This is a genomic window from Micromonospora sp. NPDC004540, assembly GCF_040610095.1.
Taxonomy (GTDB): Bacteria; Actinomycetota; Actinomycetes; order Mycobacteriales; family Micromonosporaceae; genus Micromonospora.
On record NZ_JBEXLR010000029.1, the window covers coordinates 1 to 56,093 of the forward strand.

Here is a 56,093-nt window from a genome sequence, read left to right on the forward strand (position 1 = left end):
CTGGCCTTCTACACTGCCGCCCTGCACGGCGCGGACCGGGACCGTCACCTGGCGTACTGCACCTTCGCCGACTTCGAGATCGACGGGTCCGGGGTCGCCGCCGCTCCCGCCGCTCCGGCCGTCCCCGGCGCGGGCGAGGCCGCCGCGCCGGCCGGCGGCGTGGGCAGCGGCGCGCTGACCTTCAAGCCGATCCCGCCGAACAAGCTCGACAACCTGGTCGTGCCGAACGGGTACGACCACGCCGTGGTGATCAAGTGGGGTGACCCGGTGGTGCCGGGCGCGCCCGCGTTCGACGTGCACGCGCAGACCGCCGCCGCCCAGGCGGAGCAGTTCGGCTACAACAACGACTTCGTCGGGGTGCTGCCGATCGACCGCAAGCGCGCGCTGCTGGTGGTCAACCACGAGTACACCAACGAGGACCTGATGTTCCCCGGCTTCACCAGCCAGGACGCGCTCTCGGTGGAGCAGTTGCGGGTGGCGATGGCCGCGCACGGCATGTCCGTGGTCGAGCTGGAGCGGGTCGATGCCACCGGGCAGTGGCGGCCGGTGCGCAGCGGCCGGCGGCAGTACAACCGGCGGGTCACCGCGCTGGCCAGCAAGTTCGAGCTGACCGGCCCGGCCGCCGGCTCGGCCTGGCTGCGCACCGCCGCCGACCCGAAGGGTCGTACGGTGGTCGGCACGCTGAACAACTGCGCCGGCGGGGTCACCCCGTGGGGCACGGTGCTCTCCGGCGAGGAGAACTTCAACCAGTACTTCGTCGGCGGCGACGGCGCGCCCGAGGAGCTGAAGCCGAAGCTGGCCCGCTACGGCATCCCGACCGACGTGCGCTACCCGAGCGGCAGCCGCAAGTGGGAGCGCGCCGACGAGCGCTTCGACCTGGCGAAGCACCCGAACGAGGCGCACCGCTACGGCTGGGTCGTCGAGATCGACCCGTTCGACCCGGAGAGCCGCCCGCGCAAGCACACCGCGCTCGGCCGGGTGAAGCACGAGGGCGCGAACGTGATCGTCGCGAAGGACGGGCGCGTGGTCGCGTACATGGGCGACGACGAGCGCTTCGACTACCTCTACAAGTTCGTCTCGGACAAGAAGTTCATGCCGGGCAACTCCTGGGTGGCCCGCAAGCACAACCTGACCCTGCTGGAGTCGGGCACGCTCTACGTGGCCGCCCTGGAGGGGAACAGCGCCGCCGAGATCGACGGCACCGGCAAGCTCCCCTCCGACGGGGCGTTCGACGGCCGGGGCCGCTGGATCAAGCTGGTCAGCGGCAACCGCTCGTACGTCGACGGGATGACCGCGGCCGACGTGCTGACCTTCACCCGCCTCGCCGGGGACAAGGTCGGTGCGACCAAGATGGACCGTCCGGAGGACGTCGAGCCGAGCCAGCTCACCGGCAAGGTCTACGTGGCGCTCACCAACAACACCGACCGGGGCAAGGCCGGCAAGGCGGCGGCCGACGAGGCGAACCCGCGCAACCTCAACAAGCACGGGCAGATCCTGGAGCTGGTCGAGGACCGCGGCGACAACACCGCCGAGACCTTCGCCTGGTCGCTGCCGATCGTCTGCGGCGACCCGACCGACCCGTCCACCCACTTCGCCGGGTACGACAAGACCAAGGTCTCCCCGATCTCCTGCCCGGACAACGTCGCGTTCGACGCCACCGGCAACCTCTGGATCTCGACCGACGGCAACGCGCTGGGCAGCAACGACGGCCTCTTCGCCACCGCCGTCGAGGGCCCGGAGCGGGGCCACCTGAAGCAGTTCCTCACCGTGCCGCTCGGCGCGGAGACCTGCGGCCCGTTCATCACGAAGGACAACCGCTCGGTCTTCGTGGCCGTGCAGCACCCGGGCGAGATCACCGGCGCGTCGGTGGAGAACCCGGCCTCCACCTGGCCGGAGGGTGACTTCGCCAAGCCCGGCGTGGTCGTCACCTGGCGCCTCGACGGCGGCCCGGTCGGCAGCTGACCCCACCCCCGGGCGGTCCGGCGCTGGACCTGCCCGCGAAGGGCCTCTTCCCCCGCCGGGAAGGGGCCCTTCGGCCGTCCGGGTCAGATCTCCGCGGCGATGCCGTCGGCGACCGCGCGGGCGACGGTGAGCAGCTTGGCCCGGACCACCCGGGCCGAGGTCATCATCTCGCTGGCCGGCAGCGCGCAGGCCAGCACCACCCGGCGCTCGATGTCCTTGTCGGGGGTGACCAGCACCGCCGCGCACGCCACCCCCTGCCGGAACTGCCCCAGCTCCAACTGCATGCCGCGCCGGTCGCCGGCGGCCAGGTCGGCCTCGAACGCCTCGACGGTGGTGAGGGTCGCGCCGGTGAACGGGCGCATGCCGTATTCCCGCAGGTAGCGGAAGCGCTGCTCGGCCGTGAGGGTGGCGAGCAGGCTCTTGCCGAGCGCGGTGGCGTGCGCCCCCTCGTCGAAGCCCGGCACCAGATCCTCCAGGTAGGGCGACCGCGGCCCCTCGGCGACCGCCGTGACCGCCACCTGGCCGCCCACGAAGCGGCCCAGGTAGTGGCTCCAGCCGGTGTCCGCCGCGGCCCGCCGCAGCGCCTCCCCGACCGGCGGCGGCCCGCGGAACGCGGTGACCAGCTCGCGGTAGCGGTCGGCGACCTCCAGCCCGACGATGTACGTGCCGTCCTCCCGGCGGATCACGTAGCCCTCGTAGGCCAGCGTGCGCACCAGGTGGTAGGTGGTGGCGACGGTCAGCTCGCAGCGGCGGGCGATCTGCTTGACGGTGAGCCCCTTCGGCGCACGGCCGACCGACTCGAGCACTCGTAGCGCGCGGGAGACACTTCGGATCAGGTCCGAAGGTTCCGCCAAGGGGTCACGCACAACCACCTCCGCCGCCGGGGACTTACACCATATGAAAAACAGGCCGAGTGCGAAATGCCTGTTCGGATCGAGGATGCCAGATCACCGGGCACAGACAGTGCCCCGACAGACACGATCAGCTGCCGAAACGTGACCGGCGTAGGTTTGCCGGACCATGACCGAAACCGTGCTGCACCCCGCTCCGCCCGCGTCCCGGCGTACCGTCCGGATCAACGCGGGCGCGATCGCCACCACGATCGCCTGCGTCCTGCCCGTCTTCCTGGTCGGCGGTCTCGCCGTGCAGATGGGCGACGACCTCCACTTCACCCCCGCCGGGCTCGGCCTGGCCGTCTCGGTCTACTTCGGCGTCAGCGCCCTCGCCTCGGTGCCTTCCGGCGCCCTGGTCGAGCGGTACGGGCCGGCCGTGGTGGCCCGTGCCGGCATCCTGCTCTCCGCCGGCTCGCTGCTGGCCGTGGCGGGGCTGGCCCGGTCGTACCCGGTGCTGGTGGTGCTGCTCGCGCTCAGCGCCGCCGCCAACGCCCTCGGCCAGCTCGCCAGCAACGCCGCGCTGGCCCGGCACGTGCCCGCCCACCGGCAGGGGCTCTCCTTCGGGGTGAAGCAGGCCGCCATCCCGGTCTCCACCCTGCTGGCCGGCGCGGCGGTGCCGACCGTCGCGCTGACCGCCGGCTGGCGCTGGGCGTTCGTGGTGGCCGCCCTCGCGGCGCTGGCCGCGCTGCCGGCCGTACCCCCGGCGGAGCGGGACCGGGTCCGGCGCGCCGCGGACAGCCGGGCGGGCCGGGCCACGACGGCGCTGGTGGTCGTCGGCGTGGCGGCGACCCTGGCGGCCGCCGCGGCGAACACGCTGGGCACCTTCGTGGTCGACTCGGCGGCCGACCGGGGGCTGTCCCCAGCGCTGGCCGGGCTGACCCTCACCCTGGGCAGCGCGGTCTGCGTGGCGGCCCGGGTGGGCGCCGGCTGGCTGGCCGACCGCCGGGAGACCGGCCACGTCGCGCTGATCGCCGGGATGCTGGTGGTGGGCGCGGTGGGGCTGGTCCTGCTCGCGGTGGCCGGCCCGGTGCCGCTGGTCGCCGGCGTGGTGCTCGGCTTCGGCCTCGGCTGGGCCTGGCCCGGGCTGATGAACTTCGCGGTGGTCCGGCTCCACCCGCAGGCCCCGGCCGCCGCCACCTCGATCACCCAGACCGGGGTGTACGCGGGCGGCTGCCTCGGCCCGCTCGGCCTCGGCACGATCGCCGACGTGGCCGGCTACCCGGCGATGTGGGGCACCGCGGCGGCCGCCATGCTCCTCGCCGCCGCGTTCATGCTCACCGGCAGCCGCCTGCTGTCCCGAGCCTGACGCGCCCACCCCTCAGCGCGTCGATCATGAGGTTGGCGGCAGTCCACGAGATCGACATCGCTGCCAACCTCATGATCAACCGGCCGGCCGGACGGGCCGGAGGGTGCGTGGGGGTGGGAGGTCAGCTGGTGCGGTCGGCGATGTAGTCGCAGAGGGACTCGAGGGCGCGGCGGGCCGGGCCCTCGGGCAGCGGGGCGAGCCGGGAGCGGGCGTCCTCGGCGTAGCTGCGGACCGTCTCCCGGGCGCGCTTGAGGGCCGGGGACTCGCGGAGCAGGCCGAGGGCCTCGGCGTGCAGCGCGTCGTCGACCAGGGGGCCGGTGGCCAGGATCTCCCGGAGCCGGACGCTGGCCGCGTCGAAGTCGTCGGAGGCGAGCGCGTAGAGCACCGGCAGGGTCGGCACGCCCTCGCGCAGGTCGGTGCCGGGCGTCTTGCCCGACTGCATCGACTCGCTGGCGATGTCCAGCAGGTCGTCGGAGAGCTGGAAGGCCACCCCGATGATCTCGCCGTAGCCGGCCAGGGCCTCGACGTGCTCGGCGGACGCCCCACCGAACATGCCGCCGAAACGGGCCGAGGTGGCGATCAGCGAGCCGGTCTTCTCGGCGATGACGTGCAGGTAGTGCGCGACCGGGTCGGTGCCGCGCGGCCCGACCGTCTCGGCGATCTGCCCGTGCACCAGCCGGGCGAAGGTGCGCGCCTGCAGGCGTACGGCCTCCGGACCCAGCTCGGCCGAGATGTCCGCGGCCCGGGCGAAGAGGTAGTCGCCGACCAGGATGGCCACCGAGTTGGTCCAGCGGGAGTTGGCGCTCGGGGCGCCCCGGCGCACGGCCGCCTCGTCCATGACGTCGTCGTGGTAGAGCGTCGCCAGGTGGGTGAGCTCCATCACCACGGCGGCGGACACGACGTCCGCGCTGTCCGGGTCGCCGAACTGGGCGCCCAGCGCCACCAGCAGCGGGCGGAATCGCTTGCCGCCGGCCTCGACCAGGTGCCGGGCCGCCTCGGTGACGAGCGGGTCGGCGCTGGCCACACTGGCCCGCAGGTCGGTCTCGACCCGCTCCAGGAGACCCAGCACGGACGCCTCGACGCGCGGATCGGCGAGGTGCAGGCCGAGCGCGCCGAACTGACCCGTGCCCTCCGCGCCCGGACGACCGCCCGGGCCGGTGGCACCTGAACGCTCGCCAGCCGGAATCACCACGCCATCAACCATGCCACACCCGTTCGACCTGCCCGGCGAGGGGGATACGGACCGGGGGCCGGCACGCCACGGCGTACCGGCCCCCGGGGGGAACCTGGGTCATCGCACGAATTCGGCGGCACCGTTGGCCAGGTCGAGCAGGGGCGCCGGGGCGACCCCGAGGACCAGCGTGGCGAGCACGCCGATGACCAGGGCGGCCGAGGTGAGCGCCCCCGGCACGGTGACCGTCGGGGTGGCCTCGCCGGGCTCGGAGAGCCACATCATCACCACGACCCGCAGGTAGGGGAACGCCAGCACCATGCTGGTCAGCACGCCGGCGATCACCAGCCAGGCCTGGTTCGCGTCCAGCGCCGGGGCGAAGACGGCGAACTTGCTGGTGAACCCACTGGTGAGCGGGATACCGGCGAAGGCCAGCAGGATGAACGTGAAGATCGCCGCGAAGAACGGCGACCGGCGGCCCAGCCCGGCCCAGCGGGACAGGTGGGTGGCTTCCCCGTCGGCGTCCCGGACCAGGGTCACCACGGCGAACGCGGCGAGCACCGAGAAGCCGTACGCGACCAGGTAGAACATCGTGCCGGAGAGCCCCTCCTTGCTGGGCGCCAGCACGCCCACCAGCAGGTAGCCGGCGTTCGCGATCGACGAGTACGCCAGCAGCCGCTTGATGTCCGTCTGGGTGACCGCCAGCACCGCGCCGACCAGCATGGTCAGCACCGCCACCGCGCCGAGCACCGGGGTGAAGTCCCAGGAGGCACCGGCGAAGGCGACGTGGAAGACCCGCAGCAGGGCACCGAACGCGGCGACCTTGGTGCAGGCGGCCATGAAGCCGGTCACCGGGGTCGGCGCGCCCTGGTAGACGTCCGGGGTCCAGACGTGGAACGGGGCGGCGGCCGCCTTGAAGAGCAGGCCGATGGCGAGCAGCGCCATGCCGGCGAAGAGCAGCACGGGGCTGGACGAGGACTCGGCCACCGCGGCGTGCACGGTGGCGAAGTCGACGCCGGCCCCGCGGCCCGGGATCCCGGCGGTGAAGCCGTAGATCAGGGCCACGCCGAAGAGGAAGAACGCCGAGGCGTACGCGCCGAGCATGAAGTACTTCAGCGCGGCCTCCTGGCTCAGCAGCCGCCGGCGACGGGCCAGCGCGCAGAGCAGGTAGAGCGGCAGCGAGAACACCTCGAGCGCGATGAACATGGTCAGCAGGTCGTTCGCCGCCACGAAGATCAGCATGCCGCCGATCGCGAAGGTGACCAGCGGGTACACCTCGGTGGTGCCACCCATCCCGTCGGCCTGCCGCCGGTCGTCGGCCGACTCGGCGGTGACCGCGGCGTGGGCCACGAAGGCACCGCCGCGCTCCACCGTGCGCTCGCCGACCAGCAGCAGCGCCATGGCGGCCAGGATCAGGATGGCGCCCTGGAGGAAGAGCGTCGGCCCGTCCACGGAGATGGCCTGGCCGGCGGTGATCAGCCGGTCGTCGGCGTTCAGGATCACCATGACCAGCGCGCCGAGCACCGCCAGCAGGGCGAGCGCGAGCTGCACCGCGTTGCGCAGGCGGCGCGGCACGAACGCCTCGACCAGGACGCCGACCAGGGCGGCGCCCAGCATGATCAGGATGGGAGCGAGCGCCCCGTAGTCGATCGAGGGCAACTTCAGCTCGGTCATTTTGCGGCCTCCTGGACGCTGCCGACCTCCGGGGCGGGATCGGTCCGACCCACGTCCTGCATGGTCGCCTTCACGGCGGGGTTGATGACATCGGTGACCGGCTTGGGATAGAAGCCGAGCAGCACGATCAGCGCGATCAGCGGGGCGACCACGATCTTCTCGCGCAGGCTGAGGTCCCGGCGCATGCCGTCGACCTCGGTCAGGGCCGGGTTGAGGGTGCCCTGGGTGGTGCGCTGCACCATCCACAGCACGTAGGCCGCGGCCAGGATGATGCCGAGTGTGGCGATCACCGCGACCGGCTTGTTCGTGGTGAACGTGCCGATCAGCACCAGGAACTCGGAGACGAACGGCGCGGTGCCGGGCAGCGCCAGCGAGGCGAGACCGGCGAAGAAGAGCACCCCGGCGAGCACCGGCACCAGCTTGCCCGCGCCGCCGAAGTCGCTGATCAGCGCCGAGCCCCGGCGGGCGATCAGCATGCCCACCACGAGGAAGAGCAGGCCGGTGGCCAGGCCGTGGTTGAGCATGTAGAGCACCGCGCCGGTGCCGGCCTGGGTGGTGAAGGCGAAGATGCCGACCCCGATGAACCCGAAGTGCGCGATCGAGGTGTACGACACCAGCCGCTTGAGGTCGTTCTGCCCGACCGCCAGCAGCGCGGCGTAGATGATGCCGATCACGCCGAGCGCCAGCGCCCACGGGGCGAACCACTTCGACGCCTCCGGGAAGAGCGGCAGGCAGTATCGCAGGATCCCGAAGGTGCCGACCTTGTCCAGCACGCCGACCAGCAGCGCCGCGGCGCCGGCCGGGGCCGCGCCACCGGCGTCCGGCAGCCAGGTGTGGAACGGGAAGAACGGCGCCTTGATCGCGAACGCGAGGAAGAAGCCGAGGAAGAGCCAGCGGGCCGTGTCGGTGGCGAACTCGGCCTGGCTGAGCGCCTGCCAGTCGAAGGTCTTCCCGCCGACCACCCAGAGGCCGATCACCGCGGCCAGCATGAACAGGCCGCCGACCAGGGAGTAGAGGAAGAACTTGACCGCCGCGTACTGCCGCTGGTGGCCGCCGTAGCTGCCGATGAGGAAGTACATCGGCACCAGCATGACCTCGAAGAACACGTAGAACAGGAAGACGTCGGCGGCGGCGAAGACGCCGATCATCGTGCACTCGAGGACGAGCAGCAGCGCGAAGTAGACCGGCACCGAGCGCCTGGACGACTCGGCGTCGTGCCACGACGCCAGGATCACCAGCGGCACCAGGATCGCGATCAGCATCAGCATGACCAGGGCGATGCCGTCCACCTCGAAGGTGAAGTTGACGCCCCAGTTCGGGATCCACGCGTACGACTCGCGGAACTGGAACCGGTCACCGTCGGCCTGGAAGGCGATCCACATGACCACCGAGAGCACCAGCACCAGCAACGACCAGCCGAACGCCACCAGCTTGGCCAGATCGGGGCTGCGCCGCGGCAGCAGGGCCACGACCAGAGCGCCGACCAGCGGTGCCACGGTCAGCACCGAGAGGAACGGGAAGTTGGACATTATTCGGCCTTACCTCCGTCGTGACTGCGTGGCCCGCCGGCGGGGGCGGCCGCGTTCAGGTCGATCACGCCAGCCACCCCGCCTGCACCGCCAGGAACGCCGCCACCACGAGCAGCGCGCCGGTCAGGATCGAGGTCGCGTACGACCGCACGAAGCCGGTCTGCAGCCGCCGGAGCCGGCCCGAGCCCCCGCCCACCGCGGCGGCGAGGCCGTTGACCAGCCCGTCGACGCCCCGGTTGTCGAGGAAGACCAGCGCCCGGGTGAGGAAGATGCCCGGCTTCTCGAAGACCGCCTCGTTGACGGCGTCGGTGTAGAGGTTGCGGCGGGCGGCGGTGACCAGCACGCCGGCCGGCTGCGGCTCGGTGGCCGTGCCGTTGCGGAACAGGAACCAGGCCAGCCCGGCGCCGAGCACGGTCACCAGCAGCGAGAGCGTGGTGATCAGCCAGTGGGCGAGGACGGCCTCATGGCCCTTCTCCTGGCCGCCCAGGCCGGCGGTCGCCTCCAGCCAGTCCGGCACCGACGTGGCGAGCAGGAAGCCCGCCCCGACCGAGCCGATCGCCAGCAGGATCAGCGGGATGGTCATCAGCCTCGGCGACTCGTGCGGGTGCTCGATGTCCTCGGTCCACCGCTTCGGACCGTGGAAGGTGAGCACGAAGAGCCGGGTCATGTAGAACGCGGTGAGCCCGGCGCCGAGCAGCGCGGCCATGCCGAAGAGCCAGGCCGTCCAGCCCTCCCGCTCGAACGCGGCCACGATGATCGGCTCCTTGGAGAAGAAGCCGGAGAACGGGAACATGCCGATGATGGCCAGCCAGCCCGCCATGAAGGTCAGCCAGGTGACCTTCATGTACTTCGACAGGTTGCCGAAGCGGCGGATGTCCACCTGGTCGTTCATGCCGTGCATGACCGAGCCGGCGCCGAGGAACATGTTGGCCTTGAAGAAGCCGTGCGCCAGCAGGTGCACGATGGCCAGCGCGTACGCCGCGCCGCCCAGGCCGACGCCCAGGAACATGTAGCCGATCTGGCTCACCGTCGACCAGGCCAGCACCCGCTTGATGTCGTCCTTGGCCGCGCCGATGACACAACCCATCAGCAGCGTGACCGCGCCGACGCTGACCACCACGAGCTGGAGGGTGTGGTCGGCCGAGAAGATCGGGTTGGAGCGGGCGATCAGGTAGACGCCCGCGGTGACCATGGTCGCCGCGTGGATGAGCGCGGAGACCGGGGTCGGGCCCTCCATGGCGTCCGGCAGCCAGGCCTGGAGCGGGAACTGGCCGGACTTGCCGGCCGCGCCGAGCAGCAGCAGCAGGCCGAGCACCAGCACGGTGGTGCTGCTCAGTGCGCCGACACCGTTGAAGACCTCGTCGTACTGGGTGGTGCCGAGCATGGCGAACATGACGAAGATGCCGATGGCCAGGCCGGCGTCGCCGACCCGGTTCATCAGGAACGCCTTCTTGCCGGCGGTGGCCGCGCTCGGCCGGCCGTACCAGAAGGAGATCAGCAGGTACGACGCCAGGCCGACGCCCTCCCAGCCGAAGTAGAGCATCACGTAGTTGTTGCCGAGCACCAGCAGCAGCATCGCGGCGACGAACAGGTTGAAGTACCCGAAGAACCGCCGCCGGCCCTCGTCGTGCGCCATGTACTCGACCGCGTAGAGGTGGATCAGGAAACCCACCCCGGTGATCAGCAGCACGAAGACCGCGGCCAGCGGGTCGAAGAGCAGGCCGAAGTCCACCTTGAGGTCGCCGACCGTGATGAACTGCCAGAGGCTCTGCTCGACCTGCTTGTTCTCCAGGCCACGGAGCTGGAAGAAGTAGGTCAGGCCGAGCACGAAGGCGGCGCCGATGGCCGCCACGCCCAACCAGTGGCCCCAGCGGTCCGCCCGCTTGCCGAGCAGCAGCAGGATCGCCGCGCTCACCAGCGGGATGGCCACCAGCAGCCAGACACTGCCCAAGAGGCCGCTGGCCTGGGCGAATTCCACAGTCTCTTCCACCGCGAGCCCCTCAGTACTTCAGCAGGTTGGCGTCGTCGACGCTCGCCGAGCGCCGGGTCCGGAAGATCGACATGATGATCGCGAGCCCGACCACGACCTCGGCCGCGGCCACCACCATCACGAAGAACGCCATGATCTGGCCGTTCAGGTCGCCGTTGATGCGGCTGAACGTGACCAGCGTCAGGTTGGCCGCGTTGAGCATCAGCTCGACGCACATGAACAGCACGATCGCGTTGCGCCGGATCAGCACGCCGACGGCGCCGATGGTGAACAGCACCGCCGCGAGGATCAGGTAGTAGTCCGGGGTCATCGCTGAGCCAGCCTTTCGTTCGCGACTGCGGGGCTCCGCTTCGCTGCGCTCCTCGCGCTCACCGCTCTGTCCCCTTCAACGAGGTCTCCTCGGCCGTCAGCTCGCGCACCGGCATGATCTCCGGGATGCTGCGGTCGGTCAGCCGGCCGTCGGGCAGGCGGGCCGGGGTGGCCACCGAGGACGACGTGGCGAAGACGCCCGGGCCGGGCTTCGGGCCGGGGTAGTTGCCGGGGCGGAACCGGGCCTTCATGGTGGCGACCTGATCCATCCGGTCCTCCTTGCGCCGCTCCACGTGCGCCAGCACCATCGCGCCCACCGCCGCCGTGATGAGCAGCGCGGAGGTCAGCTCGAAGGCGAAGACGTACTTGGTGAAGAGCAGCCGGGCGATGCCCTGCACGTTGCCCTCGGCGTTCGGCCGGTCCAGGCCGACGGCCTGCACGCCCTCCAGCGCCCGGTAGAGCCCGGAGCCGATCAGGCCGGCGAAGCCGAGCCCGAGCACCACCGCGGCGACCCGCTGGCCGCGCAGCGTCTCGATCAGGGAGTCGGAGGCGTCCCGGCCGACCAGCATGAGCACGAACAGGAAGAGCATCATGATCGCGCCGGTGTAGACGATGATCTGCACCATGCCGATGAACGGCCCGGCCTGGAGCACGTAGAACACGCCCAGGCAGAGCATGGTCAGCACCAGCCAGAGCGCCGAGTGCACCGCGTTGCGCGCCCAGACCATGCCGATGGCCCCGAGGAGGGCCAGCGGGGCGAGGATCCAGAAGGTGACCTCCTCACCCCCGGACACCTGGCCCGCCGCGGCGAGCACCGTCTGCGTGGTCATGCTCCTGCTCCCTTGCCCGCCTCGGCCCGCTGCGCGGCCTGCTCGGCGCCGGGGAAGGTCACGCCGGGGTGCTCCTCCACCTGGTACCGGCCCGGGCCCATCGGCGAGTACTCGGCGCCGGCCGAGGTGCCCGGGTTGGTCAGCCCGCCGACGTAGTAGTCCTTCTCGCTGTCGCCCAGCCGCATCGGGTGCGGCGGCTGCTCCATGCCGGGCAGCAGCGGCGCGAGCAGCTGCTCCTTCGTGAAGATCAGATCCTGCCGGTTGTCCCGGGCCAGCTCGTACTCGTTGCTCATGGTGAGCGACCGGGTCGGGCAGGCCTCGATGCAGAGCCCGCAGAAGATGCACCGGGCGTAGTTGATCTGGTAGACGCTGGCGTACCGCTCACCCGGGGAGAAGCGCTGCTCCTCGGTGTTGTCGCCACCCTCCACGTAGATCGCGTCCGCCGGGCAGGCCCACGCGCACAGCTCGCAGCCGATGCACTTCTCCAGCCCGTCCGGGTGCCGGTTGAGGATGTGCCGCCCGTGGTAGCGCGGCGCCGAGACCGGCGGCTTGAACGGGTAGTCGGTGGTGACGACCTTCTTGAACATGTGCGAGAAGGTGACCCCGAAGCCCTTGAACGTTCCGGTGATCGCGCCCACGTCACACCTCCCTGGAGTCCGAGCCGGCGACAATGTTGGCCGGCTCCCGCTCGGCGACCACACGCTTGGTACGCGGGCTCGGCGGAACCTGAAGATCCATCGGCGGCAGCGGGAAGCTGCCGTGTGGACGGCTGTTCACCTGCTCCTGGAGCGCCGGCTTCGGCGCCTTCTTCCGGCTCGGCCAGAAGAGCGTGGCCAGCAGCAGCACGCCCGCACCGATGCCGGTGGCGAGCAGCCGGTCCCGGGTCTGCCAGTCCTCGATCGAGCGGAGCCCGCTCAGCACCAGGATCCAGACCAGGTTGATCGGCAGCAGGACCTTCCAGCCGAAGCGCATGAACTGGTCGTAGCGGAGCCGGGGCAGGGTGCCCCGCAGCCAGACGAAGACGAAGACCAGGATGATGACCTTGCCGAAGAACCAGAGCATCGGCCACCAACCCGAGTTGGCGCCCGACCAGAGGGTGATCGGCCAGGGGGCCCGCCAGCCGCCGAGGAAGAGCGTGGTGGTGACCGCGGACATGGTCACCATCGAGACGTACTCGGAGAGCATGAACAGCGCGAACTTGAGCGAGCTGTACTCGGTCATGAAGCCCGCGACCAGCTCCGACTCCGCCTCGGGCAGGTCGAACGGCGCCCGGTTGGTCTCACCGACCATGGCGATGAAGAAGATGATGAAGCTGGGCAGCAGCAGAATCGCGTACCAGCCGGGGGCCGGGATCTGCTGGCCGGCGATGGTGAGCTGGGTGGCGTCCCCCTGCGCGGCGACGATCCCGCTGGTCGACATCGTGCCGGCGGTCATGAACACCGCCACGATGCTCAGCCCCATGGCGACCTCGTACGAGATCATCTGGGCGCTGGAGCGGAGACCGCCGAGCAGCGGGTACGTCGAGCCGGAGGCCCAGCCGCCGAGCACGATGCCGTAGATGCCCATCGAGGAGCAGGCGAGGATCACCAGCACCGCCACCGACACGTCGGTGACCTGCAGCGGCGTGTGGTGGCCGAAGATGCTCACCATCGGGCCGAACGGCACCACCGACAGCGAGGTGACCGCGCAGATCACCGAGATGGTCGGCGCGAAGAAGAAGACCACCTTGTCGGCCGTCCGCGGGAGGATGTCCTCCTTGAAGGCCATCTTCAGGCCGTCGGCCAGGGTCTGCAGCAGGCCGAACGGGCCGACCTGGTTCGGGCCGGGCCGCACCGCCATGCGGCCGACCACCCGGCGCTCGAACCAGACGCCGAGCAGCGTGGCCAGCAGGCCGAAGGCGAACGCGAAGACGATCTTGATGAGGACCAGCCACCACGGGTCCTTGCCGAAGTCCGCCAGCGTCGGGTCCTGCGCCGCGAGGTAGAGGTTCACTGCGCCCGCCTTTCGTTCGCGACTGCGGGGCTCACTCGCTCCGCTCGTTCACTCCTCGCGCTCACTGGACACTCCCGGTGTTGAGGAGCGGACCCGGACGGGCGGCCACGTCCGCGGCGATGGCCGCGGCGGAGACCTTCACGACCTCGCCGGACGTCGCGCCGAGGCTGCGCCGGACGGTCGAGCCGGGTGAGTTGGTCGGCAGCCAGACGACGCCGTCCGGCATCTCGGTGATCGCCGCCGGCAGGGTGACCGCACCGCGGTCGGTGCCGACGGTCACCGGGTCGCCGTCCGCGACACCGAGCGCCTCGGCGGTGCCCTTGCCCAGCCGGACCACCGGCGGGCGGGCGGTGCCGGCGAGGTGCTCGTCGCCGTCGGTGAGGCTGCCCAGGTCGAGGAGCTGGTGCCAGGTGGCCAGCACGGCCTCGCCGGCCTCGGGCTGCGGCACGGCGGCCGGCTCAACCGACGGGGCGGACGGCCGGTCCACCCGGGTCGGCGGCAGCGCGCCCAGCTCCCGGCGGACGCTCTGCACGTCGCCGGTGCCGAGCCGCACGTCGAGCTGCGCGGCGATGGCGTCGAGCACCCGGCCGTCGGTCATCGCGCCGGTGTCCAGCACCTTCTCGAAGGTGCGCAGCCGGCCCTCCCAGTCCAGGAAGCTGCCGGCCTTCTCGACCACCGGGGCGACCGGGAAGACCACGTCGGCCCGACGGGCCACCGCGCTCATCCGCAGTTCCAGGCTGACCAGGAACGGCACCGCGTCGAGGGCCTGCTCGGCCAGGCGCGGGTCGGCCAGGTCGGCCGGGTCGACGCCGGCCACCACGAGGGCGCCGACCTGACCGTTGGCCGTGGCCGTGAGGATGCCGTCGGTGTCCCGGCCGGCCTGGCTCGGGATCACCCCGGCCGGGATGTCCCACGCCTCGCCCAGCTCGGCGCGGGCGGCCGGCTCGGTGACCACGCGGCCACCGGGGAGCAGGTTGGGCAGGCAGCCCGCGTCGACCGCGCCGCGGTCACCCGCGCGCCGCGGCACCCAGGCCAGCTTGGCCCCGGTACGCCGGGCCACGTCCGCCGCGGCGGAGAGGCCGCCGGGCACCGCGCCCAGCCGCTCGCCGACGATCAGGACGGCGCCCGGCTGGCTCAGCGCCTCGGCCACCGTGGCGTGCTCGGCCAGCACGCTGGCCTCCTCGCCCGGCACCACCCGGGCCAGCTTGGCCCCGAGCTTCTCCAGGCCGCGGGTCGCGAACGGCGCGAGCGCGTACACGGTGAGCTTCTTCTTCAGGTACGCCTTGCGCAGCCGCAGGAAGAGGATGGGGCACTCCTCCTCCGGCTCCAGACCGACCAGCACCACGGCGGGCGCGTTCTCCACGTCGGCGTAGGTCACGTCGGTGACCCCGGCGACGCTGCTGGCCAGGAAGTCGGCCTCCTCGCGGGAGACCGGGCGGGCCCGGAAGTCGATGTCGTTGGTGTGCAGCGCGACCCGGGCGAACTTCGCGTACGCGTAGGCGTCCTCGACGGTGAGCCGGCCGCCGGTGAGCACCGCCGTGCCCTGCCCGCCGTCCCGGGCGGCGCGCAGCCCCTCGGCGGCGCGGGTCAGCGCCTCGCTCCAGGACGCCTCGCGCAGCTCACCGGTCTTCCCGTCCCGCACCAGCGGGGTGGTGAGCCGGTCGAACGCGCGGGTGTACTGGAAGCCCCAGCGACCCTTGTCGCAGTTCCACTCCTCGTTCACCGCCGGGTCGTCGCCGGCCAGCCGGCGCAGTACCTTGCCCCGCCGCCAGTCGGTGCGCTGGGCGCAGCCGGCCGCGCAGTGCTCGCAGGCGCTGGGCGTGGAGACCAGGTCGAACGGGCGGGCCCGGAACCGGTACTGCGTGCCGGTCAGCGCGCCCACCGGGCAGATCTGCACGGTGTTGCCGGAGAAGTAGGAGTTGAACGGGACGTCCCCCGCGTCGCCCTCCTCGCCGTACGCGTCGTCCCGGTAGATGTTGATCTCCTCGGCGGACGACCGGCCCATCAGGTCGATGAACTTGTCGCCGGCGATCTCCTCGGAGAACCGGGTGCAGCGCTGGCAGAGCACGCACCGCTCGCGGTCGAGCAGCACCTGGGTGCTGATCGGCAGCGGCTTCGGGTACTCCCGCTTGTGCTCGTGGAACCGGGAGTCGGTGCGGCCCGTGGACATGGCCTGGTTCTGCAGCGGGCACTCGCCGCCCTTGTCGCACATCGGGCAGTCCAGGGGGTGGTTGAGGAGCAGCAGCTCCATCACCCCCTCCTGGGCCTTCTTGGCGACCGGGGAGCTGAGCTGGGTCCGCACCACCATGCCGTCGGCCACGGTCTGGGTGCAGGAGGCGACCGGCTTGCGCTGGCCCTCCACCTCCACCAGGCACTGCCGGCAGGCGCCGGCCGGGGCCAGCAGCGGGTGGTCGCAGAACCGCGGGATCTCGGTGCCCATCTGCTCGGCGACCCGGATCAGCAGCGCCCCCTTGGGGGCGGTGACCTGGACGCCGTCGATGGTCAGGGTGACGGTCTCGGTCTGCTTGGCTACGTCGGTCATCAGTGGGCTCCCACCAGCTGCTTCTCGGAGAGCTTCGGCGCGGTACGTCCCTCGATGTAGTCGAGGTAGTCCTGCTTGAAGTACTTCAGCGACGAGGTCACCGAGCTGGTCGCACCGTCACCCAGGCCGCAGAACGAGCGGCCGAGGATGTTGTCGCAGGTGTCGAGCAGGGTGTCCAGGTCCTCGTGGGTGCCCTGACCGGAGAGGATCCGCCGGTAGACCCGGACCATCCAGTAGTTGCCCTCACGGCACGGGGTGCACTTGCCGCACGACTCGTGGTGGTAGAACTCCAGCCACCGGTAGGTCGCGTACACCGGGCAGTCCTGGTCGGAGAAGATCTGCGTGGCCGTGGTGCCCAGGATCGAGCCGGCCGCCGCCACCCCCTCGAAGTCCAGCGGCACGTCCAGGTGCTCGGCGGTGAGCAGCGGCGTCGACGAGCCGCCCGGGGTCCAGAACTTCAGGTTGTGCCCGGGCTGCATGCCGCCGGCCATCTCGATCAGCTCGCGCAGGGTGATGCCCATCGAGCACTCGAACTGGCCCGGGTTGGCGATCCGGCCGGAGAGCGAGTAGATCATCGGGCCGGACGACTTCTCCGTGCCCATGGTCTTCCACCAGTCGGCGCCGCCCAGCACGATGTACGGCACGCTGGCGATGGTGCCGACGTTGTTCACCACGGTCGGGCTGGCGTACAGGCCGTGGGTTGCCGGGAACGGCGGGCGCAGCCGGGGCTGGCCCCGGAAGCCCTCCAGCGAGTCCAGCAGCGCGGTCTCCTCACCGCAGATGTACGCCCCGGCACCGGAGTGCACCACCAGGTCCAGGTCGAAGCCGCTGCCCTGGATGTTCCGGCCGAGGTAGCCCTTGGCGTACGCCTCCTGCACGGCGTTGCGCAGCCGGCGGGCTGCGTGCACGGCCTCGCCCCGGATGTAGATGTACGCCCGGTTGGCCCGGATCGCGTACGAGGCGATGATGACGCCCTCGACCAGCGAGTGCGGGTCGTGGGTCATGAGCGGCAGGTCCTTGCAGGTGCCCGGCTCGCCCTCGTCGGCGTTCACCACGAGGTAGTGCGGCTTGCCGTCGCCCTGCGGGATGAACCCCCACTTGAGACCGGTCGGGAAGCCCGCGCCGCCGCGGCCGCGCAGCCCCGAGTCCTTGATGAGCTGGATCAGGTCGTCCGGGTGCGCCTTGAGCGCCTTGCGCAGGGCGGCGTAGCCGTCCAGCTTCTCGTAGGTGCCGATCCGCCAGGCGTCCGGCGACAGCCAGCGCTTGGTGAGCACCGGCGTCAGCTTGGCCAGCGTCTCCGGCCGAGGAGCGGTCACTTCTGGACCCCCGTTTCGCTCGCGACCGCCGGGCCCGCGCCGTTGGCGCCCGCCCCGGCCTCCGCTTCCTTGAGGTTGCGCTGCTGCGCCCCGGCCTCGTCGCCGGCGGGCTTGCCGTCACCGGCCGGCGGGTTCGCCGCCGCGCCGGCGGCCTCCGCCGCCTGCGCGTCGCGCGGCGCCGGCGGCGCGCCGTCCGTCGGGACCTTGGTGCCCGGGGCGTCCGGCACGGCGGTGCGCGCGTCCGGCTGCCGGGTCTCGGCGGTACGCACCTGCGGCGACTTGTCGTCCGGCGCCTTGACGTCCGGAGCGGTGCTGCCGGTGGCCGCGGCCGGCTTCGCCGGCTCGGCCGCCGGGGCCGGCTTCGCGGCCTCGGCCCGGGCCTTCGCCTCGGCGGCGGCCTTGTCGGCCTCGGCCTTGCTGCGGATCGGGGTGTTCGGGTCGAAGCCCGGCACCGAGATGCCGTGCTGCTCGGCCAGGCGCAGGCCACGCAGCGTCGCCTCGCCCGGCCCGCCGTCGGCCACCGCGCCGTCCCGCTCGTCGGCGAAACCGGCGAGCTGGACGGCCATCTCCTTGAGGGTGCAGAGCCGGGCGCCCCGGGTCGGCATCGGCCGGCCGCCGGCTCGCAGCTCCTCCACCACGCCGAGCGCGCCCTGCGGGTCGACGTTGTCGAAGAAGTCGTAGTTGACCGTCATGACCGGGCCGTAGTCGCACGCCGCCAGGCACTCGGCGTGCTCCAGGGTGATCTTCCCGTCCGCGGTGGTCTCGTCGTGCCCCACGCCCAGGTGCTCGGCGAGGGTGTCGTAGACCTCCTGGCCGCCGAGCACGTTGCACATGGTGTTGGTGCAGACGCTGACCAGGTAGTCACCGGTCGGCTTGCGCTTGTACATGGTGTAGAAGGTGGCGACCGCGCCGACCTGGGCCTTGTTCAGGCCGAGCACCTCGGCGCAGAACTCGACCCCGGCCGGGGAGACGTACCCCTCCTCGGACTGGACCAGGTGCAGCAGCGGCAGCAGGGCCGAGCGGGACCGGTCCGCCGGGTACCGGGCGATGATCTCCCGCGCCCGCTCCCGGGTCTCTTCGGTAAACACAGTCATCGGTCACAACCACCCATCACGGGGTCCAGCGAGGCGCCACCGGCGATCACGTCGGCGATCAGGCCGCCCTCGGCCATCGCCGGGAGGGCCTGGAGGTTGACGAAGCTCGGCTCCCGGTAGTGCACCCGGTAGGGCCGGGTGCCGCCGTCCGAGACCGCGTGCACGCCCAGTTCGCCGCGGGGCGACTCGATGCCGACGTACACCTGGCCCGGGGGGACCCGGAAGCCCTCGGTGACGAGCTTGAAGTGGTGGATCAGCGACTCCATCGACTGACCCATGATCTTGGCGACGTGCTCAAGCGAGTTGCCCATGCCGTCGACGCCGATGGCGAGCTGCGCCGGCCAGGCGATCTTGCGGTCGGCAACCATCACCGGGCCCGGCTTGAGCCGGTCGAGGGCCTGCTCGACCAGCTTCAGCGACTCCCGGATCTCGGCGAGCCGGACCAGGTAGCGGCCCCAGACGTCGCCGTCGGTGTGCGTCGGCACGTCGAACTCATACGTCTCGTAGCCGCAGTACGGCATGGTCTTGCGCAGGTCCCAGGCGAGGCCGGCGGAGCGCAGCACCGGACCGGTCACCCCGAGCGCGAGGCAGGCGGTCACGTCGAGGACCGCCACGTTCTTCGTCCGCTCGATCCAGATCGGCTGGCCGGAGAGGAGGTTCTCGTACTCCTTGAGCTTCTTCGGCATCAGCTTGAGGAAGTCGCGGATCTTGACGATCGCCTCGTCCGGAACGTCCTGCGCGACGCCGCCCGGCCGCACGTACGCGTGGTTCATGCGCAGGCCGGTGATGGTCTCGAAGATGTCGAGGATGTACTCCCGCTCGCGGAAGCCGTACAACATCATGTTGATCGCGCCCAGCTCCATGCCGGTGGTGGCCAGCCAGACCAGGTGCGAGGAGATCCGGTTGAGCTCCATCATCAGCACCCGGATGGTGGTGGCCCGCTCGGTGATGTCGTCGGTGATGCCGAGCAGCTTCTCCACCGCGAGCGCGTACGCCGTCTCGTTGAACAGCGGGGAGAGGTAGTCCATCCGGGTCACGAAGGTCGAGCCCTGGACCCAGTTCCGGTATTCGAGGTTCTTCTCGATGCCGGTGTGCAGGTAGCCGACGACCGAACGGGCCTCGCGGACCGTCTCGCCCTCCAGCTCCAGGATCAGCCGGAGCACGCCGTGCGTGGACGGGTGCTGCGGACCCATGTTGACGACGATCCGCTCGTCGTTGATCGGGTCGGTGCCGGAGACGACCTGGTCCCAGTCCCCACCGGTGACGGTGAAGACCTTGCCCTCGGTGGTCTCGCGCTCGGTCGCGTAGTTCGACGTCGTCACTGGTACGACCTCCGCTTGTCCGGCGGCGGGATCTCCGCGCCCTTGTACTCGACGGGCACACCGCCGAGGGGGTAGTCCTTGCGCTGCGGGTGCCCCTCCCAGTCGTCCGGCATGAGGATCCGGGTCAGGTTGGGGTGGCCGTCGAAGACGATGCCGAACATGTCGTACGTCTCCCGCTCCTGCCAGTCGGCGGTCGGGTAGACGGCGGTGACGCTCGGCAGGTGCGGGTCCTCGGCGGAGACCGCGGCCTCCAGCCGGACCTGGCGCCGGTAGGTCATCGAGGTGAGGTGGTAGACCACGTGCAGCCGGCGCCCGTCCGCGCCCAGGTAGTCCACGCCGGACACCGAGGAGCAGAGCTCGAAGCGCAGCGCCAGGTCGTCGCGCATCACCTGGCAGACCTCGGCGATCCGCTCCGGGCGGACGTGCAGGGTCAGCTCGCCCCGGTCGACCACGACCTTCTCGATCGCGTCGCCGAACTGGGGGTACGCCTCCTCCAGCGCGTCGCGGACCTCGTCGAAGTAGCCCCCGTACGGCCGGGCGGCCTCCTCGATCGGCTTGCGCTGGCGGACCAGGCCGCCGAAGCCGGAGACGTCACCGGTGCCCTGGTTGCCGAACATGCCGCGCCCGGCCGGGCTGGCCGGCGGGTACTCCGCCGGGGCGGTACTGCTGGCGCCGGCCGGGGTCGTCGGGACCGGCACGCCGCCGTCGTTGTTCTTGTCGTTCGGTGCCGTCACTTCGGGCCCCCCTGCGACTGGAGGTGGTTCTGCGCCTTCATCCAGTTCTCGATCCGCAACTGCTCCTCGCGCCCCTCGCGGACCGCCTTCGTCCACTCGGCGCGCCGGGCCTTGTCGTTGCGGTACGACGACGGCATCGAGCCGTAGGGCACGACGGGCACGTCACCGCGCTCCTTGCGGGCCTCCAGCATCTTGCGGCCGTTCGCGCCCAGCGGCTCGTACATGATCTTCTCGCGGAGCTTGAGGACCGCGTCGATGAGCATCTCGGGCCGGGGCGGGCAGCCCGGGAGGTACATGTCGACCGGCACGATGTGGTCGACGCCCTGCACGATGGCGTAGTTGTTGAACATGCCGCCGCTGCTGGCGCAGACGCCCATCGAGATGACCCAGCGGGGCTCGGCCATCTGGTCGTAGATCTGGCGCAGCACCGGGGCCATCTTCTGGCTCACCCGGCCGGCCACGATCATGAGGTCCGCCTGCCGCGGCGAGGCCCGGAAGACCTCCATGCCCCAGCGGCCCATGTCGTAGTGCGGACCACCGGCGGCCATCATCTCGATGGCACAGCAGGCCAGGCCGAAGGTGGCGCCCCAGACGGACGACTTCCGCGACCAGTTGACCAGCTTCTCCACGGAGGTGAGCAGGACGCCGGCCGGGAGCTTCTCCTCGATGCCCATCTGACGTACCTCCCTCAGTCCCAGTCCAGGCCGCCGCGCCGCCAGACGTAGGCGTAGGCGACGAAGACCGCGACGATGAACAGGACCATCTCCACGAAGCCGAAGATCGGCAGGGCGTCGAAGGAGACCGCCCAGGGGTAGAGGAAGATGATCTCGATGTCGAAGACGATGAAGAGCATCGCCGTCAGGTAGAACTTGACCGGGAACCGGCCACCGCCGACCGGCTGCGGGCTCGGTTCGATGCCGCACTCGTACGCCTCGAGCTTGGCCTTGTTCAGACGCCGGGGGCCGGCGAATCGGGCGGCGGCCACGGAGAACAGCGCGAACCCCGCGGCGAGGGCGAACAGCCCGATGATCGGTGCGTAAGGAGAGAGCGTCATCGTTGTCTCCTGCTCGTCCTTCCCTGACCTCGGTCGTTGGCGAAAATCACACTATTCACGTCCCTCACGACCTCGGCGGCGGGGGTCGATCTTTGTCGGTCCCGGGGCCCGGGACCGGTGGTCTACACGGCGGGAGCCACCCTGGTCATCGCGTTGATGACCCGGTCCATGGCGTCCCCGCCCCGGGGGTCGGTCAGGTTGGCCAGCAGCTTGAGCACGAAGCGCATGAGCATCGGGTGCGGCATGCCGTGCTTGGTGGCCATCCGCATCACCTCGGGCCGGCCGATCAGCTTCACGAAGATCCCGCCGAGCCGGTAGTAGCCGCCGAAGCGGGCCTTCAGCTCCTGCGGGTACGCCAACAGCGCCCGCTCCCGCTCCGCGCCGGCCGGCCGGGCGAGCGCCTGCACCGCCACCTCGGCGGCCAGCTCGCCGGACTCCATCGCGTACGCGATGCCCTCGCCGTTGAACGGGTTGACCATGCCGCCGGAGTCGCCGACCAGCAGGACCCCGCGGGTGTAGTGCGGGACCCGGTTGAAGCCCATCGGCAGCGCGGCGCCGAGGATCGGCCCCTCCGCGTTGGCCTCGTCGGTCATCCCCCAGTCCTCGGGGGTGTTGGCCAGCCAGTCGGTGAGCAGCTTGCGGTAGTTCGTCTTGCCGAAGGCCGAGGAGGAGTTGAGCACGCCCAGGCCGACGTTCACCCGGCCGTCGCCGAGCCCGAAGATCCAGCCGTAGCCGGGCAGCAGCGCGTCGCTGCCCTTGGCCCGCAGCTCCAGCCACGACTCCAGGTAGTCGTCGTCGTGCTTGGCGGGCGAGCGGTAGTAGCGGCGGACCGCCACGCCGATCGGCCGGTCCTCGCGCTTGGCCAGCCCGAGGGCGAGCGGGAAGCGGCCGGAGACGCCGTCCGCGGCGACCACCAGCGGCGCGTGGAAGGAGGCCGGCTCCTTGTCCGGGCCCACCTCGGCCTGCACGCCGATCACCCGGTCGTCGGCGTCGAGCACCGGACCCAGCACGTTGACGCTGGTCCGCAGCTTCGCCCCGGCGGCCACGGCGCGCTGGGCGAGCAGGTCGTCGAAGTCGAGCCGGGTCCGGACCAGGCCGTAGTTGGGGAAGCTGGCCAGGTCGGGCCAGTCCAGTTCCAGGCGTACCCCGCCACCGATCACCCGGAGGCCCTTGTTGTGCAGCCAGCCGGCCTCGGGCGAGGTGTCCACGCCCATCCGGATGAGCTGCCGCACGGCCCGGGGCGTCAGCCCGTCGCCGCAGACCTTCTCCCGGGGAAATTCGGTCTTCTCCAGCAGCAGCACGCGTACGCCGTGCCGCGCCAGGTGGTACGCCGTCGCCGATCCTCCGGGACCGGCGCCCACGACGATGACGTCGGCGTCGTTCTCCACCGCGGCCATCCGCGCCTCCTCCCGCATGCTCGTGAAATGCTTCACAAGCCGATCGGGTTGGAGTCTATGACCGGCGTTACACCTGTATGCGCTGAGGGGGGCCTAACTCGCGGAAACAGGCTGGCAGGAGTCCCTCCCCGGGGGGGTCAGGAGCGGGCGGGGGTGGCGGGTCCCAGGCCGGCGTCGAGCCGGATGGCCTCGGGCAGGTGCTCGCGCAGCGCACCGCCGGCCGCGCGGTCGAGTGCGGCCAGCACCTCGGCGACCACCTGACGGACGTCGGCGGGATCCGCGCCGGCCAGCTCCCGGAGCTGCGCGATGAGTTCCGCGGCGTCATCGTCGGTGGCCGTCTGGTCTGGTCCCGTCATGGAGGCGAGCCTACGGGACAAAGTAGACCAAAAACGGATATTCACGAAATGGCCGGTTGATCCCGACCGGCGGGTCAGTCCCGGATCGCGCGGTGCAGCGCCACGACCCCGCCGGTCAGGTTGCGCCAGGCCACCCGGCCCCAGCCCGCCGCGCCGATCCGCGCGGCCAGCGCCGCCTGGTCCGGCCAGGCCCGGATCGACTCGGCCAGGTAGACGTAGGCGTCGGGGTTGCTCGACACCGCGCGCGCCACCGCCGGGAGGGACCGCATCAGGTACGACAGGTAGACCGTGCGGAACGCCGGGTTGACCGGGGTGCTGAACTCGCAGACCACCAGCCGGCCGCCCGGCCGGGTGACCCGGGCCAGCTCACGCAACGCCGCGTCGGTGTCATTGACGTTGCGCAGCGCGAAGGAGATGGTGACCGCGTCGAAGCTGGCGTCGGCGAAGGGCAGCCGCAGCGCGTCCCCGGCCAGCAACGGCACCCGTGGGCGGATGCGCTTGCCGGCGTGCAGCATGCCGAGCGACAGGTCGGCGCCCACCGCGTACGCCCCGGAGTGGGCCAACTCCTCGGTCGAGACGCCGGTGCCGGCACCCACGTCCAGCACCCGCTCGCCGGGGCGCAGCCCGAGCGCCTCCCGGGTGGCCCGCCGCCAGAACCGGTCCTGCCCGAAGGAGAGCACGGTGTTGGTCAGGTCGTAGCGGGCGGCCACGCCGTCGAACATCGCGGCGACCTCGTGCGGCTGCTTGTCCAGGCTGGCGCGCTGGCCCTGCGGGGTACGGCTCACCCCTCCACTCTGCCAGCCGACCCCCGCCCGACTCCTCCCGGGTACGCGAAAGGGCGGGGTGGTCACCCACCCCGCCCCGCGCTGTCCAGGTCGGTCAGTCCTCGGCCCGCTCCTCGGTCGGAGTGACCAGCACCACCTTCCGGCGACGGGAGAGCACCAGCAGCGCCGCGCCGGCCAGCAGGATGGCCGCGCCGACCCCGCCGATCAGCCCGACCTGCACACCGGTAACCGGGAGCCCGCCGCCGCTGCCACCGCCCGGGCTCGCGGTCACGCTCGGCTGGCCGGTCGGGCTCGGCGCGCCCGTGCCGGTCGGGGTGGGCTGCGGCGTGCCGGTCGGGTCCGGGGTGGGCTCGGCCGACAGGTCCACGAAGGCCTCGAAGACGGTGTGGTTGTCCAGCTCGTCGACCTCGGCGAAGGTGCGCCGCTGCGCCGGGCCGGCGGCCCTGGGCGTCCCCTCCGGCGCGCCCTCGGCACCGTCCAACCCGTACGCGAAGAGGTCGCCCTCGTGCAGCACCGGCTCGGTGACGTCGGCGCCGACCCGGACCGTGACGGCCGCGGTGTAGTAGTGGCCCGGCTGGATCACCGCACCGTCGTCCTCGCAGAGCGCCTGGGCCTTGCCCAGGATCTCCTGCCGCAGGCAGCCCTCCGGCAGGTCCACGAAGTCGACTCCGGCCGGCAGGGTGAGGCCATAGAAGACGCCGGTGGCCGGACGGCTGCCGTCGTTGTAGACCGCCCAGTCCAGCGGCACCGTCACGCCACGCCGGACCGGCTTCAGGTCGGGCTCGGCCTGCCCGGCGCCGTCGACCACCACGTTGTCCTGGATGTCCTGCACCCAGGCGGTGAGGTCGTAGCCGGGCGCGGTGACCTGGACCGGCACCTCGACGATGTCGTCGGCCGTGTTCGGCTGGGGGCTGCGGGTGCTCACGCCGACGGTCAGCACGCCGCCGTTGCCCTTGCCTCCGGTGCTGAACAGCGGGATGCCGAAGTCCTCGCTGGTGCCGGCGGGCAGGTCGCCCAGAAGGCAGTCGTAGAACTGGCTGGAGACGACCCGGCAACCCTCCGGCACCAGGTAGCCCACGCGGTTCAGCTTGAGGTCGTCGACCTTGACCCGGACGCTGACGTCCTTGGCCTCGGCCGTGCCGACGTTGGTCACGGTGAACTTGAACGGCTTGGCCTGGGCGGCCTCGACACCCTTGGCCAGGTTGGTGCTGATCGGGGCGAGCACGAGGTCGGGCAGGTCGGCCGCCTGGGCCGGCGTGCCGACGGCGGTCAGTGCGCCGACCGCGAGCAGGGCCACGGCGCCGACGCGCGCCAGCGGTGAGCGGTAGGTGAAGGTCATGGATCCCCCGGGGTAAGGGACGTGCCGATGGTTGCGGAACGAACGGACGCTACCGGAGCGACGTCGGGCGGCGCCAGATCGTCGATGGATCCGCTGTCCTCAAGGGAACGCAGACAGCAGGGGCGGGATGGTGGCCCATCCCGCCCCTGCTGCCGTGCGTTTATGTGAACGACCCTCGCGGGCCGATGGAGGACGACCGTCAGGCGGACGACGACAGCGTAACCGCCGGCGTCGTCGCGCGGGTCAACGTCGCGCTGGTCGCCGCCGTCCTGTTATCTCGCAGGTCGGCGACCCGCTCGACGGTGCCGAGCAGGCACGTCAGCGGCCCACGGTCATCCTCGCCAGGACCCGCGCCGCAGCTTCAGCGGGAACGGGTGGGGGAACCGGCCCCGCGACGGCCGCGGGCGGACAGCAGCATCAGCCCACCCAGGACGAACGCGGCGACGCCCACGCCACCGAGCAGAGCTACCGGCGCGCCGGTGACCGGCAGGCCGCCGTCGTTCGAGCCCGCCCCACCGCCGGAGCCGCCACCGGAGCCGTTGCCGCCGTTGCCCGAACCGCCGTTGCCCGGGCCGCCGTTCCCCGGAGCTCCGGGGGTCGGCTTCCGCACGGCGGACACGATCACGGCGAACTCGTCGCGGTTGTCGGCCGCGTCCACGTCCTCCTGCGGCTCGGTGCCAGCGAGCTTGCGCAGGAACGACGTGCCCGTCGACTTGTCAGCGGTGGTGCGCTCCGTGGTGGCCGCCGTCCGCACCAGCGGTGTCACCACCACGGAGCCGCCGACGAGGCTGGCCGGTGCCCGGACGTCCGCGGCGACCCGCACCGGGAAACTCGCGCGCGCCCGCTCCCAGGGTCCGACCAGCAGGTTGGATTCGCAGTCGGCGTTCCGGCGGTCGTCGGAGTAGGCGCAGTCGGGCAGTTCGTCGGTGAACGTGACGCCCTCGGGGAGGGCTACCTGGAACCGGATGCCCTCGGCCACGCCCTGGCCCTGGTTCACCAGGGTGGCGACCACCAATGTCTCGGCGCCGGGCACCAGCAGCGGACGCGCCTCCGCGTCGTCCGGGTCCGTCGCGGCGTCGAGCTGCCGCTTGACGTCCGGCGCCAGGACGCCGAGGTCCGGGCCGTGGACCGGGGCGAATTCGCAGCCGACCTGTTGCTGATTGTTGTTCGGGGTCGTGTCGTCCGGCGACGCGATGCGGAGCGTCGCCTCGAGCGTGAAGACGGGTGGATCCGGGTTCAGGTCCATGAGCAGCAGGTCGATGGGGAAGTCGAGGGTCTCCCCCGGCCCCGGGATGCGGTCAGGTGGCACCTGGCAGGTGGTGACTCCGGAGTCGGGTACGCAGCCCTCGAACGCCGTCGTGATGAGGGCCAGGCGCGCACCCGGGGTGTGCCGGGTGTCGAGCGTGACGGTCAGCGAGCGGGGGGTGCCGGGCCCGTTGTTCCGGATGTGCGCGTACACGGTCTTGTCCGGCACCTCGGTCGACATCCGGGCGCCGGGAAAATCTTCGAGTTCGAGGTCGGCCTTGACGCCGGCGGCGTGGGCCGGCGCGGCGGGACCGAGCAACGCGGCGGTCGCGAGCAGCGCGGCGGCGGCGGCTCCGGGCAGGACTACTTTGCACATCTTCATGGCGGTCTCCCCGTCGACTGCTGAGCAGGCGTACCAACGGAGAGTAGGCCCATCGATGCCTTTTCCGGATCCCGCACCGGCCCGATGACGGGCGATGGGCACCTTGACCCGATGTGGAAATGGCCGATCAGCCAGTCGGGCGGCGGCCCGGCCGGCCGGCCTGGCTCAGTTGACGTCGACGAGCGGCAGGGACCTACCGACCCCGCCGCCCGGCAGGGCGATCGAGGAGAAGTGCGAGACCACCCGGTCGTCGCTCGGGTCGTCGGCGGGGGTCCAGTGCACCGCGAGCCGGTTGTAGAGCGTGTCCCGCTGGGCGGGGATCCGGTCCGCGGTGCGGATCATGCCGATCAGCTCGTGCAGGTTCGAGCGGTGCCGGGCGCCGGCCGAGGAGATGACGTTCTCCTCCAGCATGATCGAGCCGAGGTCGTCCACACCCATGTGCAGGGCGAGCTGACCGGCGTCCTTACCGGTGGTCAACCAGGACGCCTGCAGGTGCGGCACCGTCTCGAAGAAGAGCCGGGCCACCGCGATCAGCCGCAGGTACTCCAGGGTGGTCGCCTGGGTGCGACCCTTCAGGTGGTTGTTCTCCGGCTGGTACGTCCACGGGATGAACGCGCGGAAGCCGCCGGTGCGGTCCTGCACGTCGCGGATCATCCGCAGGTGCTCGATCCGCTCGGCGTGGGTCTCGCCGGTCCCCATCATCATGGTCGCGGTCGACTCGAGCCCCTGCCGGTGCGCCAGCTCCATGACCTCCAGCCAGCGCGCGCCCGACTCCTTGAGCGGCGCGATCGCCTTGCGCGGCCGGTCCGGCAGCATCTCGGCGCCGGCGCCGGCGATCGAGTCCAGACCGGCGGCCTTGATCCGGGCGATCGCCTCGTCCAGGCTCACCCCGGAGACCTTGGCCATGTGCAGGATCTCGCTCGGGCCGATCGAGTGGATGGCGAGCTGCGGGTACGCCGTCTTGACCGCGGCGAACAGCTCCTCGTAGTACTCCACGCCGTAGTCCGGGTGGTGGCCGCCCTGGAGCATGACCTGGGTGGCGCCCAGCTCGACCGCCTCGCCGCAGCGGCGCAGGATCTCCTCGGTCGGGTGGGTCCAGCCCTCCTTGTGCTTGGGGGCCCGGTAGAACGCGCAGAACTTGCACGCCGTCACGCAGACGTTCGTGTAGTTGATGTTGCGGTCGATCAGGTAGGTGACGATGTTGTCCGGGTAGCGCCGCCGGCGCACCGCGTCCGCCGCCTCGCCCAGCCCGTGGAAGGGCGCATCGGTGTAGAGCAGCAGGGCCTCCTCGGGCGTGATCCGCCCGCCGTCCGCGCCGCGCTGCAGGATGTCGTCGATCTCCCGGCTCACCGTCACGTCCCCGAGGGTACGCCGGTGGAGCGCCGAGCCCGCCGGGGGTGTTCGCCGATGTGACGCCTGCGGCCGGCTCAGTTCATCCCCGGGCTGGCGACGGCGAGGCCGACCGCCTTCGCGGCGTCCAACAGTCGCCGGTCGTAGGTGACGAACGCGACGAAGTCGGCGCCGGCCTGCCGGGCCAGGGTCTCCGCCGTGGCGAGGTGGATGGCGTCCAGGCTGCGCAGCAGGCGTTCCCCATACGCACCGGCCGCCGCCCGGACCGCCGCGTCGATCTCAACCCGGTAGAGCCGCCCCAGCACCGACGGGACGCCGACCAGCGCCTGCGGCGCGGCACGACGCAAGGCTCGCGGCACTTCGACCTCGACCAGGGCCGACGAGACCAGCGGCGCTCCTGCGTGGTCATTGAGCCAGGCGATCAGATCCGGCGTCTCCTCCTCGCGCCGGAGCATCTTGATGACGGCCGCCGACTCGAGATAGATCACCAGCGCTCCTCGTCCCGCGCGTCCGCCAGGACGGCCGCGACGTCCACCGTGGGATCCCCGAGCACCGGTGGCATCGGAATCGGCCCGGCGGCAGTCGGCGCCGTCGCCCGCCCCTCGGCAACCAGGCGGCCGAGGAGCGCGTCGCCGGCCAGCACCGGGACGAGACGGGCGATCGGCTCTCCGCGATCGGTCACCTCGACCGTCTCGCCCGCACGCACCCGGGCCAGCACCCGGCTCGTGTGCTGGTTCAGTTCCCGGACCGCGATCTGCTCCATGCTCCGAGTGTAGAACGACTTGTTCTACGGATCGCGCCAGCGGGACAACGAATTTGCTGATCTTGGCTTATCGTGCGGTGCTCGCAGACATCGATCAAGGAATAGTCGTGACCGCACCCTACGCACACCCGCCTCAGGTCCCGCCCGCGCCGCAGCCGGCGACCTGGCCCGGCACCGCCCTCACCTGTCGCTGCTGCGGCTCGGTCCCCGCGATCAAGGCCACGCTCCACGGGCACCAGGGCTTCCTCATCTTCATGCGCCTGCTCACCCAGCACGGCCCGTTCTGCCGGTCGTGCGGCATCGCCGTCTGCCGGGACCTGAGCGCGAAGACGCTCTGGCAGGGCTGGTGGGGCTTCCTGTCCATGATCATCACCCCGGCGGTCCTCATCGGGAACCTCATCACCCGGGTACGGCTCGGCCGCCTCGGCGAGCCGGTGCCGGGCGCTCCGGGCACGCCCGCGACGCCGGGCAAGCCGGTGTTCCGGCGGGCGGCGGCCTTCGGTCTCGCCATTCCCGTGGCGATCGCCTTCGCCGTCGGCTGGTCGATCTCCAGTGACCCGTCGTACGCCGACGTCGGCGCCTGCGTCAGCGCCACCGGCACGGACACGGACCCGTCCGTCAGTGTCGTCGACTGCGGTGACCAGGCGGCGACCTACGTCATCGTCGGCAAGGTCGAGGACACCACGGACGACGCCCAGTGCGAGCGGTTCTCCGGTGCGGTCGCGGCCTACACCGAGGAGCGGGAGTCGCAGAAGCTCCTGCTCTGCCTCGGCCCGAATCGCTGACCGTCCCCACGGCCCGCCGCGCGCCGGTCCTCCGCTCGGGACGGGACCGGCGCGCGGTGTGCCGTCAGGCGTCGTAGTCGACCGTGAGCTTGTCGGTGACCGGGCTGGACTGGCAGGTGAGGACGTAGCCGGCGGCCACCTCGTCCGGCTCCAGGGCGTAGTTGCGGGCCATGGTCACCTCACCGGCGACCACCTTGGCCTTGCAGGTCGAGCAGACCCCGCCCTTGCAGGCGTACGGCAGTTCGCCGCGGACCTTGAGCGCGGCGTCCAGCACCCGCTCGTCGCGGCCCATGGTGAAGCTCGACGAGCGCCCGTCCAGCACGATCGTCACCTCGGCCCCGGCGCCGGGCTGGTCGGTCGGGCGGCGGATCGGCTCCGGCGGCGCGTCGACGTGGAACAGCTCAGCGTGCACCGCCGACTCGGGCACGCCCCGGTCGGCGAACACCGCCTTGGCGTCGACCACCATCCCGTACGGGCCGCAGAGGAACCACTCCTCGATCGCCTCGCCGGGGACGACCGTCTCGAGCAGCCGGGCCAGGCGGTCGGCGTCGATCCGCCCGGAGAGCAGCGCCGACTCGCCCATCTCCCGGGAGAGCACGTGCACCAGGTGCAGCCGGGTCGGCCACCGGTCCTTCAGGTCGGCCAGCTCCTCGGCGAACATCACGGTGTTCGCCGTGCGGTTGCCGTACACCAGGGTGAAGGTGCTGGCCGGCTCGACGGAGAGCGCGGTCGCGATCAGCGAGAGCACCGGGGTGATGCCGGAGCCGGCGACCACCGCGCCATAGTGGCGGACCCGGTCCGGGGCGAACGCGGAGGTGAAGTGGCCGAGCGGGGGCAGCACCTCGACGATGTCGCCGCCGCGCAGGGCGCCGCAGGCGAACGCGGAGAAGGCGCCGCCGGGAACCTCGCGCACCCCGATCCGCAGCCGGCCGTGCCGGGCCAGCTGGTCCGGGGTGGAGCAGATCGAGTACGACCGCCGCACGTCCGCCCCGTCCGCACCGACCCGCCGGACCGTCAGGTGCTGTCCGGCGGAGAACGCGAACGTCTCCCGCAGCTCCTCGGGCACGGCGAAGGTGATCGCCACGGAATCGTCGGTGAGCCGGTCGACGGCGGCGACGTGCAGCGGGTGGAAGACCGGCCGGCGACGGACCGGTCGGGTGATCGTGACAGTCACAGCGCCTTCAGGTGGTCGAAGGGTTCGGAGCAGGAGCGGCAGCGCCAGAGGGCCTTGCACGCGGTGGAGCCGAACCGGCTGACCTGCTCGGTCTCCGGCGAGCCGCAGCGCGGGCAGCGGACGGCCAGGGTCAGCGGGACGACGCCGCCCCGCGCGACCGGCGCGGGTGGGGCGATGCCGGCGGCGGCCAGCTTGGCCCGGCCGCGCTCCGAGATCCAGTCGGTGCTCCAGGCCGGGGCGTACACCGTGCGGACCTCGGCGTCCGGGTGGCCGGCGGCGGTGAGCGCGCGGCGGATGTCCGCCCGGATCACGTCCATGGCCGGGCAGCCGGTGTAGGTGGGGGTGATGGTGACGACGACCCGGCCGGTGGCCGCGTCCTCGTCCACCGACCGCAGGATGCCCAGCTCGTCGATGGTGACGACCCGGATCTCCGGGTCCACCACCGCCGCCACGGCCGCCCTGGGGTCACTCACCAGCTGGCTCCGGGGTGGGCGCGGTGCAGCACCTGCATCTCGGCCAGCAGGTAGGAGAGGTGTTCGGTGTGGACGCCGGCCCGACCGCCGCCCGGAGCCCAGCCGTCGGCCGGCCGGGTCAGCGTCGCCGCGTCGAGCACCGCCGACACGACGGCGTCGAAGTCGGCCCGCAGGGTGGCCGGGTCGACCGGCGCCGCCGGGTCCGCGGTGAACAGCTCGTGGGTGTACGGCCACACCTGGTCGACCGCGTCCTGCATGCGCCGGTGCGACTCGTCCGTGCCGTCGCCGAGCCGCTTCACCCAGAGCGAGGCGTGGTCCAGGTGGTACGCGGACTCCTTGCGCGCCTTCGCCCCGATCGCGGCCAGCCGCTCGTCGGCACACCCGCTCAGCGCCGTGTAGAGCGGGAGCTGGTAGGCGGCCAGGAGGAACAGCTTCGCCATGGTCACGGCGAAGTCGCCGTTGGGCAGCTCGACCAGGAGGCAGTTGCGGAACTCCCGGTCGCCGCGCAGGTAGGCCAGCGCGTCCTCGTCCCGGCCGGCGCCCTCGAGTTCGCCCGCGTACGTGAGCAGCAGGCGGGCCGCGCCGAGCTGGTCGAGGGCGATGTTGGCCAGCGCGATGTCCTCCTCCATCTCCGGTGCGCGGGAGGTCCACTCGCCGAGCCGCTGCGCCGCGATCAACGCGTCGTCGCCGAGGGCGAGGGCGAAGTCGAACAAACTGCTCACAGGTGCGCCACCCCGTCCGGCACCTCGTAGAAGGTGGGGTGGCGGTAGACCTTGTCGGCCGCCGGGTCGAAGAAGGCGTCCTTCTCGTCCGGGCTGGACGCGGTGATCGCGCTCGCGGGCACCACCCAGATCGAGACGCCCTCCTGGCGCCGGGTGTACAGGTCCCGGGCGTTGCGCAGGGCCAGCTCGGCGTCGGGCGCGTGCAGGCTCCCGACGTGGGTGTGCGACAGCCCACGCCGCGCCCGCACGAAGACCTCCCAGAGAGGCGAATGGTCCGTGCTCACGCCGCCACCTTCTCCTTGTTCCGCTGCTTCGCCGCGTACGCCGCCGCGGCCTCCCGTACCCAGGCGCCGTCCGAGTGGGCCCGGCGTCGGTGCTCCATGCGCTGCCGGTTGCACGGGCCGTCGCCCTTGATCACCCGCATCAGCTCGTCGTAGTCGGGCTGGGTGTAGTCGTAGGCCTGCCGCTGCTCGTTCCAGCGCAGGTCCGGGTCGGGGATGGTCAGACCGAGGATCTCCGCCTGCTGCACGCACATGTCGACGAAGCGCTGGCGCAGCTCGTCGTTGGAGAAGCGCTTGATCTTCCAGGCCATCGACTGGGCGCTGTGCGTCGAGTCTCCGTCCGGCGGGCCGAACATGGCCAGTGAGGGGTACCACCAGCGGTCCACGGCGTCCTGGGCCATCGCCTTCTGCTCCGGGGTGCCGTGGGCCAGCGTGTGCAGGATCTCGTAGCCCTGGCGCTGGTGGAACGACTCCTCCTTGCAGACCCGGATCATGGCCCGGGCGTAGGGGCCGTAGGAGCAGCGGCACAGCGGCACCTGGTTGACGATCGCCGCGCCGTCCACCAGCCAGCCGATCGCGCCCACGTCGGCCCAGGTGAGCGTCGGGTAGTTGAAGATCGAGCTGTACTTCTGCCGGCCCTCGATCAGCAGCTCGACCAGCTCGTCCCGGCTGACGCCGAGCGTCTCCGCGGCGGCGTAGAGGTAGAGGCCGTGGCCGGCCTCGTCCTGCACCTTGGCCAGCAGGATCGCCTTGCGCTTGAGCGACGGGGCCCGGCTGATCCAGTTCCCCTCGGGCTGCATGCCGATGATCTCGGAGTGCGCGTGCTGGGCGATCTGCCGGATCAGCGTCTTCCGGTACGCCTCCGGCATCCAGTCCCGCGGCTCGATCTTCTGGTCGGCGTCGATCACGTCCGCGAAGTACGCCGCCAGGTCCTCGTCCGGTGCCGGTCCGCCGCGCCGGGCGCGCGCCGCCGCCTCGCGCAGCGCCGCCTCCGCCGCCTCCACCTCGCCGAGCAGGCCGCCGCCCGGGCCGTCCTCGGGCGGGGCGAAGTCGTTGCCATACATGAGGCCAGTGTTACAGCTCGCGCCCGATGACACCAGAGGGTGTAACAGGTTTCCGGACCCACCTTCTGTCACCGGACGACCGCTTCCAGTGAGACGTCCGAGCTGCGGGAACCTTGTGACGTCGACCACCCCGCAAAGATGAATCCTCACAAGGGCGGCATAGCGGGCCAATATCCCGCCTTCACGGCGAGTTGCCGGGCGTCGGGATCTGGCATCCGGCCTGTCCGGAAGTAGACTTCGCCCGGCACACCGATCGGCTGCTGACGATCGCCACCGGCTCCAGGCCATCTCCCCCGGCCCCGGCGATCAGGCCGAAACACATTCGGAAAGCGCCGGTCCCCCCGGCCAGACAATCTGGAGTTCACCCACTCATGCGACCTCGCGTGACCATGGTGCTCGCCATCGTGGCGGTCCTTCTCGGCGGCGGCATGCTGGTCCCGGCCGCGTACGCCAAGCTCTCCGGCGGCGACGGCATCGGCGGTCTCGGCGGCATCGGCGGCGGCGTGCCCCAGGTGCCCACGCCCGCGCCGACCGCGCCCCCGGAGCCGACGCTGGCCGCCGGCCCGGTCTCGGTGAACTTCAAGGGCAAGTTCTTCTCCTGGGCGCTGATGGACCGGAAGACCGGGAAGATCAGCGGCGCCCCGAACATGACGTCGACCAACTCGACCGAGTCGATGATCAAGGCGTGGATCGTCTCGGACTACCTGCGCGAACTCGACGGCAAGGAGCCCAGCGCGGCGCGGAAGAAGCAGGCGACCACCGCCATCCGGGACAGCAACGACATCTCGGCCGAGGCGCTCTACAACGCCGGCGGGCGCAAGCCGGTGCTGCTCCGACTGATCAAGATGTGCAAGCTGACCGACACGAAGATTGAACCCACCAAGGCCAAGTGGGCGTACACCCAGATGTCGCCGCAGGACGCGGTGCGCATGGGCGACTGCATCGGCGACGGCACGGCCGCCGGACCCAAGTGGACGAAGTGGGTGTTGAACGAGATGGCTCACGTGCGCGGCGGCGTCAAGGACCAGAAGTCCACCGCCGTCCAGGGCGGTCACTGGGGCATCGTCGACGGCCTGCCCGAGTCGATCACGTCGCAGGGGCCGGTCAGCATCAAGAACGGCTTCACCATGCTCTGGGCCGACGGCCAGTGGCACGTCAACTGCCTCGCGATCGCCGACGACTGGACCCTGGCCGTGATGATGCGTTATCCCGGCGCCGGCGACCCGAAGACCCCCTCGTACGGCGCGAAGGTCTGCGCCAGCGTCGCCACCCAGCTCGTGACCCCGCAGCCGGGCGCCGCCCTCAAGGTGCCGCAGCAGCCGGTCGGGAAGCTCTGATGGCGGGCAACCGGCGCCGGCCGGGCAGCAACCACCGCCCGCTGACGTACAGCGCGGTCGCCGTGATCCTGGTCGGCCTGGTGCTCGTCTCGCTCAGGTTCGTGCCCGGCTCTCCCCTACGCCCCACAACCGGTTCGCATTCGCCCGCGGCGGGCGCGCGGTCCTCGAACACTCCCACCGATCGCAATGCCCGGCCCGAGCCGTCGCCGTCGCCGTCGTTGGAGCCGCTGCCGTTCGCCGCCCAGGACCTGAGCGACCTGGACATCAAGGGCTGGTACTCCTGGAGTGTGCTGGACAAGCGGACCGGCGCGATCATTGGCTCGAAGAACATGGGCGAGACCAGCACCACCGCCTCGCTGATCAAGTCCTGGATCGTCGCCGACTACCTCCGGCGCGCGGCCGAGGCCGGGCAGACCCCGAGCGACGCGAAGCTGGACGACGCCACCCAGATCATCCGGGACAGCGACAACACCCGGGCCGAGCAGTTCTACAACGGCGTCGGCCGGTCGGCGTCGATCAAGCGGCTGATCAAGATGTGCGGTCTGACCGACAGCAAGGTCGCGCCCGACGGGGGCTGGAGCCGGACCGCGCTGTCCCCGCGGGACACCGCGCGGCTCGGCCTCTGCATCGACGACGGCCGGGCGGCCGGGCCGAAGTGGACCAAGTGGCTGCTCAACGAGATGCGGCTGGTCCGCGGCGTCGGTGACTTCGGCATCCGCAAGGCGTTCCCGGCCAAGGTGCAGAAGACCATCGCCATCAAGAACGGCTGGATCGACCGGCAGAAGGAGCAGGAGATGCACATCAACTGCCTGGCGATCGGCGACACCTGGACGATGGGCGTGATGGTCCGCTATCCCATCAACATGGGTTACGACTACGGCATGAAGAACTGCGAGAAGATCACCGAGGCGCTGCTCCGCCCGGCGACCTGATCCGCGTCCCCAGCACGCCGATGTGGCGGTGTCCCGACCCCGGGACGCCGCCACATCGCCGTTGTGGGCCTCAGCCCTGGAAGAACTCGGGACCGCCCTCGGGCAGGGCGGGGGCCTCGCCGATGGCGGCCGCGCGGCGGGCGAACTCGCGCAGGCCGGCCACCTGCCGCTCACCGAGGGAGAAGTCGAGCGTGCGGAAGTAGGTCGCCAGGGTTTCCGCGTCGAACGGCTCCCAGCGGGCCGCCGCCTCGGCCACCTGGTCCAGCTCGGCCAGGCACAGATCGCGCGAGCGCAGGAACGCCTCGTGCACCTCCTTGACCAGGCCGGGGTGGGCGGCGGCGAACTCGCGGCGGACCGCCCAGACGGCGAAGACCATGGGCAGCCCGGTCCACTCGCGCCAGGCCTGGCCGAGGTCGGTCACCGCCAGGCCCTTGCGGGGCGCCTCGTAGAGCGCGCGCAGCGCCACGTCGCCGATCAGCACCCCGGCGTCGGCCTCCAGCAGCATCTGGGTGAGGTCCGGCGGGCAGCGGAAGTAGTCGGGGCGCACTCCGTAGCGCTCGCCGAGCAGGAGCTGGGCCAGCAGCACCCCGGTACGCGACGTGGAGCCGAGCGCCACCCGGGCGCCGTCCAGCTCGGTGAGGGGCCGGGTGGAGACCACGTTGACCGAGAGCACCGGGCCGTCGCTGCCGACCGCCAGGTCCGGCAGGAGCAGCAGGTCGTCGGCGTGCCGCAGGTACTCCACGTGCGAGATGGGGCCGATGTCCAGGTCGCCGGCGACCAGCGCGGCACTCAGCCGGTCCGGCGAGTCCTTGTGCAGGTCGACGTCGATCAGCGCGCCGGACCGCATCAGCCCCCAGTAGATCGGCAGGCAGTTGAGGAACTGGATGTGTCCCACCCGGGGGCGGGCGATGCGGTCGGCCATGACCCGACGGTATCGCCGCCGGACCGGGCCGGCTCAGCGGGAGGGGGTTGGAGTGGCCAACTCCGCACGCCGCTCCCGCCCGATCCCGGCGGCCGGCCGGGCGGCGCGCTCGGCGCGCACCGCCCGCCACACCGGCCAGGCCGCCGCGACGACCACCAGCACCCCGGCCACCCCGCAGCCGGCGACCAGCGGCCGGGGCGCGGCCACCTCGAGCAGCAGCCCGCCGATCAGGTAGCCGGCCATCCCGGCGCCCTGGGCCGCCGCCCCGAAGACCGCGAAGGCCCGGCCCCGGGCCGACTCGGGCACCCGCCGGGCCAGCAGCAGGTTGTTGAAGACGTTGTCGCCGCCGTTGCCGACCCCGCCGACCAACCAGATCGGCACGAGCAGCCAGGCCGACGGCACCGCGGCCGAGGCGAGCACCGCCAGGCAGCAGCCGCCGAGCAGGACCAGCCCGGCGCCGAGCAGCGCGCCGTCGTCGGTGAGCCGGCGGGCGAGCCGGGCGAACAGCCAGCCGCCGAGCACGATGCCCAGCGGCCAGGCGCCGGTGACCAGGCCGTACACCGTGGTGGAGCTGTGCAGCGTCTCCCGGATGAAGAAGACCTCGATGACGTTGATGGCGCCGACCGCGGCGATCACCGCGGCGAGGCTGCCCACCATCACCACCAGCAGCGGGTCCCGGCGCAACCGCCAGGCGGGCGCCGGGGCCGCCGCGCCGGCGGCCGGCGCCGTCGACCGCCGGCCACCCCGTCGGGTACGGATGAGCAGCCCGGCCGCCACCAGCGCGAGGTAGCTGACGGCGTCGACGAGCAGCGGCACGCGGGTGCCGAACTGGCCGACGAGCAGCCCGGCCAGCGCCGGCCCGGCGAGCGCGCCCAGCGTGCCGGCGGTCTGGTTCAGCGCGCCCGCCCGGGGCAGGTCCTCGGCCCGGACCATGACCGGCACCAGCGCGGAGAGCACCGGCTGGGTGACCGCGAGCCCGGCCGCGAGCAGCGCCACCAGCGCGATGACCAGGGCCGGGTGCCCGGCGTACGCGAGCGCCAGGCAGATCGCGGCCTGGGCGAGCCCGGCGCTCACCAGCAGGACCCGGCTGTCCACCCGGTCGGCGAGCCGGCCGGTCAGCGGGGCGAGCGCGACCAGCGGCAGCGTGGCGGCGAGCAGCAGCCCGGAGACGGCGAGCCCGCCCGCCCCGGCGGACTGGAGCGCCAGGGTGAGCGCACTCGCGGCAAGGAAGTCCCCACAGCTGGAGACGCCCCGGGCGGCGGTGGCGAGCCAGACGTCGGACCAGCGCGACGGACCAGATGCGAAGGACATATTTCGAAAATAATCCTTCATACCTGCCCGGCGCAACCCTGGTCAGTCGATCGGCAGCGCCCGGTACTGCACGGCGACCGTGCGGGCGCCCTCCGGCGGGTCGGTGCGCAGCCGGCGCCGATACGGGTCCAGCAGCGCCTGGACCGCCTGGTTGAGCTCGGTCAACTCCTCGGCGGTGACCTGGAGCAGGCTGTCGCTGAACCACGCCGCCTGATACCAGTCGCGCGGCTCGTCCGGGGCGCGGCGGATCCAGTCGCGGGCGCGCTGGCTGTCCCGGGCCAGGTGCGCGTCGACCAGGGCCAGCTCGGCGGCGCGCGCCTCGGAGTCGGCGTCCTGCCCGGACTCGATGTAGTAGGACGGGCTGAACGCCCGCCACACCCGCTCCCGGGCGTCCCCCCGGCTCGGGGCCTCCTCGATCAGGCCGAACTTCGCCAGCTCGCGCAGGTGGTAGCTGGTCGCGCTCGGCGAGAGCCCGGCGATCTCGGCGCACTCGGTGGCGGTCGCACCGCCCTCCACCGTGCTGAGATGCTCCATGATCGCCATTCGGGCCGGGTGGGCCAGGGCCCGCATCACCTGCGGGTCGCTGATCGTCACCCGGTGCTGCTCCGGACGCGCCTCGGTCATGCCACCCATGATCCCGCGCCGGCCGGCGCCCGGGGAAATTCGGTTGCCCGCCGACCCGACCGGAGTAAGCTGCTTTGTCCCGCCTGACGGCCGTGGTGAGTAGCACCGCACAGGACGTCCCGCGCCGACCCGAGGTCGGAAACGCGAGCGGCAGCGTTGTTCCCCGTGACGAGGAGTACGTGGATGACCCTGCACGCCCAAGAACAGACCCTGGACGCCGAACTCGTCGCCGAGCGCGCCCACCTGGACACCTCCCGCGTCGCGCTGCGCCGGATGCGCGAGCGCGCCGAGTCCCTCTTCGCCACCGGCGACAAGGTGGCCGGCGACGCGTACACCGCCGAGCAGCTCGGCCGGCACATGGCCCGGCGGGTCAAGGAGCTGGCCGACGACCCGAACACCCCGCTCTTCTTCGGCCGGCTCGACTTCGGGGAGGCCGACCAGGACCATGCCGGACGCGAATACCACGTCGGGCGGCGGCACGTCACCGACGAGCTGGGCGAGCCGCTGGTGCTGGACTGGCGGGCCCCGGTCTCCCGGTCGTTCTACCGGGCCAGCGCCCGCGACCCGCAAGGCGTCGCGGTCCGGCGCCGGTTCGGGTTCAGCGCCGGCGCGCTGACCAGCTTCGAGGACGAGCGCCTGGACCGGGGCGAGGAGCTGGGCACCGCCAGCCGCATCCTCACCGCCGAGATCGAACGCCCCCGCGTCGGCCCGATGCGGGACATCGTCGCCACCATCCAGCCCGAGCAGGACGAGCTGGTCCGGGCCGACCTCGCCGACTCGATCTGCGTCCAGGGCGCGCCGGGCACCGGTAAGACCGCGGTCGGGCTGCACCGCGCCGCGTACCTGCTCTACCTGCACCGCGAGCGGCTGCGCCGGTCGGGCGTGCTGATCGTCGGGCCGAACCGGGCCTTCCTGTCCTACATCGCGGCGGTGCTGCCGGCGCTCGGCGAGGTCGAGGTCGAGCAGGCCACGGTGGAGGACCTGGTCGCCCGGGTGCCGGTCCGCGCGGTCGACGACCCCGCCGTGGCCACCCTCAAGCACGACATCCGGCTGGCCGAGGTGCTGCGCCGCGCGGTCGACGCGCACATCGGCACGCCCACCGAGCCGATCATGGTCTCGGACGGCTCGTTCCGCTGGCGGATCGGCCTCGACCCGCTGCACCGGCTGGTCGAGGAGACCCGCCGCGAGAACCTGCCCTACGCGACCGGCCGGGACCGGGTCCGGGCCCGCCTCGTGGGGCTGCTGCAACGCCAGTCCGAGGCCCGCCGGGCCGAGTCGCCCAGCGACGCCTGGCTGCGACGGATGAGCAGGGCGAAGCCGGTCACCGAGTTCCTCGACGCGGTCTGGCCGGCGCTCACCCCCGACGGGCTGCTGCACCGGCTGCGGACCGACCCCGAGGCGCTCGCCGCCGCCGCCGACGGCCTGCTCACCGTCGAGGAGCAGGAGCTGTTCCGGTCGGGCAGGGTCGGGCGTACCCCGAAGGCGACCCGGTGGACCGCCGCGGACGCGGTGCTGATCGACGAGGCCGCCGGGCTGCTGGAACGGCCCGCCGGCTTCGGGCACGTGGTGGTCGACGAGGCGCAGGACCTCTCCCCGATGCAGTGCCGGGCCATCGCCCGGCGCAGCGAGCACGGCTCGATCACCCTCCTCGGCGACCTGGCCCAGGGCACCGCGCCCTGGGCGGCCACCGACTGGCGGGAATCCCTGGCCCACCTGGGCAAGCCGGACGCGTCGGTGGTGCCGCTGAGCGTCGGCTTCCGGGTGCCGGCCGCGGTGGTCGCGTTCGCGAACCGGCTGCTGCCGGCGCTCGCCGTCGACGTGCCCCCGGCCGAGTCGCTGCGCCGGGACGGGACGCTCGACGTGCGTACCGTCGAGGACCTGACGGCCGCGGCGGTGGCCGAGGTGCGGGCGGCGCTGGCGCACGACGGCTCGGTCGGCGTGATCGCCGCCGACGACGCGGTGGACCGGCTCCGCGCGGCCCTCGCCGACGCGGGCGTCGAGACCGCGACCGCCGACGACGTGGAGGCCGCCGCGCGGGTCACCGTGGTCCCGGCGACGCTGGTCAAGGGCCTGGAGTACGACCACGTGGTGGTCGTCGAGCCGGCCGCGATCGTGGCCGCCGAGCCGCGCGGCCTGCACCGCCTCTACGTGGTGCTGACCCGGGCGGTGTCGCGGCTGGCCGTGCTGCACCGGGAGCCGCTGCCCGCCCCGCTGGCCGGCTGACCGGTCGCTCTCCGGCCGCCGGCTCGGCGTGGCTTCCCCCGCGCCGGCCGGTTCAGGCGGAGAGCGCGGCGGCGACGTCCCGCAGGGGCCGGCCCGACTCGGCGATCGGCACGGTGAATGCCAGCCAGGAGCCGTCGGCGAAGTCGAGCCGCAGCCGCTTCGGGTTGAGCCGGTGCCAGCCCACCCGGGCCGACGCCACCTCCGCCCGCGACGCCGACCAGGCGATCCCGGTCTCCGCAACGGACCGCTCGTCGTCCTCTCGGCTGGACAGCAGCTTCACCGGCCCGCTCAGGCAGACCAGCAGCCGCCGGTCGGTGGCCACCAGCAGGATGTCCCGTACCGCCAGGTCCGGCTTGGGCGGGCGCAGCGCGTGGTGCAGCCGGGAGGCGGCGGACCCCGGGGCGCCACGCCCGGCGATGCCCCAGATCACCCGGTCGACCAGCCGGTCGCCCCACGCCCAACTGATCAGCGGGGAGATCAGGTTGAGCAGCACCGCCCCGATGCTCACCCCGCCGGCGGGCGCCTCCGGCTTCGCCGCATCCGGCGGTGGGGGCGGCGGCGCCCCGTGGGCCGCGTCGGCCTTCGCGTACGCCAGCACCTGCTCGCCCGGCTCGACGAGTTGGCCGATCCGGTCGCGGTATCCGGTGTCCTCCATCGGCTCAGTATCGATCGTGGCCGTAGCCGTCGTCGGTGCGGCGCTCCGCGGCCGGCGCGTTCCCCATCACCTCGCCGACGATCTCCCGGACCCGGGCGGCGGCCGCCTCCTGGGCCCGGTTCGCCGCGGCGGTGAACTCCTCGGCCAGCGTGTAGGAGTCGAGCCGCATGGCCCGCGCGTTGATCTCGGTGGAGAGGATCTTGCCGTCGGCGGCCGCCGTGACGGTCACCAGGCCGGAGTCACTCACCCCCTCGGCGCTGCTCTGCTCCAGCTCGGCCATCCGCGCGCCGAGTTCGCGCTGCCACCCGTCCAGGTTGCGGGCCAGCGCCTCGATCCGGTCCAGGGCCGGGAAGGTCATGGCTGCCTCTCAGTTCACGATCGAGTCGAAGACGTTCTGCACACCCTTGGTGTACGGCCCCAGGTCCTCCGAGTAGGTGCCGTCCACCAGGTAGTTGCGGTCCTTGTGGCCGTCGGAGACGTCGTGCAGGCCGACCCCGGTGTCGAGCAGGGCGCCGCCGACGCCGGGGATGTTGACCGGGGACGCCTGGTTGATGGCGAACTTGCCAGGGAAGAGAATGGCGGTCCGCTTCGCCATGAACGCGAACGCCTCTCGGCCGTAACCGGACTTGTTCCAGAGCCGGTACGCCTTCTTGGCCTCCTTCAGCTCCAGCACCACCTGGCGGTACTTCATGAGCAGGGCGGCGACCCGCTCCAGCTTGGTCACCAGCTTGGTGAGGATCTCCGCGAACCGGGCCACGATCTTGACCATGCGGCCGACCGTGGTGGCCAGCCGGGCCAGCACGCGGACGACCGTGGCGGCCAGCGTCACGCCCGCGCTGAGCACGGCGGCCACCGCCGCGATGATCACCTCGGTGAGGAACCAGAGCAGGAACTCCAGGATCAGCTCGACCAGCAGGTTGAACGCGTCGACCGCCGCGTTCGCCGCGTCGACCAGCACCTCCTTGGTGCCGTCCAGCCCCTTGGCCAGCTCCTCGATCGCCTCCTCGACGGACTCCATCGAGGCGTGGAACTTCTCCGCCGCGTCGCCGTCCCACGCGCCGCGCAGCCGGGCCCGGTCGGCGATCTGGTCGCCGGCGATCCGCCGCACCGCCTCGCCGGTGGTGAGCGCGAGCTGCGCCGCCTTCATGAGGTCGTCGGGCTCGCCGGCGACCAGCTCCAGCAGCTGCTCGAACGGCCAGAGCACCGCGTTGGAGAGCGGCTTGAACGGGTCGGGCGTGCCCGACACGATCTGCTCGAAGTAGGTCTTGTTGCGCTGCAACGCCTCGGTGCTCATCAGGTCCCCTCAGGCGCCCGGCGTGAACATGTCGGTGGTCGCCACGTCGGTGCCGGTGTAGGCCTCGGCGGTGTCGCTGATCCCCTCGGCGATGTCGGCCATCACCTCGGCACCGTCCTCCAACCCCTGGAGGCACGCCTCGAACTGCTCGGCGTACGCGGCGGCGAGGCTGAAGGACGCCGGCATGATGCCGAAGGCGTGCCGGGGCACGTGCCCGTCGTGGAAGATCCGGCGCAGCTCGCGGAACTGGCCGGCCCGGTCCCGGGACGCGGCGGCGAAGGCGGTCAGCGCCTCCGGCTGGACCTCCAGGTTCCTGCTCGGAGTCGTCATGGACCCTCCCCAGTGTCCAGTCGGCGGTCGCCCGTCGCCGGCCCGGCCGGACAACGGGACTACCACAGTAGGCGATCGGCACCCCACCGCGCGGGGCGGTGGAACTGGCGCCGGCACGGTACACAGGTGAGGGCATGCCCGTCCGGGATCGTGACCCGTGAGGAGCCTGAAGATGATCCTCGCCCGCGCCGACCAGGTCAGCCGCCGCTACGGCGAGGTGCTGGCCCTGGACGGGGTCGACCTGACCGTCCGCGCCGGGGAGCTGGTGGGCCTGCTCGGCCCGAACGGCGCCGGCAAGAGCACCCTGCTCAACCTGCTGGTCGGGTTGCGCCGCCCCACCGCCGGCCGGGTCGAGCTGTTCGGTGGCGACCCGCGCGACCCGGCGAGCCGGCGTCAGCTCGGGGTGACCCCGCAGGAGACCGGCCTGCCCGGCACGCTGCGGGTCGGCGAGGTGGTCGACTTCGTGGCCGCGCACTTCCCCGACCCGGTGTCCCGGGGCGAGCTGCTCGACCGGTTCGGCCTCGCCGACCAGGTGCGCCGGCAGACCGGCGGCCTCTCCGGCGGGCAGCGCCGCCGGCTGGCGGTGGCGCTCGCCTTCGTCGGCCGGCCGCGCCTGGTGGTCCTCGACGAGCCCACCACCGGGCTGGACGTGGAGGCCCGGCGCACCCTGTGGGAGGCCGTCCGGAGTTTCCACGCCGACGGCGGCACGGTCCTGCTGAGCAGCCACTACCTGGAGGAGGTGGAGGCGCTGGCGCAGCGGGTGGTGGTGATCGGGCACGGCCGGGTGCTCGCCGACGACTCCGTGACGGCGATCCGCGGCATCGTCGGCGTACGCCGGGTCAGCCTGGTCGCCGACGACCTGCCGCCGCTGCCCGGGGTGGTGGCCACCGAGCACGCCGAGGGGCGCACCCACCTGCTCACCACGGACGCCGACCAGCTCGTCCGCGACCTCGTCACGGCCGGCGTGGCGTTCCGCGACCTGGAGGTCCGGCCCACCTCGCTGGAGGAGGCGTTCCTCGCCCTCACCGCCGACGACCGGCCCGCACCCACCCCCGCCTAGGAGACCGCCGTGCCGCTCGCCCTGGTCCACGCCCGCTACCAACTCCTCGAGATCTTCCGGATCCCGGTCGCGATCTTCGGCAGCGCGTTCTTCCCGGCCGCCACGATGCTCTTCTTCGTCGTGCCGTTCGCCGGCGACGATTCCACCGCCGCCACCTACGCCACCGCCGCGATGGTGACCTTCGCGGTGATGAGCGCCAACATCTTCCAGTACGGGATCGGCGTCGCCGAGGATCGCGACCACCCGTGGAACCCGTACAGCCGGACGCTGCCCGCCGGGCCCGGCCCACGCTTCGCCGGCCGGATCCTGGCCGGTCTGGTCCTCACCTACTTCTCCATGCTCCCGGTGGTGGTGATCGCGGCGGTGGCCACCGCGGCCCGGGTCACCCCGGCGCAGTTCCTGCTCGCCGCGGGCGGGGTCGCGGTGATCTCGGTGCCGTTCACGCTGCTCGGGCTGGCCATCGGCTACTCGCTGCCGAGCAAGGCCGCGATCGTGGTCGCCCAGCTCATCTTCTTCCCGCTGGCCTTCGGCGGCGGGCTGCTCTTCGGCCCGGACAACGCGCCCGGCTTCGTCGACGCGATCGCGCCCTACCTGCCCACCCGCGGTGCGCTGGAGCTGATGTGGGCGGCCGTGACCGACTGGCGGCTGAACCCGGTCTCCATGATCATGCTCGGCGTCTGGATCGTCGGGCTCGCGGCGGTCGCCGGATGGGCGTACCGGCGGGACGAGGGACGCCGCTTCACCTGACCTTTTGTCCGAATCCGGCCCGGCGGCCGACGCGACGGTGCCACGATGCCGGCAGGGCGTGCCAGCGGGGTCGCCCCCGGCGAGAGGGGTCAGCGTGAACGGCGTGGAGCCCGGCACGCCCTGCTGGACCGACCTGGCCACCCCCGGGCTGGACGACGCGAAGCGGTTCTACCCGGAGCTGTTCGGCTGGACCGGCCGGGTGTCCGCCGAGCCGACCGCCGGCGGCTACACCGTCTTCCTCAAGAACGGCCGGGCCGTGGCCGGGGCCGGCCCGCCGGCCGCCCCCGAGCAGGTGCCGATCTGGTCGACGTACGTGGCGACCGACGACGCGGACCTGGTCGCCACCCGGGTGGAGGCAGCCGGCGGTCAGGTGGTGGTCTCCCCGTTCGACGTCTTCGAGCAGGGCCGGATGGCGGTCCTCTCCGATCCCGCCGGTGCGGTGTTCAGCGTCTGGCAGCCGATGGCGATGCGCGGGGCGGAACTGTTCAACGTCCCCGGCTCGATGTGCTGGAACGAGCTGGTCACCCCCGACCCCGAGGGGGCGAAGGACTTCTACGCGCTGGTCTTCGGCTGGCACCCCGAGGAGCAGTCGGCCGGCCCGGTCACCTACACCGGTTGGCGGTGCGGCGCCCGGATCGTCGCGGGGATGATGCCGCAGCTGGAGCCGCTGCCCGAGGACCTGCCGGCGTACTGGACGGTCTACTTCGCGGTCGAGGACACCGACGCCACCGCGGCCCGGGCCGCCGAGCTGGGCGGCACCATCCTCGTCCCGCCCCGCGACAACCCGGCGGGCCGCAGCGCCGCTCTCCGCGACCCCCAGGGCGCCCTCTTCTCCGTCACCGCCCTGCGCTGAGCAGTCAGCTCAGCGGGGGCGGACGGGGACGACGAGGGGGCCGTGGTCGCCGGGGATGACGCGGACGTGGGCCCGGTAGTGGCAGGCCAGCAGGGGCTCGGTGAGGACTTCCTGCGGCGGGCCGGCGGCGGCGACCCGGCCCTCGGCGAGCAGGACCAGGCGGTCGGCGTACTCGCCGGCGATGGAGAGGTCGTGCATGGTGGCGAGCACGGTCAGGTCGTGCTCCCGGCGGAGCTGGTCGACCAGCTCCAGCACCTCCTGCTGGTGGCCGATGTCCAGCGCGCTGGTCGGCTCGTCGAGCAGCAGCAGGGTGGCGCCCTGGGCCAGCGCCCGGGCCAGGAAGACCCGCTGCCGCTCGCCACCGGAGAGGGTGGCCAGTTCGCGGTGCCCGAACGCGCCCAGGTCGAGCCGGCCCAGCACCTCGTGCACGGCGGCCAGGTCGGCGGCCGACTCCCGACCCAGCGCCGGGATGTACGGGGTGCGCCCCAGCAGCACGTAGTCGAAGACGGACATGCCGGCCGGCACCACCGGGGACTGCGCCACGGTGGCCACCACCCGGGCCCGGTCGCGGCGGCGGAGGGAGTTGATCGGCGTACCGAAGAGGGAGACCGCGCCCGGCGCGGGCAGCAGGCCGCCGACGGCGCGCAGCAGGGTCGACTTGCCGGCGCCGTTCGGGCCGATCACGGTGACCCACTCGCCCACCGCGACCGCCAGGTCCACGCCCGCCAGGATCGGCGTGCCGCCCAGCTCGATCCGGAGGCCGCGCAGCTCGACCGCGGGGGCGCTCATGTCAGCACCCGGCGGGCGGTGCGCAGGACCAGCACGAAGAACGGGCCGCCGAGCAGCGCGGTGACCACGCCGATCGGGATCTCGGCGGGGGCGGCGGCGGTCCGGGCGACCACGTCGGTCAGCGCCAGGAACGCCCCGCCGAAGAGCATCGACAGCGGCAGGATCACCCGGTAGCTCGACCCGGCGAGCAGCCGTACGGTGTGCGGCACGATGATGCCGACGAAGCCGATCAGGCCGGAGGCGGAGACCGCGGCGGCGGTGCCCAGCGAGGCGGCGGCGATCAGCAGGTAGCGGGAGCGTTGCGGGTGCAGCCCCAGGCTGGTGGCCTCGTCGTCGCCGACGGAGAGCACGTCCAGCTCGCGCCGGTGCAGCAGCACCACCACGGCGGTGAGCACGAAGTAGGGCAGGACCAGCCGGACGTCGTGCCAGCCGGCGGTGGCCAGCCGCCCGAGCAGCCAGGAGTAGACCTGCTGGATGCTGTCGGAGTGCCGCTGCAGCAGGTAGGTCTGCCCGGCGGCGAGGAACGCCGAGACCGCCACCCCGGCCAGGATCAGCGTGGCCGGTGAGCGGTCCCGCCCCCCGGCCGCGCCGAGCAGGTACGTCATGACGACCGCGCCGAGCGAGCCGACGAACGCGGCGAGGGGGATGGTGAGCGGCATCCCGCTCAGCGCCCCGCCGGCCCCGGCGCCGAGCGCGATCACGGCGGTCACCGCCAGCCCGGCGCCGGCCGCCACGCCCAGCAGGTACGGGTCGGCCAGCGGGTTGCGGAAGACGCCCTGGTAGCAGCCGCCCGCCAGGGCGAGCAGGGCGCCCACGAGCAGGCCGAGCACGACCCGGGGCAGCCGCAGCTCGGTGACGATGGCGATCTCCCGCTCGGTGAGCCCGCTGTCCAGGTGCACCCCGGGCAGCAGGTTGAGCAGCTCGGCGGCGACGCTGCCCGGGGGCAGGCTGACCGGGCCGAGCGAGACGCCGGCCACCAGCGCCACCAGCACCGCGCCGATACCGGCGAGCAGCCAGCGGGCGCGCAGCCCGGCCGGCCGGACCGTCGCACCCGGTCCGGCCGGCATCCGCTCCCCCGCGCTGGGCGGGTTCACGTCGGGCACGCCGGACGGCCGGGACGCGTCGGGCGTCCCGGCCGGCCGGTGAGCGTTGTCCGCCGGTCGCACGGCCACCGTCAGGCCGGGACCTTGGCGGTGGCGTCGACGATCGCCTTGAGCAGGTCGACCACGCGCGGGCCCCAGCGCGAGGCGATGTCGTCGTCGAGGCCGACGATCTGGTTGTTCTTCACGGCGGTGACGCCGGCCCAGCCGCTGCGCGCCTTGACGGTCTCCGCGTTCTGCTTGCAGCACTTGGTGTCGGCCAGGAAGACGAAGTCGGGGTTCGCCTTGACGATGACCTCCTGGGAGAGCTGCGGGTAGCCGCCGTTCTTCCCGTCGGCGTCCGCCGGGTCGGCGATGTTCTCCAGGCCGGCGAGCGCGTAGATCGAGCCGATGAAGGTCTTGCTGGTCGCGCTGTACAGCTCCGGGCCGAGCTCGTGGTAGTAGGTGAGCTTCTTCGCCCGCTGCGGCAGGTCCTTGGTGAGCGCCGCGATGTCGTCCTTCATCTTCTTCGTGACGGCGTCCGCCTCGGCCGGGTGGCCGGTGAGCTTGCCCAGGTCGGTGAGCTGCTGGTAGGTGTCGTCGAGGGTGGCCGCCGCCGGGGTGACGAGCACCGGGATCTTCAGCGTGGTGAGCTGATCGACGATCTTGTTGGTGTCGTTGGAGAGCACCACCAGGTCGGGGCCCTTGCCGGCGATCGCCTCGGCGTTCGGCTGGAAGCCGGAGAGGTCGCTCTTCGGCGCCTCCGCCGGGTAGTTCGAGTTGTCGTCGACGGCGGTGACCTGCCTGCCGGCGCCGATGGCGAAGAGCATCTCGGTCGCCGACGGCGACAGCGAGACGATCTTCTCGGGGCGCTTGTCCAGGGTCAGCCTGCCGACGGTGACCGGGAAGGCGGCGGCCGCCGAGCCGCTGGCGGCGGGGGTGTCGTTCGAGGTCTTCTCGGCGCAGCCGCCGAGGAGCAGCGCGCCGACCGCGAGCGCGGCGGCGAAGAGCCGGGGGGTACGTCTGGACATCGGTCCTCCTGTCGGTCGAGGAGCGTGGTGCTTCGCCGACAGGGACCGCCTGGGCGGGCCCGTCCGCGAGGCGCCCTTCCTCGAGAGCGCGTGTCGCGACCGTGCCGCAGGCGACCTGGCTCGTCCCCACGTTGTCGGCGCCGGCGGAGGCCGACGCCGCGTGCGGGGCATCACAGTTGCGGGACAGCGCCGGTTTCGCACCGGCTTCGCTGCGGGGATGGTCGGTGCCACCGTAGCGCATGACCAGCGGAGATCGTCCGGACGGGAGGGTGGGTGGGGGCCCGACGGGCCCCCACGTGGGCCGCGGTCAGCAGTACTGGCTCTGCTTGCCGATCGCCCGGTACGGGCAGTCGGCGTACTCGGAGAGCACCAGCACGGCCTCCCGGTTGCGGGAGGTCTGCGCAGGGATCACCTCGTCGGGCGGGTAGAAGCCGCCCCCGGAGGCCGACCCGGGGTACATCTCGAAGGTGTACGCCCAGATCTTGTGGGCGCCCCACATCCAGTCGATGCTGGTGCCGTCGGCGATGTAGAGGTCGCTGGACTGTTCCGGGGTGTAGCCGTTGCTCGACGCCATCTGCCGGCCGATGGTGGCGAAGGTGTTGTACTGGTCGGCGTTCATCCCGGTGGCGGTGTTGCTGTACGTGTAGCCGTACGGCCAGAGCACCAGCTGCGAGTAGGTGTGGAAGTCGATGTTCGCTTTGATCTGCTGCACCCCGCCGACCACCCGGCCGTTGACGAAGTTGCGCAGCGCCGCGGTCTCCGGGGCGGAGAAGGCGGACGGGCCGCGATAGGTCGCCGACGAGGTCGAGCCGGACGAGCCGCCGCAGCAGCCCCACTGGTACGACCAGTTCCGGTTCAGGTCGGTGCCGACGTACGAGGAGCCGCTGTTCGGCTGCCGGTTCTTCCGCCAGGAGCGGTAGGAGCCGGTGGCGATGTCGTACTCGCTGCCGTCCGGGTTGACCGTGGGGACGATCCAGATCTCCCGGGAGTTGACGATGTTGGTGATCCGGGAGTCGCTGCCGTAGTTGTCGGTGAAGAGGTTGAGCAGATAGATCGCCATCTCGACGGTCAGGTGCTCGCGGGCGTGCTGCTGGGCGTTGAAGAGGATCTCCGGCTCGTTCTCGTCCGTGCCGGCGTTGTCGGAGATCTTCACGGCCATCAGGTCGCGGCCCTGGTAGGACCGGCCGATGCTGAGCTTGCGGGCGATGGCCGGGTGGCCGGCGACCACCGTGTTCACCACCGCGGTCAGCTCGGCGTAGTCGTGGTAGTTCGAGTCGGCGGGCGGGAAGGCGTAGGCGACGGCTCCGGCGGCCCGGGCCGGGGCGGCGTCCTTCTCCAGCCGGAAGCCGAGCCGGGTGATCGCGGCAGCCTCGGCGGCGGTCGCCGTGACGTGCAGCACGCCGTGTTCGGAGTGGTCGATCGCCGCGCCGGTGCGGGCGACGGCGCCGCGGTCGGCGAGCGTGCGCGGGCCGAGCACCCGGTAGGCGACGGCGGCCGGCTCGCCGTCCGGGGCGGGCCGGGCGGCGGCCGGGCCGGTGAGGGCGGCGACGAGGGTCAGGCCGACAGCGGCGGCGAGGGCCAGCCGGCGACGGAGCGGGGACGTGCGGAGGGCCATGGAACCTCCTCGGGGTACGGGCGATCCCGTTGTCCGCACACTTCACCAGGAGTCACATGGTCATATCAACATCCATCACTCCCTGCTTCCATCCCGACCGCATCCTCACGCCGGCAATGATTTTCCATGCGTGAACCTCTGGCGAAACTTCCCTCCAGGCGCGACAGTGAACGCAACGATGCCGTTCTCCTGGAGGAGCTGCCATGGACCGGACATCCCTGCGGGCGACCGCCGTCGCCGGCACCACCGCGCTCGCCCTCCTCGGCACCACCGCGCCGGCCGGCGCGACGACCACCGCCGTCACGCACGACGAGCAGATCACCTGGCAGGGCTGGTCCGGCCCGGCCTGGTCGACGGGGACCGCCGCCGGCACCACCGGCACCACCGCCGGCCTGACCCTGGCCACCCCGGTCGGCACTATCCTCTACAAGGACCCGCACAGCAACGCCCGGCGCACCTGGGCGTACGGGACGTGGACCTCGCCGCTCACCCAGGTCGGCTTCTCCGCCACCGAGCTGGTCACCTCGTGGAACGCCGACACACCAGCCGGCACCTGGCTCCAGGTCGAACTCCAGGGCACCTACACCACGGGCGCCCGCACCCCCTGGTACGTGATGGGCCGCTGGGCCTCCGGCGACGGCGACATCCGGCGGACCAGCGTCGACCGGCAGGGCGACAAGACCTCGAGCGTCCTCACCGACACGTTCGCGATCGACAATCCGGCCGCCGGGGTCCTGCTGCGGGCGTACCAGCTCCGGGCGACCCTCTACCGGGACCCCGCGTCGACCGCCACACCGGTGCTCCGCTCGGTCGGCGCAATGAGCTCGAACGTGCCGGACCGGTTCACCGTCGCACCCAGCGCCGGGCACATCGCCTGGGGCACCGAACTGGCCGTGCCGCGCTACTCGCAGAACATCCACGCCGGCCAGTACCCGGAGTACGGCGGCGGCGGCGAGGCGTGGTGCTCGCCCACCTCCACCGAGATGGTGGTCGAGTACTGGGGCCGCAAACCCTCCCCAGCCGACACGTCCTGGGTGGACCCGCGCTACGCCGACCCGACCGTCGACCACGCCGCCCGGATGACCTACGACTGGCAGTACGGCGGCACCGGCAACTGGCCGTTCAACACCGCGTACGCGGCCGGCTTTCCCGGGCTGGAGGCCAAGGTGACCCGGCTGCACTCGCTGGACGAGCTGGAGCACTTCATCGCCGCCGGCATCCCCGTGGTGACCAGCCAGTCCTTCCTCGCCAGCGAGCTGGACGGGGCGGGCTACGGCACGGCGGGGCACCTCATGGTGGTGGTCGGCTTCACCGCCACCGGCGACGTGATCGCCAACGACCCGGCCTCGCCCAGCAACGCCGCGGTCCGGCACGTCTACCGGCGTGACCAGTTCGAGCAGATCTGGCTGCGCACCCGGCGGACCACCGCGAGCGGCGGCACCGGCGGCGGCTCCGGCGGCGTCGTCTACCTGATCAAACCGACCGAGGTGGCCTGGCCCGCCGTGGCCGGGTCCACCAACTGGTGATCCATCCCTTCCCACCCAACGGAGTGCACATGGTCAGACCAGCCCTGCGCGCGGTCGCCCTCGTCGGCGCCGCCGCGCTCGCCCTCGTCGGAGTGACGGCGCCCGCCCACGCCGACAACAACCTGCCGGTCGTCGCGCACGACGAGCAGATCACCTTCCAGGACTGGTCCAAGTACCCGGACTGGCGCGGCGGCACCCACCAGGGCACGTACGCCATCCCGGGGCACCGGACCGGCATCACCATCGGCCAGCCGGCCGGCACCACCGAGTTCACCGACGAGCACACCGGCGCCACCCGGACCTGGGAGTACGCCACCTGGACCTCGCCGGAGCGGACGGTCGGCTTCGACGCCAGCGAACTGGTCGCCTCGTGGAACGCCGCGACCCCGGCCGGCACCTGGATCCAGGTCGAGCTGCACGGCACCTACAACACCGGGCAGCAGACCCCCTGGTACGTGATGGGCCGCTGGGCCTCCGGCGACCAGGACATCAAGCGGTCCACGCTGGACGGCCAGGGCGACCCCTGGTCGACCATCTGGACCGACACCTTCTCGATCGACGACGCCAAGGCCGGCGTGCTGCTGCGGTCGTACCAGCTCCGGCTGACTCTCTACCGCGCGCCGGGGCAGGCCGCCTCGCCGCGGGTCTGGATGCTCGGCGCGATGAGCTCGAACGTGCCGGACCGGTTCACCGTGGCCCCGAGCAAGGGCGGCATCGCCTGGGGCACCGAGCTGGCGGTGCCGCGCTACTCGCAGAACATCCACATCGGGGAGTACCCCGAGTTCGACAACGGCGGGGAGGCCTGGTGCTCGCCCACCTCGACCGAGATGGTGGTCGAGTACTGGGGGCGCAAGCCCTCGGCCGAGGACACCGCCTGGGTCGACCCGAGCTACGCCGACCCGACCGTCGACCACGCCGCCCGGATGACCTACGACTACGAGTACGAGGGCGCCGGCAACTGGCCGTTCAACACCGCGTACGCGGCGAGCTTCCCCGGCCTGGACGCCCGGGTCACCCGGATGCACTCGCTGGACGAGGCGGAACGCTTCATCAAGGCCGGCATCCCGGTGGTCACGTCGCAGTCCTTCCTGGCCAGCGAGCTGGACGGGGCGAACTACGGCACCTCCGGGCACCTCTTCGTGATCGTCGGCTTCACCGCCGAGGGTGACGTGATCATCAACGACCCGGCCTCGTCCTCGAACGACGCCGTGCGCAACGTGTACAAGCGGGAGCAGTTCGAGCAGATCTGGCTGCGCACCAAGCGGCACCGGGCGAACGGCACCGTGGCCTCCGGCTCGGGCGGCATCGCGTACCTGATCAAGCCGACCGACGTGGCCTGGCCGGTCGTGCCGGGTTCCACCAACTGGTGACGGGACGGGCCCGGCACGGTCCCTCGGGACGGTGCCGGGCCCGTCGGTACGGTCGTGGACCGGTCAGCGGGTCAGGCCGACGGAGCGAACGAGGCGGGCGGGGCTGCGGGCTCGGCCCGCCGGCCGCGCCTACGGATCGCCCGGACGATGATCACCACCCAGGCGACCAGGGCGGCCACACCGGCCAGGGCGAGCCCGGTGACCAGCAGGTAGGTCGAGCCGCCGGCGGTGGAGAAGACGCCCTTCCGGGCACCGGAGTCGAGCGCCGGGGCGGTCGCCCCCGCGGTCAGCCCGTCCGGCGCGTCGTAGAGGATCACGTCGGCGCGCTGGGCGCCGCCCTCGGTGGCGACGAAGGTCCCGTGCCACTCGCAGTTACGCCGGCCGCATTCCTCGTTCACCGCGGTGAAGGTGCCCGGCGTGCCGCCACCGTTCTTCGCATCCCAGGCCGGGGCGAGGTCGGTGACGCTCAGCATCAGTCCGATGGCGGCGATGACCGGCAGGCCGATCCAGACGAAGACCTTCGTCCGCCACCCGTTGATCGTGTTCAGGAAACTCACGGCGGCAGACCCTAGCGGTCCGCGACGTTTCCTGCTGCCCCGTTCTCCGGCGGCTCAGCCCTCGCGGCGCTCGTCGGTCCGCTCGGTCTGGTCGTCCCCGGCCAACGCGGAGCGCAGCCGGTCCTTCTCGGCGCGGCGCCGCTCCGCCGCCTCGGACATCTCCCCGGCCATCTCGTCGCGCCAGCCGCGGAGCAGGAAGAACGACAGCGCGGCGGAGAAGACCAGCGCCAGCATCAGCCGCAGGAACATGTTCATCTCGACGAACCAGAGGGCCGCCAGCACGCCGACGAACAGCCCGATCCGGCCCAGCGTGTACTTGACCGCCGCGCTCACGCCAGCACTTCCTTCTCTCTCAAGGCCTCAGCCCGTCCGCCGGGCCAGCCAGTGCACGCCATGAAACCAGATCACCGCGTAGACCACGGTGAACACCGCCGCGGCCAGCGCGCCGGAGAACAGCGGCGGCAGCCCGGCGGCCAAGCCGGCCGCCAGCAGGCCGGCGAAGACGCCGACCGCGATCCCGGCCAGCGCCGCGAGCACCCGGGCCGCGCCGAACTCCCAGGCCCGGAAGTCGTCCCAGAACAGCCAGAGCGGCAGGATCACCGCCAGCCAGCCGTTGGTCCGCCCGAAGCCGCCCGCGCCCATGGTGGCGAACGCCCACTCGAAGAGCACCAGCGCCAGCACCCCGATCACCAGGCCGGCGAGGCTCACCCCGAGCAGGTCGCCCAGGGTGAGGATGCGCCCCTCGGCGTCCCGGCGGGGAAAGCTGCGCTGCTGCTCCTCGGTGCTCATCGACGTGCGCGTCAGGCCCAGACCTGCTGCGGCTCGGCGCGGCGCTCGGCCAGCGACGGGGCCGCGTCGTACTCGCGGACGATCTCGTAGCGGGTGTTCCGCTCGACCGGGCGGAAGCCGGCGTCCCAGATCAGGTCCAGCAGGTCCTCGCGGTGCATGGTGTTCGGCGTGCCGTACGAGTCGGCGTCGTGGGTGATCTTGTATTCCACGACCGAGCCGTCCAGGTCGTCGACCCCGAAGTTGAGCGAGAGCTGGGCCACCGAGAGGCCGTGCATCACCCAGAAGCACTTCACGTGCGGCACGTTGTCGAAGAGCAGCCGGGAGACGGCGAAGGTCTTGAGCGACTCGGCCGGCGAGGCCATCGTCGTCTGGGCCTGGATGCGGTTGCGGACCTTGCCGTCCGCCGAGTCGACGAAGTCGTGCTGGTAGCGGAGCGGGATGAAGACCTGGAAGCCGCCGGTCTCGTCCTGCAGCTCGCGCAGCCGCAGCACGTGGTCGACCCGGTGCCGGGGCTCCTCGATGTGGCCGTAGAGCATCGTCGACGGGGTCTTCATGCCCTTCGAGTGGGCCAGCCGGTGGATCCGCGACCAGTCCTCCCAGTGGCAGGCGTGGTCGACGATGTGCTGCCGGACCTCCCAGTCGAAGATCTCCGCACCACCGCCGGTCAGCGACTCCAGCCCGGCGTCCATGAGCTCGTCGAGGATCTCGTCGGCGCTCAGGCCGCTGATCTTCTCGAACCACTGCACCTCGGTCGCGGTGAACGCCTTGAGGTTGACCTTCGGCAGCGCCGCCTTCAGCTCGCGGAGCACCTTCGGGTAGTAGCGCCAGGGCAGGGTCGGGTGCAGGCCGTTGACGATGTGCAGCTCGGTGAGCTGCTCGTCCTCCATCTCCTTGGCCTTGCGGACCGCCTCGTCGATGCGCATCGTGTAGGCGTCCTTCTCGCCCGGCTTGCGCTGGAACGAGCAGTACGCGCACGAGGCGGAACAGACGTTGGTCAGGTTGAGGTGCCGGTTGACGTTGAACATCACCCGGTCACCGTTCATCTCGGTGCGCTTGTGGTGGGCCAGGCGCCCCAGCCAGGCGAGGTCGTCGCTCTCGTAGAGGGCGACTCCGTCCTCGCGGGTCAGCCGCTCGCCCGCGTAGACCTTCGCTTCGAGCTCGCGCTTGAGTCCGGCGTCCATCGAAAGCCACGTCCCTTCCACCTGCGGTCCGGGT

54 protein-coding genes, 1 pseudogene and 1 riboswitch are annotated in these 56,093 nt (G+C 72.0%); of the genes and pseudogenes, 11 read left to right on the forward strand and 44 right to left on the reverse strand.

The genetic code is table 11. From position 1 onward, the window contains the following. A partial coding sequence (locus tag ABZV78_RS12790) for a PhoX family phosphatase (protein WP_355638059.1) occupies positions 1-1,962 on the forward strand: 1,962 nt, incomplete at its 5' end. An 83-nt stretch (positions 1,963-2,045) separates the two neighbouring features. On the opposite strand, the gene ABZV78_RS12795 is transcribed toward ABZV78_RS12790, so the two are convergent. After that, positions 2,046-2,828, reverse strand: coding sequence for a helix-turn-helix domain-containing protein (locus ABZV78_RS12795; RefSeq protein WP_355638061.1), 783 nt, complete (start codon positions 2,826-2,828; stop codon positions 2,046-2,048). 154 nt (positions 2,829-2,982) lie between these two features. On the opposite strand from ABZV78_RS12795, the gene ABZV78_RS12800 reads away from it, so the two are divergent. After that, positions 2,983-4,161, forward strand: coding sequence for an MFS transporter (locus ABZV78_RS12800; RefSeq protein ID WP_355638063.1), 1,179 nt, complete (start codon positions 2,983-2,985; stop codon positions 4,159-4,161). Positions 4,162-4,282: 121 nt separating this feature from the next. On the opposite strand, the gene ABZV78_RS12805 is transcribed toward ABZV78_RS12800, so the two are convergent. The 23 genes from ABZV78_RS12805 to ABZV78_RS12915 all read right to left on the reverse strand — a co-directional run bounded on the left by ABZV78_RS12805 (position 4,283) and on the right by ABZV78_RS12915 (position 29,335). Next, the gene (locus ABZV78_RS12805) at positions 4,283-5,365 is read right to left on the reverse strand and encodes a polyprenyl synthetase family protein (RefSeq protein ID WP_355638065.1); all 1,083 of its coding nucleotides are present in this window, start codon (positions 5,363-5,365) and stop codon (positions 4,283-4,285) included. 87 nt (positions 5,366-5,452) lie between these two features. Next, complete coding sequence (gene nuoN, locus ABZV78_RS12810; RefSeq protein WP_355638067.1) at positions 5,453-7,006, reverse strand: NADH-quinone oxidoreductase subunit NuoN; 1,554 nt, start codon at positions 7,004-7,006, stop codon at positions 5,453-5,455. Then, positions 7,003-8,535, reverse strand: coding sequence for an NADH-quinone oxidoreductase subunit M (locus tag ABZV78_RS12815; protein ID WP_355638069.1), 1,533 nt, complete (start codon positions 8,533-8,535; stop codon positions 7,003-7,005). The genes nuoN and ABZV78_RS12815 overlap by 4 nt, the downstream gene beginning before the upstream one ends. Before the next feature lie 64 nt (positions 8,536-8,599). Then, entirely contained in the window at positions 8,600-10,525 is a 1,926-nt protein-coding gene (gene nuoL, locus ABZV78_RS12820; RefSeq protein ID WP_355638070.1) for an NADH-quinone oxidoreductase subunit L, read from the reverse strand. Between the two features lie 10 nt (positions 10,526-10,535). Then, entirely contained in the window at positions 10,536-10,835 is a 300-nt protein-coding gene (nuoK, locus tag ABZV78_RS12825) for an NADH-quinone oxidoreductase subunit NuoK (RefSeq protein WP_073834091.1), read from the reverse strand. A gap of 58 nt (positions 10,836-10,893) precedes the next feature. Further along, on the reverse strand, positions 10,894-11,664 hold the full coding sequence (locus ABZV78_RS12830) for an NADH-quinone oxidoreductase subunit J (protein ID WP_355638072.1): 771 nt from the start codon (positions 11,662-11,664) through the stop codon (positions 10,894-10,896). Then, positions 11,661-12,302, reverse strand: a complete 642-nt coding sequence (gene nuoI, locus ABZV78_RS12835) for an NADH-quinone oxidoreductase subunit NuoI (RefSeq protein ID WP_355638074.1) — start codon at positions 12,300-12,302, stop codon at positions 11,661-11,663. Before nuoI ends, ABZV78_RS12830 begins: the two co-directional genes overlap by 4 nt. 1 nt (position 12,303) lies before the next feature. Further along, entirely contained in the window at positions 12,304-13,656 is a 1,353-nt protein-coding gene (nuoH, locus tag ABZV78_RS12840) for an NADH-quinone oxidoreductase subunit NuoH (protein WP_355638076.1), read from the reverse strand. Between the two features lie 61 nt (positions 13,657-13,717). Then, positions 13,718-16,198: an NADH-quinone oxidoreductase subunit G gene (locus ABZV78_RS12845; protein ID WP_355638078.1), complete on the reverse strand. Its 2,481-nt coding sequence runs from the start codon at positions 16,196-16,198 to the stop codon at positions 13,718-13,720. Continuing rightward, entirely contained in the window at positions 16,198-17,514 is a 1,317-nt protein-coding gene (gene nuoF, locus ABZV78_RS12850) for an NADH-quinone oxidoreductase subunit NuoF (RefSeq protein WP_355638079.1), read from the reverse strand. The genes ABZV78_RS12845 and nuoF overlap by 1 nt, the downstream gene beginning before the upstream one ends. Beyond that, positions 17,511-18,608 carry an NADH-quinone oxidoreductase subunit NuoE gene (nuoE, locus tag ABZV78_RS12855; RefSeq protein ID WP_355638081.1) on the reverse strand — a complete coding sequence of 366 codons (1,098 nt, stop codon included), beginning with the start codon at positions 18,606-18,608 and terminating at the stop codon, positions 17,511-17,513. Before nuoE ends, nuoF begins: the two co-directional genes overlap by 4 nt. Beyond that, the gene (locus ABZV78_RS12860; protein WP_355638082.1) at positions 18,605-19,930 is read right to left on the reverse strand and encodes an NADH-quinone oxidoreductase subunit D; all 1,326 of its coding nucleotides are present in this window, start codon (positions 19,928-19,930) and stop codon (positions 18,605-18,607) included. Before ABZV78_RS12860 ends, nuoE begins: the two co-directional genes overlap by 4 nt. Beyond that, positions 19,927-20,664, reverse strand: a complete 738-nt coding sequence (locus ABZV78_RS12865; RefSeq protein WP_355638084.1) for an NADH-quinone oxidoreductase subunit C — start codon at positions 20,662-20,664, stop codon at positions 19,927-19,929. Before ABZV78_RS12865 ends, ABZV78_RS12860 begins: the two co-directional genes overlap by 4 nt. Further along, positions 20,661-21,338 (reverse strand): NADH-quinone oxidoreductase subunit B, encoded by a 678-nt coding sequence (locus ABZV78_RS12870; protein ID WP_091261240.1) that lies wholly within the window; start codon positions 21,336-21,338, stop codon positions 20,661-20,663. Before ABZV78_RS12870 ends, ABZV78_RS12865 begins: the two co-directional genes overlap by 4 nt. A gap of 14 nt (positions 21,339-21,352) precedes the next feature. After that, a complete protein-coding gene (locus ABZV78_RS12875) occupies positions 21,353-21,718 on the reverse strand; it encodes an NADH-quinone oxidoreductase subunit A (protein WP_355638086.1) in 366 nt (121 codons plus the stop codon). Between the two features lie 122 nt (positions 21,719-21,840). Then, positions 21,841-23,115, reverse strand: a complete 1,275-nt coding sequence (locus ABZV78_RS12880) for a geranylgeranyl reductase family protein (RefSeq protein WP_355638151.1) — start codon at positions 23,113-23,115, stop codon at positions 21,841-21,843. Positions 23,116-23,252: 137 nt separating this feature from the next. Further along, on the reverse strand, positions 23,253-23,471 hold the full coding sequence (locus ABZV78_RS12885; protein ID WP_355638088.1) for a hypothetical protein: 219 nt from the start codon (positions 23,469-23,471) through the stop codon (positions 23,253-23,255). 74 nt (positions 23,472-23,545) lie between these two features. After that, entirely contained in the window at positions 23,546-24,256 is a 711-nt protein-coding gene (locus tag ABZV78_RS12890; protein ID WP_355638090.1) for a demethylmenaquinone methyltransferase, read from the reverse strand. A 94-nt stretch (positions 24,257-24,350) separates the two neighbouring features. After that, a complete protein-coding gene (locus ABZV78_RS12895) occupies positions 24,351-25,595 on the reverse strand; it encodes a cell wall anchor protein (protein WP_355638092.1) in 1,245 nt (414 codons plus the stop codon). Between the two features lie 361 nt (positions 25,596-25,956). Beyond that, positions 25,957-27,222 carry a hypothetical protein gene (locus ABZV78_RS12900; RefSeq protein WP_355638094.1) on the reverse strand — a complete coding sequence of 422 codons (1,266 nt, stop codon included), beginning with the start codon at positions 27,220-27,222 and terminating at the stop codon, positions 25,957-25,959. A gap of 165 nt (positions 27,223-27,387) precedes the next feature. Then, entirely contained in the window at positions 27,388-28,578 is a 1,191-nt protein-coding gene (gene mqnC, locus ABZV78_RS12905) for a cyclic dehypoxanthinyl futalosine synthase (protein WP_355638096.1), read from the reverse strand. A gap of 71 nt (positions 28,579-28,649) precedes the next feature. After that, positions 28,650-29,060, reverse strand: a complete 411-nt coding sequence (locus tag ABZV78_RS12910; RefSeq protein WP_355638098.1) for a type II toxin-antitoxin system VapC family toxin — start codon at positions 29,058-29,060, stop codon at positions 28,650-28,652. Next, positions 29,057-29,335, reverse strand: a complete 279-nt coding sequence (locus tag ABZV78_RS12915) for a type II toxin-antitoxin system prevent-host-death family antitoxin (protein ID WP_355638100.1) — start codon at positions 29,333-29,335, stop codon at positions 29,057-29,059. The genes ABZV78_RS12910 and ABZV78_RS12915 overlap by 4 nt, the downstream gene beginning before the upstream one ends. 107 nt (positions 29,336-29,442) lie before the next feature. On the opposite strand from ABZV78_RS12915, the gene ABZV78_RS12920 reads away from it, so the two are divergent. Further along, positions 29,443-30,120, forward strand: a complete 678-nt coding sequence (locus ABZV78_RS12920) for a hypothetical protein (RefSeq protein ID WP_355638102.1) — start codon at positions 29,443-29,445, stop codon at positions 30,118-30,120. A 64-nt stretch (positions 30,121-30,184) separates the two neighbouring features. On the opposite strand, the gene paaE is transcribed toward ABZV78_RS12920, so the two are convergent. The 5 genes from paaE to paaA are packed head-to-tail and all read right to left on the reverse strand — an operon-like array spanning position 30,185 to position 33,834. Continuing rightward, positions 30,185-31,294, reverse strand: a complete 1,110-nt coding sequence (paaE, locus tag ABZV78_RS12925; RefSeq protein ID WP_355638104.1) for a 1,2-phenylacetyl-CoA epoxidase subunit PaaE — start codon at positions 31,292-31,294, stop codon at positions 30,185-30,187. Further along, positions 31,291-31,767 (reverse strand): 1,2-phenylacetyl-CoA epoxidase subunit PaaD, encoded by a 477-nt coding sequence (gene paaD, locus ABZV78_RS12930; protein ID WP_355638106.1) that lies wholly within the window; start codon positions 31,765-31,767, stop codon positions 31,291-31,293. The genes paaE and paaD overlap by 4 nt, the downstream gene beginning before the upstream one ends. Next, entirely contained in the window at positions 31,764-32,489 is a 726-nt protein-coding gene (gene paaC, locus ABZV78_RS12935) for a 1,2-phenylacetyl-CoA epoxidase subunit PaaC (protein ID WP_355638108.1), read from the reverse strand. The genes paaD and paaC overlap by 4 nt, the downstream gene beginning before the upstream one ends. Continuing rightward, entirely contained in the window at positions 32,486-32,773 is a 288-nt protein-coding gene (gene paaB / locus ABZV78_RS12940; protein ID WP_091261268.1) for a 1,2-phenylacetyl-CoA epoxidase subunit PaaB, read from the reverse strand. The genes paaC and paaB overlap by 4 nt, the downstream gene beginning before the upstream one ends. Continuing rightward, entirely contained in the window at positions 32,770-33,834 is a 1,065-nt protein-coding gene (gene paaA, locus ABZV78_RS12945; protein WP_355638110.1) for a 1,2-phenylacetyl-CoA epoxidase subunit PaaA, read from the reverse strand. The genes paaB and paaA overlap by 4 nt, the downstream gene beginning before the upstream one ends. A gap of 371 nt (positions 33,835-34,205) precedes the next feature. Here paaA and ABZV78_RS12950 point away from each other — a divergent pair, with 371 nt between their 5' ends. Together ABZV78_RS12950 and ABZV78_RS12955 are read left to right on the forward strand one after the other, a co-directional pair. Further along, positions 34,206-35,171: a hypothetical protein gene (locus ABZV78_RS12950; protein WP_355638112.1), complete on the forward strand. Its 966-nt coding sequence runs from the start codon at positions 34,206-34,208 to the stop codon at positions 35,169-35,171. Next, positions 35,171-36,103 (forward strand): hypothetical protein, encoded by a 933-nt coding sequence (locus tag ABZV78_RS12955; RefSeq protein WP_355638114.1) that lies wholly within the window; start codon positions 35,171-35,173, stop codon positions 36,101-36,103. The genes ABZV78_RS12950 and ABZV78_RS12955 overlap by 1 nt, the downstream gene beginning before the upstream one ends. A 70-nt stretch (positions 36,104-36,173) precedes the next feature. Here ABZV78_RS12955 and ABZV78_RS12960 read toward each other — a convergent pair whose 3' ends face one another. Genes ABZV78_RS12960 through ABZV78_RS12970 form a run of 3 tightly spaced genes read right to left on the reverse strand, consistent with a single transcriptional unit; the run spans position 36,174 to position 38,960 of the window. Continuing rightward, the gene (locus ABZV78_RS12960; protein WP_355638116.1) at positions 36,174-37,025 is read right to left on the reverse strand and encodes a menaquinone biosynthesis protein; all 852 of its coding nucleotides are present in this window, start codon (positions 37,023-37,025) and stop codon (positions 36,174-36,176) included. 33 nt (positions 37,026-37,058) lie between these two features. Continuing rightward, positions 37,059-38,336: an MFS transporter gene (locus ABZV78_RS12965; protein WP_355638118.1), complete on the reverse strand. Its 1,278-nt coding sequence runs from the start codon at positions 38,334-38,336 to the stop codon at positions 37,059-37,061. Between the two features lie 42 nt (positions 38,337-38,378). Then, positions 38,379-38,960, reverse strand: coding sequence for a winged helix-turn-helix domain-containing protein (locus tag ABZV78_RS12970; protein ID WP_355638120.1), 582 nt, complete (start codon positions 38,958-38,960; stop codon positions 38,379-38,381). 183 nt (positions 38,961-39,143) lie between these two features. On the opposite strand from ABZV78_RS12970, the gene ABZV78_RS12975 reads away from it, so the two are divergent. Further along, positions 39,144-41,183 carry an AAA family ATPase gene (locus tag ABZV78_RS12975; protein ID WP_355638121.1) on the forward strand — a complete coding sequence of 680 codons (2,040 nt, stop codon included), beginning with the start codon at positions 39,144-39,146 and terminating at the stop codon, positions 41,181-41,183. Between the two features lie 52 nt (positions 41,184-41,235). Here the strand turns inward: ABZV78_RS12975 and ABZV78_RS12980 are convergent, their stop codons facing one another. The 4 genes from ABZV78_RS12980 to ABZV78_RS12995 are packed head-to-tail and all read right to left on the reverse strand — an operon-like array spanning position 41,236 to position 43,462. Then, positions 41,236-41,838 carry a hypothetical protein gene (locus tag ABZV78_RS12980; RefSeq protein WP_355638123.1) on the reverse strand — a complete coding sequence of 201 codons (603 nt, stop codon included), beginning with the start codon at positions 41,836-41,838 and terminating at the stop codon, positions 41,236-41,238. Positions 41,839-41,842: 4 nt separating this feature from the next. Beyond that, positions 41,843-42,196: a YbaB/EbfC family nucleoid-associated protein gene (locus ABZV78_RS12985; protein WP_262283367.1), complete on the reverse strand. Its 354-nt coding sequence runs from the start codon at positions 42,194-42,196 to the stop codon at positions 41,843-41,845. A gap of 9 nt (positions 42,197-42,205) precedes the next feature. Further along, positions 42,206-43,132, reverse strand: coding sequence for a WXG100 family type VII secretion target (locus ABZV78_RS12990; RefSeq protein WP_355638125.1), 927 nt, complete (start codon positions 43,130-43,132; stop codon positions 42,206-42,208). A 9-nt stretch (positions 43,133-43,141) separates the two neighbouring features. Next, positions 43,142-43,462 carry a type VII secretion target gene (locus ABZV78_RS12995; RefSeq protein WP_355638127.1) on the reverse strand — a complete coding sequence of 107 codons (321 nt, stop codon included), beginning with the start codon at positions 43,460-43,462 and terminating at the stop codon, positions 43,142-43,144. A 172-nt stretch (positions 43,463-43,634) separates the two neighbouring features. Here ABZV78_RS12995 and ABZV78_RS13000 point away from each other — a divergent pair, with 172 nt between their 5' ends. From ABZV78_RS13000 to ABZV78_RS13010, 3 genes are all read left to right on the forward strand, one after another. Beyond that, positions 43,635-44,522, forward strand: a complete 888-nt coding sequence (locus ABZV78_RS13000) for an ABC transporter ATP-binding protein (RefSeq protein ID WP_355638128.1) — start codon at positions 43,635-43,637, stop codon at positions 44,520-44,522. Between the two features lie 9 nt (positions 44,523-44,531). Further along, positions 44,532-45,269, forward strand: a complete 738-nt coding sequence (locus ABZV78_RS13005; RefSeq protein WP_355638129.1) for an ABC transporter permease — start codon at positions 44,532-44,534, stop codon at positions 45,267-45,269. A 94-nt stretch (positions 45,270-45,363) separates the two neighbouring features. After that, entirely contained in the window at positions 45,364-46,122 is a 759-nt protein-coding gene (locus tag ABZV78_RS13010) for a VOC family protein (protein WP_355638131.1), read from the forward strand. 9 nt (positions 46,123-46,131) lie between these two features. Here the strand turns inward: ABZV78_RS13010 and ABZV78_RS13015 are convergent, their stop codons facing one another. The 4 genes and pseudogenes from ABZV78_RS13015 to ABZV78_RS13030 all read right to left on the reverse strand — a co-directional run. Beyond that, complete coding sequence (locus tag ABZV78_RS13015) at positions 46,132-46,911, reverse strand: ABC transporter ATP-binding protein (RefSeq protein WP_355638133.1); 780 nt, start codon at positions 46,909-46,911, stop codon at positions 46,132-46,134. Then, the gene (locus ABZV78_RS13020; protein ID WP_355638153.1) at positions 46,908-47,978 is read right to left on the reverse strand and encodes an iron ABC transporter permease; all 1,071 of its coding nucleotides are present in this window, start codon (positions 47,976-47,978) and stop codon (positions 46,908-46,910) included. Before ABZV78_RS13020 ends, ABZV78_RS13015 begins: the two co-directional genes overlap by 4 nt. 107 nt (positions 47,979-48,085) lie before the next feature. Then, complete coding sequence (locus ABZV78_RS13025) at positions 48,086-49,021, reverse strand: ABC transporter substrate-binding protein (protein ID WP_355638135.1); 936 nt, start codon at positions 49,019-49,021, stop codon at positions 48,086-48,088. Between the two features lie 114 nt (positions 49,022-49,135). Next, a riboswitch (cobalamin riboswitch) is annotated at positions 49,136-49,226 on the reverse strand. 105 nt (positions 49,227-49,331) lie between these two features. After that, positions 49,332-50,636: pseudogene (locus ABZV78_RS13030) on the reverse strand (M14 family metallopeptidase); the annotation flags it as partial. A gap of 203 nt (positions 50,637-50,839) precedes the next feature. Between ABZV78_RS13030 and ABZV78_RS13035 the strand changes: the two are divergent. After that, positions 50,840-52,162 (forward strand): C39 family peptidase, encoded by a 1,323-nt coding sequence (locus ABZV78_RS13035; protein WP_355638137.1) that lies wholly within the window; start codon positions 50,840-50,842, stop codon positions 52,160-52,162. Positions 52,163-52,191: 29 nt separating this feature from the next. Then, entirely contained in the window at positions 52,192-53,532 is a 1,341-nt protein-coding gene (locus ABZV78_RS13040) for a C39 family peptidase (protein WP_355638139.1), read from the forward strand. Between the two features lie 71 nt (positions 53,533-53,603). Here ABZV78_RS13040 and ABZV78_RS13045 read toward each other — a convergent pair whose 3' ends face one another. From ABZV78_RS13045 to mqnE, 4 genes are read right to left on the reverse strand one after another with little or no spacing between them, the layout of a single operon-like run. Beyond that, on the reverse strand, positions 53,604-54,089 hold the full coding sequence (locus ABZV78_RS13045) for a hypothetical protein (RefSeq protein ID WP_355638141.1): 486 nt from the start codon (positions 54,087-54,089) through the stop codon (positions 53,604-53,606). A gap of 54 nt (positions 54,090-54,143) precedes the next feature. Beyond that, the gene (locus ABZV78_RS13050; RefSeq protein ID WP_355638142.1) at positions 54,144-54,422 is read right to left on the reverse strand and encodes a DUF4229 domain-containing protein; all 279 of its coding nucleotides are present in this window, start codon (positions 54,420-54,422) and stop codon (positions 54,144-54,146) included. Between the two features lie 27 nt (positions 54,423-54,449). Continuing rightward, on the reverse strand, positions 54,450-54,878 hold the full coding sequence (locus tag ABZV78_RS13055) for a hypothetical protein (RefSeq protein ID WP_355638144.1): 429 nt from the start codon (positions 54,876-54,878) through the stop codon (positions 54,450-54,452). Positions 54,879-54,889: 11 nt separating this feature from the next. Then, the gene (gene mqnE / locus ABZV78_RS13060; protein ID WP_355638146.1) at positions 54,890-56,059 is read right to left on the reverse strand and encodes an aminofutalosine synthase MqnE; all 1,170 of its coding nucleotides are present in this window, start codon (positions 56,057-56,059) and stop codon (positions 54,890-54,892) included. Between the last annotated feature and the right edge of the window lie 34 nt (positions 56,060-56,093).

Coding starts and splice junctions, on each gene's coding strand:
- ABZV78_RS13055 (WP_355638144.1), bottom strand. CDS start 54,878: ATGAGCACCGAGGAGCAGCAGCGCAGCTTTCCCCGCCGGGACGCCGAG.
- nuoE (WP_355638081.1), bottom strand. CDS start 18,608: ATGACTGTGTTTACCGAAGAGACCCGGGAGCGGGCGCGGGAGATCATC.
- ABZV78_RS13040 (WP_355638139.1), top strand. CDS start 52,192: ATGGTCAGACCAGCCCTGCGCGCGGTCGCCCTCGTCGGCGCCGCCGCG.
- paaA (WP_355638110.1), bottom strand. CDS start 33,834: ATGTATGGCAACGACTTCGCCCCGCCCGAGGACGGCCCGGGCGGCGGC.
- ABZV78_RS12960 (WP_355638116.1), bottom strand. CDS start 37,025: ATGGCCGACCGCATCGCCCGCCCCCGGGTGGGACACATCCAGTTCCTC.
- ABZV78_RS13015 (WP_355638133.1), bottom strand. CDS start 46,911: ATGAGCGCCCCCGCGGTCGAGCTGCGCGGCCTCCGGATCGAGCTGGGC.
- ABZV78_RS12915 (WP_355638100.1), bottom strand. CDS start 29,335: ATGGAGCAGATCGCGGTCCGGGAACTGAACCAGCACACGAGCCGGGTG.
- ABZV78_RS12895 (WP_355638092.1), bottom strand. CDS start 25,595: ATGACCTTCACCTACCGCTCACCGCTGGCGCGCGTCGGCGCCGTGGCC.
- ABZV78_RS12875 (WP_355638086.1), bottom strand. CDS start 21,718: ATGACGCTCTCTCCTTACGCACCGATCATCGGGCTGTTCGCCCTCGCC.
- nuoN (WP_355638067.1), bottom strand. CDS start 7,006: ATGACCGAGCTGAAGTTGCCCTCGATCGACTACGGGGCGCTCGCTCCC.
- ABZV78_RS13000 (WP_355638128.1), top strand. CDS start 43,635: ATGATCCTCGCCCGCGCCGACCAGGTCAGCCGCCGCTACGGCGAGGTG.
- ABZV78_RS12870 (WP_091261240.1), bottom strand. CDS start 21,338: ATGGGCATCGAGGAGAAGCTCCCGGCCGGCGTCCTGCTCACCTCCGTG.
- mqnE (WP_355638146.1), bottom strand. CDS start 56,059: ATGGACGCCGGACTCAAGCGCGAGCTCGAAGCGAAGGTCTACGCGGGC.
- ABZV78_RS13025 (WP_355638135.1), bottom strand. CDS start 49,021: ATGTCCAGACGTACCCCCCGGCTCTTCGCCGCCGCGCTCGCGGTCGGC.
- ABZV78_RS12845 (WP_355638078.1), bottom strand. CDS start 16,198: ATGACCGACGTAGCCAAGCAGACCGAGACCGTCACCCTGACCATCGAC.
- ABZV78_RS12800 (WP_355638063.1), top strand. CDS start 2,983: ATGACCGAAACCGTGCTGCACCCCGCTCCGCCCGCGTCCCGGCGTACC.
- ABZV78_RS12990 (WP_355638125.1), bottom strand. CDS start 43,132: ATGAGCACCGAGGCGTTGCAGCGCAACAAGACCTACTTCGAGCAGATC.
- ABZV78_RS12815 (WP_355638069.1), bottom strand. CDS start 8,535: ATGTCCAACTTCCCGTTCCTCTCGGTGCTGACCGTGGCACCGCTGGTC.
- ABZV78_RS12900 (WP_355638094.1), bottom strand. CDS start 27,222: ATGAAGATGTGCAAAGTAGTCCTGCCCGGAGCCGCCGCCGCCGCGCTG.
- ABZV78_RS12980 (WP_355638123.1), bottom strand. CDS start 41,838: ATGGAGGACACCGGATACCGCGACCGGATCGGCCAACTCGTCGAGCCG.
- ABZV78_RS12965 (WP_355638118.1), bottom strand. CDS start 38,336: ATGTCCTTCGCATCTGGTCCGTCGCGCTGGTCCGACGTCTGGCTCGCC.
- ABZV78_RS12985 (WP_262283367.1), bottom strand. CDS start 42,196: ATGACCTTCCCGGCCCTGGACCGGATCGAGGCGCTGGCCCGCAACCTG.
- ABZV78_RS12805 (WP_355638065.1), bottom strand. CDS start 5,365: ATGGTTGATGGCGTGGTGATTCCGGCTGGCGAGCGTTCAGGTGCCACC.
- ABZV78_RS12975 (WP_355638121.1), top strand. CDS start 39,144: ATGACCCTGCACGCCCAAGAACAGACCCTGGACGCCGAACTCGTCGCC.
- ABZV78_RS12955 (WP_355638114.1), top strand. CDS start 35,171: ATGGCGGGCAACCGGCGCCGGCCGGGCAGCAACCACCGCCCGCTGACG.
- ABZV78_RS12950 (WP_355638112.1), top strand. CDS start 34,206: ATGCGACCTCGCGTGACCATGGTGCTCGCCATCGTGGCGGTCCTTCTC.
- ABZV78_RS12880 (WP_355638151.1), bottom strand. CDS start 23,115: ATGGCCGCGGTGGAGAACGACGCCGACGTCATCGTCGTGGGCGCCGGT.
- ABZV78_RS13020 (WP_355638153.1), bottom strand. CDS start 47,978: ATGCCGGCCGGACCGGGTGCGACGGTCCGGCCGGCCGGGCTGCGCGCC.
- nuoK (WP_073834091.1), bottom strand. CDS start 10,835: ATGACCCCGGACTACTACCTGATCCTCGCGGCGGTGCTGTTCACCATC.
- ABZV78_RS12995 (WP_355638127.1), bottom strand. CDS start 43,462: ATGACGACTCCGAGCAGGAACCTGGAGGTCCAGCCGGAGGCGCTGACC.
- ABZV78_RS12830 (WP_355638072.1), bottom strand. CDS start 11,664: ATGACCACGCAGACGGTGCTCGCCGCGGCGGGCCAGGTGTCCGGGGGT.
- ABZV78_RS13035 (WP_355638137.1), top strand. CDS start 50,840: ATGGACCGGACATCCCTGCGGGCGACCGCCGTCGCCGGCACCACCGCG.
- ABZV78_RS12970 (WP_355638120.1), bottom strand. CDS start 38,960: ATGACCGAGGCGCGTCCGGAGCAGCACCGGGTGACGATCAGCGACCCG.
- ABZV78_RS12885 (WP_355638088.1), bottom strand. CDS start 23,471: ATGACGGGACCAGACCAGACGGCCACCGACGATGACGCCGCGGAACTC.